Below are 49910 nucleotides of genomic sequence, written 5' to 3'. Positions count from 1 at the left end.
ACGAGGACACCTTCTGCCGGGAGGTGGACTGGGCCTTCTTCTGCAAGCACGGCGCGGACGGCGTCACCTTCCGCGAGGCCTTCTTCACCTTCTGGGATGCGCTGACGAACTGGGCGCTGGGGCTGCCCGGCCCTTTCGCCTTCGCTTTCCTACATCGGCATCCGGACGTCGAAGGGCAGCCGGCGCCCGGCAGTGCGGCGCGGGCGCTGGTGCGCGAAGTGCTCCTGAAGGGAGAGCAGGACGGGGCGCTGGTGCGCGGCTGCGCCCGGGTGGGCGAAGCCCTGGTGTGGGGCACGCTGGCGGAGTGGGTGCGCGTGCTGACGGAGAGAAATGAGGAGGTGTACCGCGAGGAGCTCCGCGAGTCGGCCGAGGCGCTCTGGCGCGCGCTGGCGAAGCCGGAGGACTCAGGCGGCTCCCACGGGGGCGGCACTCCTCCTGGTGCCGCTCAGCGAGAGTCTCCGACGACGGAGGACGACTCCGACGAGCCACGTGACGGTGGCATCTCTCCTGGTGTCGCTCGGCGAGAGTCACCGACGACGGAGGACGACTCCGACGAGCCACGCCATGGCGGCATCTCTCCTGGTGCCGAGCAGCAAGAGCCGCGGGTGCCGGTGGACGATTCCAACAGGCTTCGTGGGAGCGGTACTTCGCGTGGCGTCGCACGGCCAGAACCACGGACGTCGGCGGAGTGCTCCGTCGTCTACCTCGAGGGCGGTACTCCTCTTCCTGGAGCACCCGGCCCGAACCCTCGGTGCCGCCAACGCGCACGCCAACCCCGGCTTCGTGCCGTGGGAATGGCCAGCAACAGTCCTACGCGCCATTCGAGTCCACCGAGACCTGAGCAAAGCGCTCAGCCTGGATGGCGATTGGCGAACCTGGGCGAACCCTTCCTTCGACCATGGTCGGGCTATGGCGGGCGCCTCGCCAGCACGGGCCTGGACGGACGTGTGCCATTTTCTTCCCGCGTCCTGAATGAGCCGGCTTTTCGGGAGGCGCGGCGTAACTTCTGGTCGCCTCCCGGGTTGAATCCTCTGCCATGCGTCTTCTGCCCCTCTGGCCCATGGTGGCCGCCCTGCTCTCGTGTGCGAGCAGTTCCCACCCGCCAGTCGTATCTCCCTCCGGACCGCCCCCCTTCGACGAGGCGCGTGCGGTGCACGTCCTCCGCCGCCTAGCCTTCGGACCTTCCGCCAGGGAGATGAGCGAGGTGCGGCGGCTGGGCGTGGAGGGCTGGGTGGAGGCGCAGTTGGCCCGCTCGGGCTCAAAGCCGTCGCCGGAGCTGGAGGCGAAGCTGCAAGCGCTCCCCACGCTGACGATGTCGATGGCCGACCTCGCGCGTGACTTCCCGCCGAAGAAGCAGCGGGAGCAGGCGCTGCTGGACGGGCGCGAGCTGCAGCGTCCCGCGCTCATCGTCTACGACCTGTCCGCCGCCAAGGTGCTGCGCGCGGTGGAGAGCCCGGGCCAGCTCGAAGAGGTGCTGGTGGACTTCTGGTTCAACCACTTCAACGTGTCGGCGGAGAAGGGTGCGGCGCGGTGGATGGTGACGTCCTACGAGCGCGACGCCATCCGCCCGCATGTCTTCGGCCGCTTCCGAGACTTGCTCGGAGCGACGGCCCGTCACCCGGCGATGCTCTTCTACCTGGACAACTGGCGGAGCACCCGCGACGGCATGCCGAGGCTCCTGCGCCGGGATGCGCAGTCCGCGGTGGCGAACGCGGACATGCCCGGGGACGAGCCGGACGAAGAGGAGGATCCCCGGCCCGGCCTCAATGAGAACTACGCGCGCGAGCTGCTCGAGCTGCACACGCTGGGCGTGGACGGCGGCTACACGCAGCAGGACGTCCGCGAGGTGGCGCGCTGCTTCACCGGCTGGAGCATCCGCCGGCCGCGTCGCGAGCCTGAGTTCATCTTCCGCCGCAGGGCGCATGACCCGGACGAGAAGCGTGTGCTCGGGCAGCGCATTGCCTCGGGAGGAAACCTGGAGGACGGCGAGCAGGTGTTGGATTTGCTTGCGCGTCACCCCGCCACCGCGCGGCACCTCGCGACGAAGCTGGCGCGGCGGTTCGTCTCGGACACGCCACCGCCCGCGCTGGTGGAGCGGGTGGCGAAGGCGTTCCTCGACTCGGATGGAGATTTGCGCACGGTGTACCGCGCGCTCTTCCAGTCGCCGGAGTTCTGGGCGCACGAGGCGCGAGGGGCCAAGGTGAAGACGCCCTTCGAGTTCGTGGTGTCGGCGCTGCGGGCCACGGGGGCGGAGGTGACGGTGCGGCCGAGGCTCGTGCAGTCCCTGGCCCGGATGGGCGAGCCGCTCTACCGCGCGCCCGCGCCCACGGGCTTCCCGGAAGTCGCCGCGCCCTGGGTGAACAGCGGCGCGTTGGTGGCCCGGCTCAACTTCAGCCTGGAGCTGGTCTCCGGGAGGCTGCCGGGGACTCGCGTGGCGCTGGCGCAACTGGCCACGACGCCGGCCGCCCGCACGGCGGAAGACACCGTCGATGCGCTCGGCCACTCGCTGCTGGGAGCGCCGCCCTCGGCGGAGACGCGGGCCACCATCCTCGCCGCGCTGTCGAAGCGGGCCGAGGCCGCCAGCGCCGAGGGCGAGCCGGGCCCGGTGGACGTTCCTCTCATCGCCGGGCTGCTGCTCGGCTCGCCGGAGTTCCAGAAGCAATGAGCCCGCGACTTCTCCTGGTTGCTGCTCGGCTCGCCGGAGCTCCAGAAACAATGAGCGCGCGACTTCTCCTGGCTGCTGCTCGGCTCGACGGAGCTCCAGAAGAATGAGCGCGCGACGCCCCTTTCGCCCCTTCGCCGGGCTCTTGCTCCGTGTGCCAGAGGTCACGAACCCATGAGCTCCTTGCTCTCTCGCCGCCACCTGCTGCGCTCCCTGGGAGTCTCGGGCGCGGGCCTCGTGCTCGCTCCGGGCTTCCTGGGCCGCGCGCTGGCCGCCAGTGCGAACGTGCCCGCTCGCCGTGCGCTGGTGACGGTCTTCCTGCGCGGTGGCGTGGACGGCCTGTCCCTGGTGCCACCGGTGGAGGACGCGGCGTACCACCGTGCGCGCCCCTCGCTGGCGCTGAAGTCGCCGGGCAGCGGCCCGGATGCCGCGCTGAAACTGGACGGGCGCTTCGGCCTGCACCCGAAGCTGGAGCCCCTGCTCCCGCTGTGGCGCGAAGGGCGACTGGCGGTGCTGCACGGGGTGGGGCTGCCGGAGCCGGTGCGCTCGCACTTCGATGCGCAGGACTTCGTGGAGTCGGGCACGCCAGGGCGCAAGTCCACTCCGGACGGTTGGCTCAACCGCGCGCTGGAGGATGAGGAGACAAGCGCCGCGCTGCGCGCGGTGGCTCTCCAGCCCACGCTGCCCCGGGCGCTGTTCGGGAGCTCGGGCGCGCTGGCCATGGGACGCCTGGAGGAGTTCCGGCTCCGCGGAGGCAGGCGCGGCGAGGAGGCCGCCAGTGGCTTCAGCGCGCTCTACGCTGGCGCCGTGGATGAAGCCCTGCGCACCACGGGGCAGGGCGCCTTCGAGGCGCTGTCGCGGCTGGACGAGGAGCGCCTGTCACGGCTGGCTCCGGCCTCGACGGTGGAGTACCCCAAAGGCCCGCTGGGGCAGCGGCTGCGAGACATCGCGAGGCTCCTCCGGGGCGACGTGGGGGTGGAGGTCGCCGCCACGGAGATGGGCGGCTGGGACACGCACGCGGCGCAGGGCGCGGCGGCGGGCGTCTTCGCCAACCGGTGCCAGGAATTGGCGGGTGCGCTGTCGGCCTTCGCGGCGGACCTGGGGCCGAAGCTGGAGCAGGTGACCGTGGTGGTGCTCACGGAGTTCGGCCGCACGGTGCGGGAGAACGGCAGCCGGGGCACGGACCATGGCGTGGGCAGCGCCATGCTGGTGCTCGGCGGCGGCGTGCGGGGCGGGAAGGTGTACGGCCGCTTCGACTCGCTGGCACCGGAGCACCTGCAGGACGGGCGCGACGTGCCCTCGTGGACGGACGTGCGCGCGCCGCTCGCGGAGGCGCTGCGCGCGTGCCGCCCTGGAGTGGACCTGGCGAAGGTGTTCCCAGGCTTCACTCCGCCCCCGCCGCTGGGGCTGTTCGCGGCGTAGGGCTCACCGCACGTCGACGGTGCCGATGGGGTCATTGGAGATGAAGACGCCATTGCTGCTGCCGTCGGAGTACTCGGCGAAGAGGTTGTAGCGGCCCGGAGCGAACTGCGCGGCGTTGATGCCGAAGAGTTGCTCGTTCACCACGCAGTTGCCGTTGGCGGACTGGGACGTGAAGGCCGCCACCTGGGAGCCGTCTTGTCGCTTGAAGCGGAAGACGGTGGAGCTGCCCGGCCGCATGCCCGCGGCGGCGAGCAGCAGGTTCTGCCCCCGGTTCACGAAGACCTGGCCTGCCGGGTAGTTGAAGAAGGCGTGGCTGTAGTCGCCGCAGCTGCTGCTCCCGGGGCGGAAGCTGTTCGCGACATTGGTGCCCGCGACACCCCGGCGCAGGCCAATCTGGTCCGGCGCGTCCACGTTGAAGTTCACATCCACGCACGAGCCATCGCAGCCCGGCCTGCCCCGGCCCGAGGTGAAGGTGTTGAAGTTCAGCGTGTTGTGGTGGCTCGGGTTGACGAGCGACTGGAAGGAGCTGCGCACCTGGCCGGCGAACTCGGCGGTGCCGGCGCCGATGAGGCGGTTGTTCTCGAAGGTGCCGTACTGGACGCCACACACCAGGTCCAGTCCGGAGCCACCCTGCTGGCCATTGGCCCCGCCGAAGTCGCGGGCGTCATTGTTGCGGACCACGAGGTTGCGCAGCGGCAACTCGTCCTGCACGTCCGTGCGGCCGCACGCCTGGAGCTTGATGGCGCGTCCCGGTGAGCAGTCCGGGCAGTTGATGTTGGCCGCCCCCACCAGCGTGTTGCCCGTCACGCTGGTCCCGCTGGAGTCCCCCGTGAAGCCGAAGGCCGGGCTGAAGTTGGAGACGGAGACCTGGAAGGAGACGCGCTCGACGACGTTGCTATCGATGCGCGTGCTTGCCGAGTTCTCGATGGCGATTCCGTTCTTCCCCGCCGAGGCGGTGCCAGGGTCCGCGGTGAAGCCGACGTCGCGGATGTCATTGCCCCGGATGAGGCCTCGCGCGGAGTTGGTGAACTGGAGGCCGCCGCCGTTGGCCCAGCCGCTGGTGTAGTCGGGCGCGCCGAACTGCGAGCCCCGGAGGCGCAGGTTGAGCACCTGCACGTCGTCCGATTTGTCGACCATGATGGCGTAGGCGCCCTTGTGGCCGCAGTCTCGGCGAAGCTCCTGCAGGTTGAGGCGGAAGTCGCGCAGCACCGCGCCCGGCGCGCGCGTCACGGTGATGATGGGCTGGTATTGCCCGGACAGCACGAAGGGCGAGCTCTGGCCGCAGGTGTACGTGGGCCTGAGGACCGTCGACGCGCCCGCGCCCGAGAGCCGCACGCCCGGAGCGCGGGGGAAGACGAGGGGGCGTGACAGGCGGAAGACACCCTCGCCCAGCGTGGCGCGCCCGGTGTTCGCCAGACAGGCATTGAGCGTGGGCGCGTCGTCTCCGCCGCTGGGGGTGAGCGCGTCACAGCTCTGCTGCGCGCGCGCGGTGTCTGGCAGGAGGAAGAGCAACGCGAGGGCCGCGACGACGAGGCCCGCGGGGTGGAACGTGGAATGCGACATGGGTGAGACCTCCGGTGCATGGGGACTTCGATGGCCGGGCCACCAAAGCGGCTACGCGAGGACTTCCGGAGGCGGATGCGGGAGGGCCCCGCACGCACGGGCCTGGATGAGGCAGACTGGGGCCTTCATGCTCCGGCTCCGCCGCATGCTCACCCTCCTGCTCTCCGTCTTCGCGACTCTCTACGTGGTGCTGTGCGTGGCCGCCTTCGCGCTCCAGCGCCCCATGCTCTTCCCCGCGCCCCGGGCAGCCATCGACCTCCCGAAGAGCCAGGGGTTCGGCCGGCTGCCACTGAGCGGCGACCTCTACGTGGACACGTACCATCTGCCCGCGCCTCCCGGGGCGCCGACGGTGGTGCACTTCCATGGCAACGGCGAGCAGCTCCTGGACCAGCTGGACCTCGGCGCCAGGATGCACACGTGGGGCCTGGGCTTCCTCGCCGTCGAGTACCCCGGCTATGGCGCCTCGCCCGGCAGCCCCACCGAGGACGGCATCTACGCCGCGGCGGACGCGGCGCTCGCCTGGCTGCGGGCCCAGGGCGTGCCGCCGGAGCGCACGGTGCTCAGCGGCCGAAGCCTCGGCACCGGCGTGGCGGTGGAGATGGCGCGGCGGGGATACGGCTCGCGGGTGATGCTCGTGTCGCCCTACACCTCCATCCCGGCCATGGCGGGCCTGAGCTTCCCCTTCCTGCCCACCCGGCTGCTGGTGAGGGACCGCTTCGACACCTTCTCCAAGGCGCCCGAGCTGAAGCTGCCGGTGCTCATCATCCACGGCGAAGAGGACACGCTCATCCCGGTGGCCATGGGGCGCACGCTCGGGACGCGTTTCCCGCACGCCACGGTGGAGACAGTCGCGGGAGCCGGGCACAACGACGTCCTGGAGCGCTCCGGCCCGGCGCGCGTGGACCGCATGGCCGCCTTCGCGCTCGGCGGCCCGTGAGCGGCACGGCCGGCTCGCGGGGGCCCGGGTCCTCCCGCGAGCCCGGGCTTCAGTGAATCATCGACGGCGTGCGCGTGTGCGAGGAGACCTCGCGCACCAGCTCGGCGGTGTCCTCGGCCTGCATGTGCTGGGCGAGGTCCGCCTGGGACACCATGCCGCAGACGGTGCCGTCGTCGTCGATGACAATCATCCGGCGGACCTGGTTCTCCTCCATCAGGTCGCGGCAGTCCTCCAGGTCCGTATCCCTGTACACGGTGGCCGTGGAGTGCGTCATCGCGTCGTCCACGTGCAGGGAGTAGGGGTCCTTCCCCTGCGCGACGATGCGGCAGGTGATGTCCCTGTCGGTGATGACGCCCAGCGGCTTGTTGTCGATGTCGATGACGGGCAGGGCGCCGCAATCTCCATCGACCATCCAGCGGGCCGCCTGCTGGATGCTCGTGTCCGGCATGCAGGTGACCGGGTTCTCGGTCATGACCTCTTCGACCTTCATGGGCCTTCTCCGGAAGTGAGGGGTTTGCCCATTCAAGGTGGGGCGCCCGCGTGAAGACGGCAGAGGCCGTCCCAGGGGTCCGCCGCCCGGGCGACCCGGCGCTCACGGACGCGGTGGCCCGCTCGGATGCCTGGGCGAGCCGGGAGCTCATACGACGGGCGCCCGGCCGGGCGTGAAGGCGCCTTCCGGGGCGCTGACGCACGGTCTGGACTCCGCTCGGAAGGAGGCCTCGCCGTGCACCCGGCTCAGCGCGACAGCCGCCATGAGCCGAGCATCCGGTCAAGCGACCTGCCGTCCTCCTGCGCCGCCGTGCCCACCAGTCTTCCATCGCCGGACATCACGGCCTCGTAGCGCACCTCGCCCGGGTCGTTCCCGCTGAAGGGGGCGGTGAAGCGCAGCGTTCCGTTCGGGGAGCGCTCCGCTCGCACGTCGAAGGGGCCCTCGCCGCGTCCGTCCGCGAAGGTGATGCGCAGCACGCCGTTGTACCGCTCCCCGTCGGGCGACAGCTCCAGCCGCATCGTCGCGGGGGACTGGCCCGCCTCCTCGGAGTAGAAGCGCAGCTCGCCCTTCCAGACGCCGGGGAGCGTGTCCCAGCGCCCGCCCGCGCCCGCCGGGAGCGATGGCAGCGTGCGCGGAGGAAGCGGCTCGACGGCGTCGACCCGGGCCTTCAGCGCTTCGACACTCCTCCAGGCGGTCTGCTGCAGCAGCCTCGCGGTGGGCTCGGGAAGCGACACGAGGGTGGTCTCGCTTCCGCGTGGCTCTCCGTCAGGCGTGGGGACTCCGTGCACGATGGAGGTCAGTCCCTCCGGGGAGCGTCCGAACAGCGCCGCGTACAGCGTGCACGCCGCCAGGTAGGTGCCGGCGGGGGTGGGGTGGCTCCCATCCGCGAGGTAGAGGCCGAGGTCGGGATGTTGCTCGCGCACCGTCAGCCACGCGGGCCCCATGGGGACGACGGTGGCCTTCAGCTCGCGGCCCAGCGAGAGGAACGCGTGGTTCAGCAGGGCCTGGGCCTCCGGGGCCCGACGGCGAGACCACGTGAGCGAGAGGACGGTCCGCGCGCCACGCTTCTCCGCCTCCGCGTGGAACTTCCGCGCGTAGGGGAAGAAGACGCGCTCGGGGTCATTGATGTCGAGCCGCCCGTCCACCAGCAGCCCGCCCAGCGTGCTCTGCTCCTGGAGGATGACGTAGTCCCAGCCGCCCTCGCGGAGCGCCTCCAACGCGGCTTCGTCGTCCCAGTGGGTCTTCAGCCGCGCGCCTCCCGCCACCACCGCGCGCGTCTCCAGCTGGAGGGGCGGGGACGCGGAGGCGGCCAGGGCCTCCAGCACCCGGGGCAGGTTGTTGTAGTACGTGTAGCTGTTGCCGATGAAGAGCACGCGCGTCGCACGCGGCCCCGCCGGTGTGTCACCGCGCGGCTTGCACGCGGCGAGCACCGCGAAGCAGACAGCCAGCGCGACGAGGAACGTGCGCCGGGGATGACGCGGTCTTGCCATGAGGCTCACCACCCCCTGCGTACTTCAGAGTGGCGACGGGCCGCGAGCGGGATACACCCGCGCGCCGCGAATTTCGTGGGCCCGTTCGACATCCTGGTGGACGTGGAACGCGAAGTTGAAGACGTCCCAGCGGCACGCTGCGCCCGCGAGAGCAGGTCCCGAGAGCCCACCCACGCGCAGTGTAGCCGCTACCCACTCGGTTGCCCGGTGGGGAGTGACCGCGCCCACGAGGCCGGCTCCCCCCGTGGCCTCGCTTGCGCGGGAGAGGGGCGGCCCTTACGCTTCGGCTCCTCGGAACCTCCCCCCGCTCCCGTCTTCCGGGGAGCCCCCAAGAGAGTACGGATGAGTGCCCCGGTAGTCGCTTCCACCCCCACCTCCACCGCGCTGGCGGATGCCGCGCGGGAAATCGTCGAGGTGGGCCGCTTCCTCAGCGTCCGTAACTTCGTCCCCGCCACCAGCGGCAACTTCTCGCGCCGCCTGGACGCCCGCACCGCCGCCGTCACTCGCTCGGGCGTGGACAAGGGTGAGCTGACCGAGGCCGACATCTGGGCCCTGGACATCCACGCCCCGCCTCCGCCCGGCTCCTCCGCGGAGACGCACCTGCACCTGCATCTCTACCGAGACCGCCCGCACGTGCAGGCCGTGCTGCACACGCACTCCATGGTCTCCGCGCTGCTGTCCAACCTGCGCAAGGCCGAGGGCGAGTTGCCCCTGAGCGACTACGAGCTGCTCAAGGCCCTGGGCGACACCCGCACCCACGAGACGACGGTCTCCATCCCCATCTTCCCCAATGACCAGGACGTGCCCCGGCTCGCCGCGCGCGCGTCGGAGACCCTGGCCAGACGCCCGGAGTGCGTGGCCTACCTCATCGCCGGCCACGGCCTCTACACCTGGGGCCGCTCCATGGCGGAGGCCCGCCGCCACACGGTGGCCCTGGAACACCTGCTGCAGTACGAGCTCGAAACGATGAAGGTGCGACGATGAGCCAGCTGACCATCTACCCCGATGCCCACCCCGAGTCCCCCGTGGGCACGTACACCGAAGCCGCCGACATCCGCCGCGAATTGAACGCCGTTGGCGTGCGCTTCGAGCGCGTGGACGCCTCCATCCCCCTGCCCGACGGCGCCGGGCAGGACGAGGTGCTCGCCGCGTACAAGCACGTGGTGGATGCGGAGAAGGCGAAGCACGGTTTCAACACCGTGGACGTCGCGCGAATCAAGCCGGACGCCCCCAACGCCGCGCAGGCCCGCCAGAAGTTCCTCTCCGAGCACACCCACACCGAGGACGAGTCCCGCATCATGGTGGAGGGCAGCGGCTGCTTCTACCTGCGCACCCAGGGCAAGGTGTTCCAGATTGTCTGCACGCGCGGAGACCTCATCAGCGTGCCCGAGGGCATGCGCCACTGGTTCGACATGGGCCCCCGCCCCGAGTTCGCCGCCATCCGCTTCTTCATCCGTCCGGACGGCTGGGTGGGCCACTTCACCGGTGACGCCATCGCCGACGGCTTCCCCCGCTACGAGACATGAGCGGCGTTCGCGCAATCATCACCGACATCGAGGGCACCACCAGCTCCATCTCCTTCGTGAAGGACGTGCTGTTCCCCTTCGCGAAGCGCAACCTGGAGGCCTTCGTCACCGCTCACGCCCACGAGCCCCAGGTGCGCGAGTGCCTGGACGGCGCGCGCTCGCTCGCGGGCACCCCGGGCCTGTCCGACGCGGACACCGTGGCGCTGCTGCGCCAGTGGATTGACGAGGACAAGAAGGCCACGCCCCTCAAGTCGCTCCAGGGCCTCATCTGGGAGCGCGGCTACAAGAGCGGCGAGTTGCAGGGCCATGTCTACCCCGACGCCGTGGACGGCCTGCGCGCCTGGCACGGGCGGGGCTTTCGCCTGTACGTCTACTCGTCGGGCTCCATCGCGGCGCAGAAGCTCATCTTCGGCCACACGGCCCGGGGGGATTTGACGCCGCTGTTCTCCGGCTACTTCGACACCACCACCGGGCCGAAGGTGGAGAGCCCCTCGTACGCGCGCATCGTCGCGGAGGTCGGCCTGCCTTCCGGCGAGGTGCTCTTCCTGTCGGACAGCGTCGCGGAGCTGGATGCCGCTCGCTCGGCCGGCCTGCGCACGGCCTGTCTGGACCGGGGGGAAGCCGTCATCCCCGCCGGGCATGGCCACCCCACGTTTCACGGTTTCGCCACGCTGGACCCGTCCGCCCTCTAAACCCCCGAGCCGGGAGTCCCCACCATGTCCACCCCCACCACGCCCGTCATCGGCATCCTCGGCGGCAGCGGCCTGTACCAGATTGACGGTCTGAAGGACGTCACCTGGAAGAAGGTGTCGTCGCCCTTCGGCGAGCCCTCCGACGAGCTGTGCTTCGGCACGCTCGACGGGGTCCGCGTCGTCTTCCTCCCGCGCCACGGCCGGGGCCACCGCGTGTCGCCCAGCGAAATCAACTACCGGGCGAACATCGACGCGCTCAAGCGCAGCGGCGTCACCGATTTGCTCTCGCTGTCCGCCGTGGGCAGCCTGCGCGAGGATTTGCCCCCCGGCACCTTCGTGGTGACGGACCAGTTCATCGACCGCACCTTCGCGCGCGAGAAGTCCTTCTTCACCACCGGCATGGTGGCCCACGTGTCCATGGCGAAGCCCGTATGCGGGCGCCTGGGTGACGCGCTGGTGGCCGCGTGCGAGGGCCTGGGCGTCAACGTGAAGCGCGGCGGCACGTACCTCGTCATGGAGGGGCCGCAGTTCTCCTCGCTCGCGGAGAGCCGCATGTACCGGAGCTGGGGCTGCGACGTCATCGGCATGACCAACATGCCGGAGGCCAAGCTCGCCCGTGAGTCGGAGATTTGCTACGCGACGGTGGCCATGGTCACCGACTTCGACTGCTGGCACCCGGACCATGACGCCGTCACCGTGGACCAGGTCATCGCCGTGCTGCTGGGCAACGCCGGCAAGGCGCGCGGGCTGGTGAAGAACGTGGTGCCGCTGCTCGGCGCGCACACGGGCCCGTGCAACAAGGGCTGCCAGAACGCGCTGGACCACGCGCTCATCACCTCGCCGGAAGCGAGAGACCCGGCGCTGCTGGAGAAGCTGTCCGCCGTGGCCGGCCGGGTGCTCCGCAAATGAAGGTCCACGGCAAGCCGATGCGCTCCATCTGGGTCGAGCCCGACGGCCAGGCCGCCGGTGTCATCGACCAGACGCGCCTGCCGCACGCCTTCGTCACGGTGCGTCTGTCCACGCTCGACGAGGCGGCGCACGCCATCCGCAGCATGCTGGTGCGCGGCGCCCCGCTCATTGGCGCCACCGCGGCGTATGGCGTGTGGCTGGCCCTTCGCGCGGACGCTTCCGACGGCGCGCTGGAGAAGGCCCTCACGGTGCTGCGCGGCACGCGGCCCACCGCCGTCAATCTGCACTGGGCGCTGGATGAGATGCGCCGCGCCCTGGCCCCGCTGCCTCCGGGCCAGCGTGTGGCCGCCGCGCTTCGCCGCGCGGGCGAAATCTGCGACGAGGATGTGGCCATCAACCGCTCCATCGGCGAGCACGCGCTGAAGCTCTTCGAGGCGGCGTGGGAGAAGAAGGGCCGCAAGGGGCGGCTCAACGTCCTCACGCACTGCAACGCGGGCTGGCTGGCCACGGTGGACTGGGGCACGGCGCTGGCGCCCATGTACCTGGCGCACGACGCGGGCCTGCCCGTGCACATCTGGGTGGACGAGACGCGCCCTCGCAACCAGGGCGCGGTGCTGACGGCGTGGGAGTTGGGACAGCACGGCGTCCCGCACACCGTCATCGCCGACAACGTGGGCGGCCACCTCATGCAGCACGGCGAGGTGGACCTGTGCATCGTCGGCACCGACCGCACCACCTCGCACGGGGACGTGGCGAACAAGATTGGCACGTACCTCAAGGCGCTCGCCGCGAAGGACAATGGCGTGCCCTTCTACGTGGCGCTGCCGTCGCCCACCATCGACTGGACGCTGAAGGACGGGGTGAAGGAAATCCCCATCGAACAGCGTGACGGCACGGAGCTCAGCGACGTCACCGGGCGCCTGCGCTCGGGGGAAATCGCCACGGTGCGGATTACGCCCGATGGCAGCCCCTCGGCCAACTACGCCTTCGACGTGACGCCCGCGCGGCTGGTGACGGGGCTCGTCACGGAGCGCGGCGTGTGCCCGGCCACCGAGGAGGGCCTTTTGTCCCTCTTCCCGGAGCGGCGGGGGAAGGCGGCGTGAGCGTGGAGCACCGGGCGCTGCGCGAGGCGATGATTGCCACCGCCCGGAAGATGAACACGGCGGGGCTCAACCAGGGCACCTCCGGCAACCTGAGCGTCCGGGTGGAGGGCGGCTTCCTGCTCACCCCCACCGGCATGGAGTACGACGCGCTGGTCCCGGAGGACCTGGTCCTCATGCGCTTCGACGGGAGCCACGAGGGACGGCGCCGGCCTTCGTCGGAGTGGCAGTTGCACCGCGACCTGCTGGCCGCGCGGCCGGAAGCGGGGGCGGTGCTGCACGCGCACTCCATGTTCTGCACCACCCTGGCGTGCCTGCGCCGGGGCATCCCTGCCTTCCACTACATGATTTCGGCGGCGGGGGGCTCGGACGTGCGGTGCGCGCCCTATGCCACCTTCGGTACTCCGGAGCTGGCTCGCAGCGCGCTGGACGCGCTGGAGGGGCGCAAGGCGTGCCTGCTGGCCAACCACGGCATGCTCGCGCTGGGGAAGGATTTGCCGGGCGCGTTCAAGCTGGCGGTGGAGGTGGAGACGCTCGCGGCCATGTACTGGCGCGCGCTCCAGGTGGGCGAGCCCGTGCTCCTCGACGGCGCGGAGATGGAGCGCGTCATCGACAAGTTCAAGACGTACGGGCAGCAGCCCGGCCCCGGCGACGAGCAGCGGTAGGGCTCACGGCAGGGGCTGCCCGGGCCCGCCCCGGCGGCCGATGGCGGTGGAAGGAACGTTCATTCCACGAGCCAGCCGCCCGCGAGGGGGATGTGGAAGGAACGTTCATTCCACCTGAGCCGACCGGCTACCGGGCGGAGCGCGGAAGGAACGTTCATTCCACGAGCCGTCCGCCCGCGAGAGGGACGCGGAAGGAACGTTCATTCCACGAGCCGTCCGCCCGCGAGAGGGACGTGGAAGGAACGTTCATTCCATGAGCTGGCCGTCCGCGAGAGGGACGTGGAAGGAACGTTCATTCCACCTGAGCCGGCCGGCTGCCGGGGGGGAGCGGAAGGAACGTTCATTCCACCTGAGCCGGCTGCCCGGAAGGGGGGCGGTGCGGTGTCTTCTCGCGCCGCGAGTCAGGCCGCTCGCAAGGTGAGAATCGTCACCTCGGTGGGCACGCCCAGGCGGAAGGGCATCCAGTGTCCCGTGCCGCCGGACACGTAGAGCTGGTGGTCGCCGTGCCGGTAGCGGCCGAGCATGTACTTGAAGGCGAACCAGAAGGCCGGCACGCCGAGGAAGGCCACCTGTCCGCCGTGCGTGTGCCCGGAGAGCGTGAGCCGTGCGCCACGCTCCGCCGCGTGCGGGAAGAAGTCCGGGTGGTGCGAGAGGCACAGCAGCACCTCCTCCGCCGAGGCGTCGCGGAAGGACTGCTCCGCGGATTGCTTCATGAGCTCGGTCTTCACGCTGTGGGTGCGGCTGCCCCGGGACATGGGGTAGTCCACGCCCACCACGCGCACGCGCTGGCCCTCGTGCTCGAAGCCGTGGGATTCGTCCACCAGCAGGCGCACCGGGCCGCCACGCGCCTCCAGGTCGGCATAGGCGCTGCGGATGGGGCCCAGCCCCCGCCAGTGCTCGTGGTTGCCGAGCACCGCCAGCATGCCGTGGCGGGCCTTGCACGCGGACAGCGCGGCCATGGTGCCGTCGAGCTGGTCCAGGTCGTCGATGAGGTCGCCCGTCATCACCTGGAGGTCCACCTGCGCGTCGTTCATCGCCTGCACCGCTGCGTGCAGGTACTCGGTGTCGATGAAGGTGCCCACGTGGACGTCGGTAATCTGGCCGATGCGGAAGCCGTCCAGCGCCTTGGGCAGTCCGGGCAGCCGCACCTCCACCGGGCGCACCGTGAAGCCGGACACGCCGCTGGCGAGCCCCGCCGAGCTCGTCGTCGCCGCCAGCACCGGCACCGCGCGGCCCACGTTCGTCAGCAGGCTGCGACGGCTCAGGTTCACCCCCTGCGCGGGAGCGCTCGGGGAGGCGGCGCGTCTGACGCTCCGGCGCTCCACCCACGCGCGCACCAGTACGACGGGCGTGCCGAAGAGGACCACCATGATGGCGGTGAGCGTCCACCCCGCCGCGAGGACTCGGAAGAGGGCATTGCCCACGGGCAGCTCGGCCTGGTGGCCCGCCAGCATCGGGAAGGCCAGGATGGTGAGAGACAGGACCGTCCCCGCGACGAAGACGCCCAGCCGCCACCTCCGCAGCAGTCCGGGCCAGAGCGAGCGCAGCACGGCCCAGGCGGCCACGTTGACCCCGAGGAACAGCAGCAGCCTGACCATCTACGACGCTCCCTTGCGGTTGAAGGGGCCAGTCATAGCGGGGCCGGGCGGGCGCTGCCGTACGAATGCAGTGAGTGGGACCGCCGGAGCCGTGAACGGGCGGAAGGCGGCCGTGGCCAGTCGGAGGACCGGGCCCTCGCCTGGCCGTGGGCCTGCCCTACACGCCGGGGGAGGGGCGCATTCCCCAGTCCTCACCCACGGCCGGGGGACGCCATGCGCAGGTGTGCGTGCAGCGTCTCCGTGCGGAGGTAGAGGAACTGCGCGTCGCCGAAGGACAGCGCGTCGCCGTCGTTGAGCATGCGCTCCTGCTCGGGCCCCAGGGACTGGGCGTTGACCCAGGTGCCATTCATGGAGCCCGCGTCACGGATGGAGCAGTCATGGGCCTCCGTGTGCCAGCGCAGCGTCGCATGGTGCTTGGACACCGACGGGTCCGGCACCACGAGCGTGCAGCCCTCGATGCGGCCCACGGTGAAGGACTGGCCGTCGGACTCGGGCCGGAGGAAGTGCACCTCCAGGGCGTCGAAGCCGCGCAGCATGACCAGGAGCCGGTCCACCAGCCGGGTGCGGTGGGCCATGCCCACGGTGCGGGCCTCCCCCAGCCGCATGGCCACCTGCTGGAAGACGGGCTCGGGGGGCTGCTGGACGAGGACCACCGGGCCGGAGGCTTCGAGAAAGGCCTCCAGCGTTGCCAGGGCGAACGGGCGAAGTTGCTTCACGGACGGCATGGTGGGGTGACGTTACCCCGGGGCCCGTGGTTCTTGCCCCTCATGGCGAGCGGGCCGTAAGGAAGTCGTCATGTCCCGGACTCCAACGCCCCTGCCGACGTATGCGACCCATGAGACGGGCTGGCGCCACATCCAGGCGCTGCTGCCTCCGGCCCTGCGGCTCGGCGAGGCCCAGGCCCCCATGCCGGAGGAGGCGTGGCTCGACGTGGGCGCCTTCCGCGTCCACCTGGACTGCTGGCGCAGGCCGGATGCACCCGCCACGGTGGTGCTGGTGCATGGCGGTGGAGGCAACGGACGGCTGCTCTCGCCCTTCGGGGCGATGCTCGCCGGGCTCGGGTACGAAGTCGTCGCCCCGGACCTGCCGGGCTATGGGCTGACGCGGGTGGAGCACAAGCGCGCGCTCGTCTACGAGGACTGGCGGGACACCCTGTCCGCCGTGGTGGAGACGGAGGCCGGCCGCTCGCGGCGCCCGCTCGTCATGTTTGGCGCGAGCATGGGCGGCATGCTCGCGTACGACGTGACGGCGCGCACCCGCATCCCCTCCGGACTGGTGGGGACGTGCTTCCTGGCGCCGAGAGACCCGGTGGTGCGCCGGGGCATGGTGCGCTGGCCGTGGATGGCGGGGCTCTCGGGGCCGATGCTCACGGCGCTGCCCTTCCTCACGGACCCGCTGCCGGTGCCCATGCGGCTGGCGGGCAACATGCTCGCCATCGCCAACTCCGCCGAGCTGTCGCGCGCCATCGCCAGGGACCCGTTGTCGGGAGGCACGTGGATGCCCGGGCGGTTCCTGCGCACGTTCCTCGAGTCCGAGCCCCTGGTTCCGCCCGAGTCCTTCGACGTGTGCCCCGTGCTGATGGCACACCCGGCCGCGGACCGGTGGACGCAGGTCTCCGTGTCCGCGCCATTCTTCGACCGCCTGCGCGTGCCGAAGCGGCGGGTGATGCTGGAGAACGCCGGCCACTTCCCGGTGGAGGAGCCCGGCGTGTCGCAGCTGCGCCAGGCGATGCACGACTTCCTGCTCGAGCGCTCGGAGCAGGCTCCACGGTGAGGGCCGCCGCTGCATCTGGCGGGACGCCGGTGGCCCGTTCATGGGAGCACGGGTGGCGGGTGTCACCGTGTGGCGCGACGCGTCGCGAGCGTGGGCCTCGCGGGTGCTTCCCCTCGCTGGGTGCGTCCGGTTACATCCGTGTCACGCGAGTGTCTCCGAAGTGGGCGCCCCAGCCGTGCGCGGGGTGAATTGGGGCCTGTCGGAGCGTCGCGAGGCCCCGGGGGCCGGGTGGGTGTCACGAGGTCCTGTGTCCGGGGGGAGGCTTCAGGTGCGCCCGCCGCCGTGCTGACACAGGAGCGAGCGACAACATGAGTGAGCAGAGGCGGAAGTACAGCGCGCTGGCGCTGGTGGCGATGCTGCTGGTGGTGCCCGCGTGCTCGGACGACCCGGATGAGGTGCCCCAGCAGGACGCAGGGCCCCAGGTGCGGGACGCGGGCCACGACGCGGGCTCGTCCGGGGAGGACTCGGGCACCGCCGACGCGGGTGACGATGCGGGCACGTCCGGGGAGGACTCGGGCACGGTTGACGCGGGTGACGATGCGGGCACGTCCGGGGAAGACTCGGGCACCGCTGACGCGGGCGACGATGCGGGCACGTCCGGGGAGGACTCGGGCACGGTTGACGCGGGTGACGACGCGGGCACGCAGTTGCCGCCGCTGGAGGTGACGCAGGGCTGCAACCCGATTGCGGCGGAGCACGACTGCCTCCTGCCGTTCCCCTCCGACTACTTCCTCGCGGAGGACGCGACGCTGCCCTCGGGCCACCGCGTGCGGCTCACCGAGGCGGCGAAGCTGAAGATGACGGATGGCGGCTCGTTCGACTTCACGGACCTCCACCCGGCGGACGGCTGGTCCCATGGCACGCAGGTGCTCGCGCTCTTCCCGGGCGGCGTGGACGCCACGAACCTCGCGTCGCTGACCAGCCCCACGGCGGCGACCACGGGGAGCACGGTGCTGCTCGACGCGGAGCGGGGCGAGGGCGTGCTCCACTTCGCGGAGCTGGACCCGCGCGCGTCGAGCGACGCCCGCCGCGCGCTGTTCGTGAGGCCGCTGGTGCGGCTGCGGAACGGGGCTCGCTACATCGTCGCGCTGCGCGGGCTCAAGGCGAAGGACGGCACCTTGGTGCCCGTGCCCGAGGGCTTCCGCCGCATCCGTGATGCGCAGACGGCGGGAGACCCGCTCCTGGCACCGATGGCCGCGCGGTACGAGGAGGACATCTTCCCGGCACTGACGGCCGCGGGCGTGCCTCGCGCGGAGCTGCAGCTCGCGTGGGACTTCACCACCGAGTCGGAGGAGAACGTCACCCGCGACATGCTCGACGTGCGGCGCCTGGCGATGGAGGCGCTGGAGGCCACTCCGCCCGCCGTCACGGTGACGGAGGTGAAGGACGACGTGGACGCGAATGTCGCCCGCCGCATCAAGGGAACGCTTCGCGTGCCCCTCTTCCTGGAGAGCACCCAGCCTGGAGCGCTGCTGACGCGGGACTCGGAGGGCCGCGTGCGGCGCAACGGTGAGGCAGCGGTGCCCTTCACGCTGCAGATTCCCCGGAGCGTCTGGGGACAGGGCGTGGCTCCGGTGCGCTTCATCCAGTACGGACACGGCTTCTTCGGGAGCCAGTCGGAGGCGGATGGCTCGTTCGTGCGGCCGTTCATCCAGGCGACGCAGACTGTGGTGCTGACGGTGGACTGGTGGGGCATGTCCAACGTGGACGCCCCGGGCGTGCTGCAGGCGATGGGCAGCAATCCCACCCAGACGCTGCGCTTCACCGACCGCGTGCACCAGGGCATGGCCAACCAGCTCGCCGTCACCTACGCGGCGCGCACCACGCTCAAGGACGTGGCGGAGCTGCAGGACAAGGGCGTGCTCGTCTATGACCCGGAGCAGACGTACTTCTACGGCATCAGCCAGGGACACATCCTGGGCGGCACGTACGTGGCGCTCTCGCCGCATGTCTCGCGGGCGGTGCTGAGCGTGGGCGGGGCGGACTTCTCGCTGATGATGTTCCGGGCGAGGCCCTTCAGCCCCTTCCTCAACACCATCGCCCAGACGGTGCCGGACGCGCTGGACCAGCAGAAGTTCGCGGCGCTGACGCAGACGGGCTTCGACCGCATCGACCCGATTACGTACGCGCCGCACGTCCTGACAGACCTGTACCCGGGAGCACCGGCGTCGCGCCGGGTGCTGGCGCAGTATGGCCTGGGAGACGCTTCGGTGCCCAATGTGGCGACGGAGCTGCACGCGCGGGCCATGGGACTGACACAGCAACTCCCCGCGACATGGCGCGTGCCCCAGTTGCTCGCGCAGGAAGGGGCGATTGATGGCTCCGGGCTGGTGCAGTTCGACTTCGGGCTGCCCGCGCCACTGCCGGGGACGGAGGCCAACCTGCCGGCGCAGGACAACGCCGTGCACGAGGGCGTCCGCCGGGACGACGAGGGCCGCGAGCAGGTGGACCGCTTCCTGCGGCCGGACGGGCAGGTGGAGGTCACGTGCTCCGGCATCTGCCGGGGCGGGAACTGAGGGCGGGGTAGGGGGCTGACGTCGCGTGCCGGATGTCACGGGCGCGCGGCGTCACCCGGGCTCGCGGGTCCTTGCTATACGCAGGACCCGCACAGCCATGATTGATTACAATCCCAAGGACTGGTTCACCTTCATCTTCCGGTTCCACCAGGCGGACACCGTCCGGAAGCTGTTCCCGATGATTGTCGCCATCAGCGTGTATTCGGCGCTGGTGGCGTGGCTGGAGCAGGCGGTCTGGAAGCTGCCGGACGACAGCCGCGTGAAGAACATCTCCGTGCTGCACAGCCTGCTGGGGTTCGTCCTCTCCCTGCTCCTCGCCTTCCGCTCCAACAGCGCCTACGACCGGTGGTGGGAGGGACGGAAGCTGTGGGGCTCGCTGGTCAACAGCAGCCGGAACTTCGCCCTGAAGCTGCATGCCCTGCTGCCCGCGGAGGATGTGGAGAGCCGGCGGCTGTTCCGGGCGATGATTCCCAACTACGCCTTCGCGCTGAAGAACCACCTCCAGGGGCAACACCGTCCGGAGGAACTGGTGGCGGCGGGCGGCTTCGAGCTCCAGCAGTTGGACCCGGCGAGGCACGTGCCGAACCAGTTGGCTTCCGTGCTCGTCCAGAAGACCTACGCGCTGCAGAGGCAGGGCGTGCTGACGGGGGAGCAGCTGCTGTCGGTGAACGCGGAGCTCCAGTCGTTCACGGATGTCTGTGGAGCGTGTGAGCGCATCCTCAGCACGCCGGTTCCGTTCTCGTACTCGGTGTTCCTGAAGAAGTTCATCTTCTTCTTCGTGATGACGCTGCCGTTCGGCCTGGCCTTCAGCCTGGGCTACTTCGTCATCCCGGCGGTGGCCTTCACGTTCTACGTGCTCGCCTCGATGGAGCTCATCGCGGAGGAAATCGAGAACCCGTTCGGCACGGATGCCAACGACCTGCCGACAGACCGCATCAGCGCCAACATCCGCCGGCACGTCGAGGAAATCCTCTGAGGCTTCACCTGTCCGCAGGTGTCAGGAAGCTGGAGCCGCATCGCGTCCGCGTCGCCGAGGAGAAATGACCATGGCGGTACCGGAGTTCGAAACAGTGGAGACCCCGAGGCTCGTGTTGCGGCGGCTGCGCGCGGAGGACCTGGACGCGCTGGTGGCCTACCGGAGCGACCCCGAGGTGGCGCGGTATCAGAGCTGGAGTGACTACGACGCCGAGCGGGGACGGAAGCTCATCGAGTCGATGCAAGGGCGCCAGCCCGGTGAGCCCGGCTGGTTCCAGTTCGCGATTGCGCTGAAGAACACGGACGCGCTGATTGGCGACTGCGCGCTGCGGACGGATGAGTACGACACACGGCTGGGCGAGATTGGCTTCACGCTGTCGCGGGAGCATCAGGGGCGGGGACTGGGCACGGAGGCGGTGAGGGCGCTGCTGGGCTACGTGTTCGGTACGCTGAACCTGCACCGGGTCATGGCGGTGACGGACGCGAAGAACACCGCCGCCGCCACCGTGCTGGAGCGCGTGGGGATGCGCCGCGAGGGGCACTTCCTGGAGAACATCTTCTTCAAGGGCGCCTGGGGCGATGAGTTCCTGTACGCGCTGCTTGGGCGGGAGTGGGCGAAGCGCTGAACCCAACTGTCGCGTAATCCACCGTGGCGCGTCCGCATGTCTCGGAAGGTTTCAGCGCTGGCGGCGACAGACCCGTGTGGCTATATCGATACTGAGATGCTGTAACAACTGACTACACATCCTCATAGCCACAATCCACGAGACGGTTCTCCACGATAGCGAAGGGGCCGCGAAAGGCTGCACATAGGCGGCGGAGTCCGGCCGGTGGACTCCATCACCCAGGAGAACAACATGAAGACGCTATCGTTGGTCGTGGCGGCGGGGCTGGCGCTGGGGTTGCTCGCGGGTTGCGGTCCGGAGGATGCGCAGCCGGCGGAAGCGGAGGCCACGCAGGGGCCCCGCTACGTCGCCACCCGTGCGGACGGCAGCCTCGTGACGATTCGGGATGCCACGGGCGAGAGCCTGGCGAGCGCCCAGGACATCGACGGAGAGCGGACCGTCAATGCCCAGGGCTGCTGGGTGACGCTCCAGTGGTGCTCGGAGCCGGGCACCGGAGATGCCGTCTGTACCCAGAACGGCCAGTGCACGCTTCAGCAGTTCGTCAGTGCCTGCTTGTCGCTGATTGACGACATCTGCGGGTAGCTGTCTCCGCAGTTGCGCGTGAAGCTCGCGAAGGTGGAGCCCGGCCTCAGGGAGAGCCGGGGCCGGGCTCGATATGCATTCGGAGTCATCTGATTCGGATGAGGGACTGCTTCAGCCTCGAAGTGGGTGACTGCGCCTGTCAGCCTCTCGCCGATTCGCCCACCGCCTCCGCGCGGTCGTGCTCGTGCCGGACCCCATCAGTCACAGTTCGCGCCGAATACGGGATTGGCTACGCTGCCCCATATTCGTCAAGGGCGAGCTGGGCATTGGTGTGGAGCAGGGCGTAGTGGGCATGGCGGCGTCCTGACTGGAAAGAGCGCTCGCCCGGGCTGTCCTTGCGAAGGAGGAGCAGTTGCTGCTTCGCCATGTTCCGCACCTTCTTCAGCGCGTTCACGATGGATTCCGTCGTCGCCTGGAGCAGGTAGCTCCTGGGGATACCGTAAGCCGTGAGGCGGTCGCCTCTGGCGGTCGATTGGAACTGGATGGCCTTGTCGGAGTTGAACAACGACATCAAGGCGACGTCGTCTAATACGAGGTAGCCGTTCGCGTGAGGGAGTTCACCCACTGGGAGGAGTTGGTCCTCAAGTATGACGAGCTGACCGTCGGCAGCGAGGACCTCGTGTATCTGCCTGAAACACTCCAACCACTTCCGTACGGGAAGCTCATGGAGCACGTTGCTCATCACCACGAGATCCATGGGGGGCTTTCCAGGCACGCAGAGACGGTCGAGCCGGTGGACGAGGTAGGACTCGGCGGGCTGGGGCTGCCCGAGTTCCTGGATGTGTGCCAGACAGTCACGCTGTTCGTCCGCGGTGGTGTAGCCCTCGTCCTGAAACGCAAAGTACGTGAACTTCCTCCCCTGCTTGAGCCCCTCCTCTCGGAGTGACACAGCCAGTCGCCCCCGGCCTGCGGCGTAGTCCAGGATGTAAACGTCTTCCTTGCCGGCACCGATTTCGCGGGCTGCCTGGGCCATCTGCTTCTGCTGCGGGTCGTCCTCGCGCGGAGCCGCCACGGTGGGTGGAAGGAGGCACTGCGCTGCAAAGGTCTCGAAGGCCAGGTCGTCCGCGTCCGCGAGCAGGGTGCGCAGACGGGTACGTCCCCCATCGCCACCCATCAACCGGTCGATGACTTTCTCAATCTTGTTTCCCGCGTACTCGATGTTGCCGTGATCCACTAGATAGACGGAGTCGAGTCCGGCGTAGGCGATCAGGGGAACGGAGTGGGTGGCCAGCCAGATCTGGCCATCGGGGCCGAGGATGTCGTCCGACCTCAGCGCGTCAAGCGCACGGATGCAGGCATCCGGATGGAGGTGGTTCTCGGGCTCATCGATGGTGACTACGGCCCCCCGAAGGCGTTCCTTCTGGCGGTGCAGCAGGATCGTCCAGATGATGAGGATCTGCTCTCCCTCGGAGAGTTCCTGTGGTTTGAAGGGGCGCCCCCGAAAGTACGCAAGGGGCCTGCCGCTCTTGTCCAGGCCGAGCTCGACCCCTGCTCCAAAAAACTTTTCCAGTAACAGGTTGAAGGCGTGCGCGTCCTCCAGTCGCTTCGCGAGTAATGTGGACTCCCGCTGGCGAGGATGCTCGGAGTCGTAAATCGCGCGTGCAACTTCATGGAAGTAGGCGGGAACACTTGTGGCTGCGCCGTCAAATCCCTCCTCGGTACCCGCCAGCGCCTGCTTCTCCACCGATTCCGGGGGGACCCCGTGAGGATTGTGTGGGCGTGCGCTCATGAAGCTCTCACCCCCACTGAACGACGTCTCGGCGAGCCTGTAGCGGAGAGGAATGGTCTTCACGGTGCTTGGGCTCTGCCCAACCCACTTCACGGTCTTTTTGATGGCCCGAAGCGTGGCAATCGCGCGCGCGAGCTTAACGAGTTTCTGCTCGTAGTCGGAGCGGGTGTCATCTGATAGCCCAGCCTTCAGCAGTTCTTCGAAGTTCTTGTGCTCGCGCTCCTGGGCTTCAAGCCGGGATGGAAGCGAAAGAAATCGTTCTACGACCGTCGGTACGAGCTTGAGATAGCGCGACTTACCCGCGCCATTGGGCCCAGCCAGCACCACCAGCGACTTGCAGTTGCGAGCTTCGGCCTCGTTCAATCCAACAGAGTTGGCCAGCGATTCGGGAAAGATGAAGTCAGTGAACATGGGGAGGAGTCAGTGGCGGCAGCCTACACGGCTTCTCCTCTCGCTTTCCAATCACCAGGCCCCGCCCTTGTGGAGCTGAGCAGCGGTCGAATAGGGCCCCAGCAGGCGGGACCGTGATGCGTGAATCGGCCCGTTGGTTCGTTGGGCGGGTAGAGCCTTCGAGAGGAAGCTCCTGCCTGAGCTGCTGCTCAGCGGAATGAGTCCACGATGTAGATGGGCGTGTTGGAGAACTCGAGGACGGCGATTCCCGGCGAGGGGCTCGATTGCTTCCGAAGACCGCCATAGCTCAGGCGGGCCACGGCGCAGATGGGGACGGTCTCCCCTTCCAAGGGACGCGCCTCGTAGTACCGGATGACCACGTTGGGCCCTCGGGTCCAGATGCGCCCATAGAGCCGCGTCCCCGCGACGAAGAAGCCGAGCTCCGCGGTCAGGAAGCTCTCGACGGGGCCCTCATAAACCGTCAGCGGCTCCTGTCTGCTCTGATTGGCGTCGATCTCCGCCCTGGAGCTGTCTCCAGGCCGCAGCTGCAGGATTCTCATCGCCTCCAGGGCCTTCTTCGGGCAGTCCTCCGGCCCCGGGCTCCCATCCGCGCGCAGTGAGACGCCGGAACCCGTGCAGCCGAAGCCCAAGAGTGCGGCGGCGACGAGAGCTGTGAGGGCGGTGGCTTTTGTCGAGCACATGGTGCGGCACTTACTTGTCGCGAGCCTGTTCGCCAAGGCGCACGACGACATTGCAGCGGCGAGGGCGGTCAGCGCCAGTTCGGAGGAGTGAACGCGAGCTGGGCCTGTCTGCGTCCATCGGTTCGGAAGAGCTCCAGGATGAGGCGAGGGTCGTTCGTATCCGGGCCGAACGACGCCAGGTCGGTGACGATGGCCACTCGGCCGGTGGCTCCTGGGGCGATGGATGCGGGAGCCATCCGGAGTGCGAAGGGAGGTTGCTTGAAGGTCTCGGCAGTCATGAGCCGTGCTTCCTGCAACTCCCAGGGCTCTGCCGAGCTCTTGTTCGTGACCTTGAAGACAACGGCTGCCTTCTGCATCGGCTCCTTGGCCTTGGTGCCGAGGATTGAAACCTCCAGAACGACTCCGTCCTCGTTGAGCTTCCACGTCTCATGCTCCCTGAACGGAGTCATTCGGAGCTGACCGTTGGCGAGCAGCGCGGCCAGAGCGTGGTCGACCGAGGTCTGCTCCTCGCGCTGGCGCTGGTTCTCGGCGGCGAGTGCTTCATTCTCCTTCCGCTTCTCCGCCAGCGCCTTGCGCACGGCTTCCGGTGACTCCGGGTCGGGGTAGACGTTGACCTGTCCGTCCACGAGGTGCTCGCTGGAGGTCACGGTGAAGGGGAGGGATGTTCCGTCCGCCAGCGTCACTTGAAGCAGGAAGCGCTCGCCGTCCGCCAAACCGCGAAGCGGGACGATGAGCACGGAGCGGCCTCCTACGAGCAGCGGCTCGAAGCGGCCTTCCCAGCCCAGTAGCCTCGTCCGGAGCGGGTCGCACTCCGACTCGAATCGGAGCGTGGTTGCCACACCCCCGGCGACGAGAATCTCGGGCACCGGGGACTTCGCGTCCTTCGCCACGAAGAGGTTCCGCGGCTTCGGCAAGTCGGCGAAGGACTTCCACTCCATGCCCTGGGCCCCGGCTGGAATGGACAGCAGGAGAAAGCCCATTGCGGCCTTCACCACCCAGGTGGCTTGTGAGGTAACCATGGTGCTTGAGAACCTAGCAGGTCATCTGCCCATCGAGGCAAGAGGATGGTCGCTCTGCCTTCGGTGTCGCGGTCGCGTCGATGACCCCTTTGTCGTGGACGAAGGGCTGAGCTGGCACGTGGGCCCTGCTAAAGAACCCGCTGATGGATTGGCCCCTTGTCATCGAGTTCATCCGGCAGCGTGACCCGGCGTTCATGTCCCGCGTGGAGGGGGTGCCGGCCGCCGCCGTCGCAGCCCTGGCTGCCGGCCGCGGCGTCACGTTGCCTGCCTCCTATGTGGAGTTCTTGCGGCGCATGGGCAGCAACAGCAACGGCTATGCCCCGTTTGGCCCCACGCAAGACCACGGCCTCGCCGCCATCGCCGAGCGCCTCGACGACGAAGACGCTGCGCCGTCCGGTCGCTTCTTCCCGGTGGCCATCGAAACCGACGAATCGCTGGATCCGCTATACGACTACTGCCTCGACCTGCAGCGCGGTGATGGCGATGACGCGCCGCTCGTGATGCTGGAACCGGGCGTTGACCTCGAATGGCAGACGCCGGTCGAGATCAGCGAAACCTTCGGCGAACGCATCACCGCCAGCGTGTTCAACCACTTCGCGCTGCGCCGCCTCGCTGGACGCGACGTGGTCTCCGTGGGCGGCACGCTGCAGGCCGGCGAAGGCCGTGCCGCGTTACAGCGGGCCCTGGTGCTGCTGCAACGCGCCGGGTTCGCACCTGTCCTGTCGTTATCGGGCCGCGTGGCGTGTCTACAGGCGGGGCCGCTCAGCGTGGATGCCCGGGTCAACGAGAACTACGAGTTGCTGACGCTGCGGCTCGGCGGCGACGACCCTCGGGCCGTAACGACGTTGGCCGAGCAGTTACTCACCGACCTCCCCGGCGCGCGGCGGCCGGTCGGACCTCGTCACCTGGACTGAATCTACTCATCGGGACGAACCCGCGATTTGCGAGGGGCTCAGCCCCAACACGCGCCGCATGCAGCGGGCCATGTGGCTCGGGTGCGAGAAGCCCGCCTCCAGCGCGATTTCCGTCAGGCTCCTTCCTCCTTCGAGCAGCCGCAGCCGCGCGCGCTCCACGCGCCGCTCGAGGACGAAGCGATGCACCGGCATCCCCATGGCCTGCCTGAACAGCGGTTTGAAGTGCGACAGGCTGAATTCCGCCACGCGCGCGAGCTCGGCGAGCGTGAGGTCTTCATCGAGGTGCGCCTCGATGTACTCGAGCACACGGCGCAGCCGCCAGGCAGGCAGCGCGCGACCTGGCTTGGAGGTCGTGACGTCCTTGCGCGATTGCAGCGCGAAGAGTCGCGCGGCAAGCGCGGAAGCGAGACTGTCCGCGAACAGCCGGCCACCCGGATAGCCGTCATGGTCTTCGGCCTGCATCATCCAGCCGATGCGCTCGACCTGCGGGTCGCGGATGTGAATCGAAGGCGCGAGCTCGGCACCTCCCGAGCCCAGGCCCATGGCCTCCGCGGTGTCCAGCAGGAGCGAGGGCGTCAGCCGGAGCAGCAGCGAGCGCGCGGGCCGCGAGACCGTCCAGCGAGTGCTCGAGCGCGCGGGCACGACGCAGAACTGACCGTTGATCCGAAGCCCCTGCCGCTCGTGGTTTCCCACGCGGTAGGAGACCGGGACCGGGTCTCCCAGGTGCAGGCAGAGGACATGACGGTCATCCACCGGCGAGTTGAACAATCCGGATGGCACCGGAGAGGTGAGGACGTCGAGGAGCGGCAGGCGCTCCTTCCCGACGCTCGACAGCAACGCGGCTGGAGGGCCTGGGTAGCAGGAGGGTCTGTCGCTCATCGCCTGAACCTTCTACGCGGCCCGCTCTTGTGCAAGCGCCGAGAATCATCCGTCTGTGCTCGGCACCGTCCGTCCGTGCGCGCGCGGCGGCGGCGACGGTGGAAGCATTCTCGCAGGCAGCAGCACTCGTCGCCTGGAGACTCGCAATGAGACGTAGACAGTTCCTGATGTTGACCGGTGCCACGTTCGCCGCCGGTGTCGTCAGCGCGTGCGTGTCGCGCGTGGACACCGGCCGCGGCGCGGTGGGCACGGCCCCGTCACAACCGACAGACGCAGAGGCCTTCCGCGCGGCGCGGCGTTTCGCCGACCTCCCGTTCGGCAGGATTGCCTATGTCGAGCGTGGCTCGGGCGAGGCCGCGCTGTTCCTGCACGGCGCTCCACTCAATGGCTTTCAATGGCGCGGCGCGATGGACCGGCTGTCCGCATACCGGCGATGCGTCGCACCCGACTTCATGGGCCTCGGGTACTCGCAGGTTCCCGAGCACCAGTCGCTGGCGGCCGACGCCCAGGCCGCGATGCTCGTGGCATTGCTCGACGCGCTCGAGATTTCCAAGGTCGATATCGTCGCCAGCGATAGCGGCGGCACGGTCGCGCAGTTGTTCATGGTCCGTCATCCCGAGCGTGTCCGGACGCTGCTCCTGACGAACTGCGACACCGAGCCCAACAGCCCTCCGCCCAAGGTGATGCCGGTGATTGAGATGGCGCGCGCCGGAACCCTCGCGGATGCAACCGCCCAGTGGCTGACTGACAAGGCGCTGGCGCGCTCCACGTTCGGCGCGGCCGTCTTTCGCGACCCCAGCCGCCTCGCTGACGAGACCATCGAGTACTACGCCAGGCCGCTCGCCAGCTCACCGTTGCGCAGGGCGCAGTACCACGCGTTCCACCTCGCGCTGGAGCCCAACCCGCTGGCTGGCATCGAAGCGGAACTCAAGCGCAGCAAGGTCCCGGTGCGAATCGTGTGGGGTGCGGACGACGACATCTTCTCGCCAGCGGACGCCAACTACCTCGACCGCACGTTTCCGCAGTCCCAAGGCGTCCGCTTCGTGCCTGGAGGGAAGCTGTTCTTTCCAGAGGAGTTCCCTGACGTCATCGCCGAGGAGGCGCGGCGCTTGTGGCGTGTGGCCTGAGGGGAGTGAGCCCACGGGCGCGGTTTGACTCCAGCTCGCCGCGCCAAGCTCGCCGGAGGAGCCGGTCTTCAGGCCTGTCACGCTGCCAGGACTGCACGCCGGACGAGCCCGCGAAACCACTGCGCCGCGGGGTCGGTATGGGTGCGCTCGTGCCAGCACAGGGAGATCTTGACGGTGTGCGCGGGTAACGGCGCGTTGACGGGGCGCACGCCCAGGCGTGTGCCCTGCGCGGCGACGAGCGACTCCGGCAGCGTCGCGACGAGGTCGGTCTCGGCCACGACCGCCGCGGCGGTCGTGAACGAGGGCACCGTCATGGCGACCTCGCGGGGGATGCCGGCGCGCGCGTACGCGGCCCCTACGAGGTCACGGAAGCCCTTGCCCGGCACCATCTCCACACCGACGTGCCGGAGCGCACCGAGCGCCCTCGCGGACAGGCGCTTGCCGTGCGCCGGGTGGTCTCCGCGCGCCACGAGGATGGTGCGCTCTTCCAGCAGCGGCTCGATGTGCAGGCCCGCGCCCTTCCCGGCGAGCCCGATGTGCAGATCGATGTGGGACGAGGTCAGGTCGCCGAGCGAGACGAGCGAGGCGATGCCAATCACGGAGAGGCGCGCGTTCGGCATCTCCTCGGTCATCAAGGCGGCGATTCTCGGCACCCAGGTGAGCTGACCCGCATCGGCGACGGCGAGCGTGAAGGTGCGCTTGCAGCGCGTCGGGTCGAACGGGGCTTCGTGAATCGCGAGCTCCAGCTCACGCATCGCGCGCGCGATGGCGGGTGCGAGCGCCGTCGCTCGCGGCGTGGGGACGATTCCGCGGCCATTGCGCGTCACCAGCGGATCCCCCAGCGCGGAGCGGAGGCGCGCGAGGCCGTTGCTGATGGCCGACGGCGTGACGTGGAGCCGCTCCGCCGCGCGCGCCACGCTCCGCTCGGAGAGGACGGTGTGGAGCATCAGGAGGAGGTTGAGGTCCAGGGCCGCAATCGAAATGCTCACGCTTGGTGAGCTTACGCCTCACCAATCATCACTACCAGAGAGGACTCCACGGACGCATCCTGCCGGGCATGCACAGATTGCTCGGCTGCTTCGTCGCGCTCGCGCTCGTCGCGTGCCACCCCTCCACTCCTCTTCGTCCCCGGAGCACTCCCATGGCCACCACTCAGCAAATCAAGGTCCTCGACTCGTTCATCTCGTACCGCGAGGCCGGGACTGGCTCGCCCATCGTGTTCCTGCACGGCAACCCCACGTCCTCGCACGTGTGGCGCAACGTCATCCCTCAGCTCGCCGACCGCGGCCGCTGCCTCGCGCCCGACCTCATCGGGATGGGGAGCTCGGGCAAGCCCGACAGCTCCTACCGGTTCGCGGACCACGCTCGGTACCTCGATGCCTGGTTCGAGGCGCTCGACCTGCGTGACGTCGTGCTCGTCGGCTACGACTGGGGCGGAGTGCTCGCGCTGGATTGGGCGCGGCGGCACCCCGACCGCGTGCGCGGCGTGGTCGTGTTCGAGACGTTCCTCCGGCCGATGCACTGGAGTGACTGGCCTCCCCAGGGCGAGCAGCTGTTCCGCGCCCTGCGCACGCCGGGGGTCGGCGAGAAGCTGGTGCTTGAGCAGAACGAGTTCCTCGCGCGCTCATTCGCGAACGGCGTCCGGCACGGGCTCTCGGAGAGCGACCGCGACGTCTACTACTCCCCGTACCCCGATGCGGCGTCGCGCCGCCCCGTGCTGCAGTGGACTCGTGAGATTCCCATCGATGGCGAGCCCGCCGACGTCGCCGCGGTCATCGAGCACTACGACGCGTGGCTCGCGCGGACACCCTCGCAGCCGGCGCTCCTGCTGACGTTCGGGGACACCGGGCTCGGCGCGCCGAAGATCATCGAGTGGGTGCGAAGCACGCTCCCGGCGCTCGAAATCGTCCCTCTCGGTCGTGCGGGCCACCATGCTCCTGAAGACGCTCCGGATGCGATTGCACAGGCCATCCGGAGCTGGCTCGACCGCAAGGCGCTGTGAGCGCCTGGTGCGACCAGCTCCTGTACGCGCTGCTCGGGCGGGAGTGGGCGCGGCAGGTCACGAAAATCGAGTTCTCGGGGGAGTGCTCACAGTCCCCTGGTGTGTGCGTTGCATGGAGTGAGGTCCAGCACCTCGAAACGGCTGCGGCCATCTCGATAGTGAGACTCCATGCAACGACCCCGAAAGAGACGCTCCGGACCTGCACGCTCGTCCATTCCACGGACGGCCATGAATGGAGGGCAGCACCGTGTTGACGGTTCGCGACCTGGGTGGGACGTTGCTCCTGCTCGTTCGGATGCCCGACACGGTGTGCCCGGGGCCGGTAAAGGAGGCAGCATGGCCAGGTACTGGCTCTCGTATGACCTGGGACTGCGCGGTAACTACGACGACCTCTACAGGTGGCTTGCCAAACAGGATGCCAGGGAGTGTGGGGACGGCGTCGCGACCTTCACCGCGGACCTCACGCCCGAGCAAATCAAGAGAGCGCTCAAGTCCATCGTAGGGAAGAAGGGGCGCGCCTATCTGGTGGGCGCCGGCAAGGATGGGAAGTGGAGTGGCAAGTGGCTCTTCGGCAACAGGAGGCCAGCCCCGTGGGTTGGCTATGCCGAGGTCGCGGACGAGGAGCAGGACGAGGCATGAACGTCTGCGTGGATGCCTGCTTCATGCTCGCGCTGTACGACAAGAAGGACGGACACCACGAGGTCGCGACAGAGCTCTTTCAGCAACTCTTCGACTCGGCGTCCCATCAACTCGTCGTTCCCTGGCCCATCCTGTACGAGACGGTCTCGACCCGCATGACACGCCGGCGCGAGTCGATGGAGTTCCTTGAACGCGACCTGACGCACCTTCGGCGGCAGAACCGCTTGCTGATGCTGTTCGACAGGAAGATGCGCGAACAGGCGCTGGGTGAATGTTTCGACGAGTTGAAACGGCGAGGGAGTAGCTACCGCGCCTTGAGCCTGGTCGACAGAGTCATGAGGCTGATGCTGCTCAACCCGAAGCATCGCCTGCACGCCCTCATCACCTTCAACAGAGATGACTTCGAGGATGTGTGCGTGAGCAGGAAGATCCGGCTCATCGACTCGTCGGACGGCTGAGAGCACCTACCGGGCCTCGCTCTGGCCCGGTTCATCCGGGCCCGCACCGTCAGGCATACCCGGCGGCCTGCATGGCCTCGACTCCGGCGGCGGGCGGCCCCGAGCACGGGAGCAGGACGGTGAAGCATGTGCCGACGCCTGGCGTGCTCTCGGCATGGATGTGGCCTCCGAGCGCCGAGACGATTTCGTGCGCGATGTAGAGGCCGAGCCCGAGCCCGCCGTATTCGCGCGAGGAGACGGCGCGCTCGAAGCGCTCGAAGATGTGCGGAAGCCTGTCCGGGGCGATTCCGATGCCGTGGTCCCTCACCGTCAGGTGCGCGATGCCCGCTTCGGACGTGACGGAGAGCTCCACGGGCTTGCGGTTGCCGAACTTGAGGGCATTGGCGACGAGGTTGGTGATGACCTGCTCGAGGCGCGTCCTGTCCCACCACCCCCTGACGGGCGCCTCCGCGTGGATGACGAGGGGCGTCTGGGAGCGGGCGGACTCCTCGCTGAAGGACTCGACGACGTCGCGGGTGATGGCGGCGAGGTCGAACTCCTCGAGCTGGAAGTGGACCCGCCCCTTCTGGAGGCGGGCGACGGAGAGCAGCTCGTCGATGAGGCGGGTGAGGCGACGAATCTGCCGCCGGGCGCTCTTGGACGCGCGGGAGACGACCTCGGGCGCGGCGGGCGCGTTGCCTCGCTCCAGCCCCTGCAGGGAGAGCGTGAGCGAGGTGAGCGGGGTGTACAGCTCGTGGGCGGCGATGGAGAGGAACTCGTCGCGCAGGAGGATGGCCTCGCGGGCCTCATGGTACAGCCGGGCATTGTCGATGGAGGTGGCGGCCCGGCGCGCCAGCTCCTGGGCCAGGGCGAGGTCGGCGGGCCCATAGCCGTGCCCGGGCCTCACCCGGAAGAGGCTGATGGCGCCCAGGCTCCTGCCCTGCGCGATGAGCGGCACGGCCACGATGGCCCGCATGTCGAAGGTGCGCAGCAGCGCCAGGTGTCCGGCATCCTCGCTGATGGTCCGCAGCTGCTCCTCGGAGACCTCGGTCACCAGCTGCGGCTCCCCGGTGCGCATCGCCACCACCCCCGGCAGCCGTGAGTCCCACCGGACCGGATGGCTCCGCTGAAGCTCGCGCAGCAGCGCCTCGTTCGCGGGCGAGGCGCAGGCGACGGCGATGCAGTGGAGCGTCTCGGGCTTGTCCAGCACGTGCACCAGGCAGCAGTCGGCGAGGAAGGGCACCGCGAGCCGGGTGACACTGCGGAGGGTCATCTCATGGTCCAGCGACTCGGCGAGCACCGCGGAGGACTCGGCGAGGAAGCGGACGGCGCGCTCGGCCCGGCGGCGCTCCTCGACTTCGACATGGAGCTTCTCGAACAGGAGGCTGTTCTCCAGCGAGATGGCCATCTGGCTGGAGAGGAGCTGGAGGACCCGGACGCGGTCGGGCGCGAAGGCGCGGGTGGCGAGGTTGTTCTCCAGGTAGAGCACGCCGACGGTGGAGGCCTGACGGCGGATGGGGACGGCGAGGGCGGACCTGGGGGCGTGGGCGACGACGTAGGCGTCAGAGGCGAAGGGACTCTGCCGAGCATCCGCGAGGACGATGGCGTCCCCGGAGCCGAAGGCCCGGGCCACCATGGACGGGGGCACGTGCTGGGAGGCGTGGACCGGCGTGCGGTCGAGCGACACGGGCTCGGTGGTGGAGCCGCGAGCGCGCACGAAGAGGGCGCCTTCCTCGTGGAGGACCAGGGCGCCGCACTGCGCGCCGCCGACCTCGATGCAGACCGTCATCAGCTTCTCCAGGAGCCTGTCGAGGACGACTTCCCCGGAGAGCGTCTCCGCGGCCTTGAGGATGCCGAGCAGGTCGAGGCTGGCCCCGCGCGCCTCCTCGTCATCGCGCGTGGTGGGCGTCTTCCAGGGCATGGCCTCGCCGAGGGCGAGGTCCGGGAACTCCTCCGCGAGTGCCGCGACCTTGGCCCTGGCGCCCCAGCGGGAGAACCCCTTCACGGCGGCCTGGAGGTAGGGGGCGGCGATGCGGCGGTGGCCCAGGGCGCGGTAGTAGCGGCCCGCCAGGTCATGCGCGAGCGCCTCGTCCTGCGGAAACTCGTTCTGGTGCGCGGAGTCGATGGCCGCGTCGTACAGGTGCATCGCCTCGTCCTGGCGGCCCTCGAGGCGGGCGAGCTCGGCGGCGACCAGCTGCGCCTTCTGACGGAAGTTCCCGGGGAAGCCCTGGGCCCAGGTCTCGAGCTGGCGCAGGTGCTCCCGGCACTCGGCCAGGAGGGAGTCCTGTTCGGAGGAGGGAGCCGCGGGGTGGTACGCCGCGAGCAACAACGCCGTGTAGAAGGCGTAGTCGACCGAGGGGAGCAGGGGCCGCACCAGGTGGAGGTTGGTGCGCGCGGCGCGGGACATCTCCAGGGCGTCGGCGAGGTCTCCCAGCAGGAACGACGTCTGGACGCGCAGAATCTGGTACTCGCAGAGCACCAGGGGGCTGTCGCGGATGGACTCGAGGTACTCCTTCTCGGAGAACGTGTCGTCCTCGTAGCGCGCCCGCTGGTGGGTCCGCTCCTGGAGGCACCGGATGGCCTGACGGTAGGCGTGGAGGAGGCCCGCCATGTCCCGATGCCCGAGCCTCCGGGTGAAGACCAGGCTGGCCTCGCATTCCGCGTGGGTGACGGAGAGCTCGGTGCCCATGGCGAACAGGACTTCCACCAGCTGCGTGGCGGCATAGCTGGCGAACAGGAACTCATTGCCCTCCAGCCCCACGGCGACGGACCGCCGCAGCAACGGGATGTTGGTCCGGTACGGCGCCCGCCAATGACTCACGCTTCCGGCGAACGTGGTCACCGTCCGGCACTCCTGCCTCGGGTCTCCGTAGCGCCGGCTCAGCTCCACTCCCAGCTCTCCCAGCTTCATGCCGGTGTCGTAGTCACCCGCGGCCACCCAGTGGGTCATCGCGTAGGTCAGGTAGGCATGCGCGGAGTGGGGGCTGTGGCCGTGCTCCAGGGAGAGGTGGAGCATCCGCGTCTGGAAGAAGGCGAACAGCGCGTGCTGGTCCGCGAAGTACGCGGCCATGACGACGCTCGACATGAACCGCATCAGGGTGAGCAGCCGCGGGTCCTTCGTGGACGGGGCGGCCAGGAGCTCCTCCCGGGTACGGCCCCGCAGCAACGCGCCCACGGCGGCGGACTCGTCCGCGACGGCCTGCTCCAGCTCGCGCTCCGGGGGCTCCTCTCCCAAGAGCCGCAGCCCCTCCCTCCCCCACCGGAGCGCCTCCAGGTAGTTGCGCCCGAGGGTGTAGGCAATGACGTGGATTTCGTAGAGGCCCACCTTCTCCAGGTCGGAAGTGACATGCGGCAGCGCGGCCTGGATGAGGGCCTCGGCGAAGGCAGGGTCGCCGGTGAGGTGGGCACACTCCGCCGCCTGCCGGTGGAGCCGGAGCGCCAGCTCGGGGCGTGAGTGCCAGGCGTCCGGCGGGAGGAGCTCCACGCCATGCCGCAGGTAGACGAGCGCGGAGCTGAAGGCCGAGGTCTCCTCGGCCTTGCTGCCGGCCTGGAGGTACAGCTCGGCGAGCTGGAGGCGCTCGGCGGGCGCCAGGCGCTGGCTCGACTCCTGGCCCATGTCGAAGTGGTCGACCACCTCGAAGATGCGCTCGTCGAGCTCCTGCTCCGAGACACCTTCCAGCAGCCGGCGTCCAATCCGCCGGTGGATGTGGCGCCGCTCCTCCTCGGAGAGCAACGAGTAGACGGCCTGCTGGATGCGGTCGTGCACGAAGCGATAGGTGGCGGCCGGCGCCGCGGGGCTCTCGGGAGCGCGGCCCACCTCGCGCGTGAAGCGGGGGCCCTGGCTCTCCGGGACGAGGAGCCCCTCCTGGATGGCGCTCCAGAGCGCGCCGGCCGTGTCCTCGGCGGACTTCCCCGCCACGGCGGACAGCAGCCAGAGGTCCACCCTGTCCCGGAAGCAGGCCGCCACCTGGAGGAGTTGCTGGGTGAGCGCGGGGAGCTGGCGCACGGCCAGCAGCATCAGCTCGATGACATTCTCGGTGACTTCCACCTGCTGGAGGCGGGCCAGGTCCCATTGCCACTCGCCCTGCTCGGGCTCGAAGGCCAGGAAGCCGGACTGCTGGAGGAACCGCAGGAGCCGCTTGACGAAGAAGGGATTGCCCGCCGTCTTGCGCAGCAGCAGCTCCGCCAGGGGTTCGACGCGCTCCGGCTCGCTGTGAAGGGTGTCGGCGCAGAGCCGGGTGAGCGCGAGGAGGTCCAGCGGGGGCAGCTCGAGGGTGCGGAGGGTGGCCCCCAGCGACTGCATCACCCCGAGCGCCCGGACCAGGCGATGGTCCGGCCCCACCTCCTTGGCGCGCCAGGCGCCGACGAGCAGCACATGGCGGAGGTCCGGTGCCGTGGCCAGGCTCTGGAGCAGCTGGAGCGAGCCCGTGTCCGCCCACTGCATGTCATCCATGAAGAGGATGAGCGGGCACTCGCGGGTGGCGAAGACCTGGATGAAGGTCTGGAACGCGAACTGGAAGCGGCTCTGCGTCTCGGCGGCGCCCAGGGAGATGGGCGGAGGCTGCTCTCCCAGGAGGCGTGCCAGCTCGGGGATGAAGCGGGTCATGACGCTGGCGTTGGAGCCCAGCGCGTCGCGCAGGCGCTGGCGCCAGGAGACGAGGACCGCGGGGGACTCCTGGAGCAGGCCGCGGACGTGCCCTCCCAGGGCCTTCACCAGGGAGGCATGGGGCACGTTGCCGTGGAGGTGGTCGAACTTGCCGAAGAGGAAGTGGGCGCCTCGCGCGAAGCGCCGGTGCAGCTCGTGGACGAGCGAGGACTTGCCGGAGCCGGCCTCGCCCGTGACGAGGATGACCTCGGTGGGGCCCGCGCGGACGCGCTTCAGGGCCTCGCGCAGCTCGGCCAGCTCGTGCTCACGCCCATAGAGCCGGGTGGAGATGACGAGCTCGCGCGCCAGGTCATTCCAGGCGAGTGCGAAGGGCGCGATGGCGCCGGAGTCCTTCCACCGGCGACAGGCTTCGCGCAGGTCCAGGTCGAGCGACTCCGCGCTCTGGTAGCGCTGCTCCGGCATCTTCGCGAGCAGCTTGAGGACGAGGTCGGAGAGGACCTTGGGAATGGACGGGTTGAGCTGGTCCGGGGGGACGGGGGGCCTGGCCAGGTGGGCGTGGACGAGCTCGACCGGGTCCGCCGAGACGAAGGGCGGCACGCCCGTGAGCATCTCGTAGAAGGTGGCGCCGAGGGCGTAGAGGTCGGCGCGGTGGTCGACGAGCCGGTTCATCCGCCCCGTCTGCTCGGGCGCGATGTACGACAGGGTGCCTTCGGAGGCGCCGACGAGGCCCGCGGCCTTCGTCGCGGTGCCGAAGTCAATCAGCGTCAGCCGATGGGTGTCGGGCCGTACGACGATGTTGGACGGGTTGATGTCCCGGTGGATGACGCTGCGCTGGTGAAGATTGCAGACGATGTCCACGAGCTGGGTGGCCAGCTCCAGGAAGAGCCCCGTCTCCAGCGGCGCCTGCTCCAGGCGCTGCTCGAGGTCCAACGGGCCGGCGTCCTCGAGGACGAGCGCCAGGACTCCCGCCACCTCCTCCAGCTCCAGGGGCTTCACCACCCCTGGAAGGTCCAACCCACGGAGCATCTCGTGCTCGTGGCGGAGCGCGGCGGTGGCGTAGGCGGCGTGCGGCCCTGGCTGGACCTGCTTGATGACCCGGGGCCCGCCCGTGCGTTCCTCACGGACACGGAATACGACGTACTGGCGCCCCTGATGGATTTGCAGAAAGTCGCGGTAGCCAGGGACCTGGAACAAACGACCCTCCCCAGGGCGAAGCGGCACGAGCCCCGTCCCCAGACTCACCATGGAGGTGAAGGGCCGTCTTCAGAAGCATCGGGAGAGGGGGCTACCGACTGCCTGAGCACAGGGTCTGCCGGGCTCCTCGGCACTACCCCGCCGAGCTCACGCCCGTGTTCTTCAGCAGGTGGTCGCCGAACTCCTCGCGCAGCTTCGTCTTGAGGAACTTGCCCGTCGAGGTGCGCGGAATCTGCGGGATGAAGAGGTAGTCATCCGGCATCCAGAACTTCGCGAACCGCTTCTCCAGGTGCGCGGCCAGCTCCTGCTTCGTCGCCGTCTGTCCCGGCTTGAGCACCACCGCTGCCAGGGGCCGCTCGTCCCACTTCGCGTGCCTGCCGGCGAACACGGCCGCCTCCAGCACCGCCGGGTGCGCCATCAGCGCGTTCTCCAGCTCCACCGACGAAATCCACTCGCCACCGGACTTGATGACGTCCTTCGCCCGGTCGCAGATGCGGACGTAGCCAGCCTTGTCGAGGGTGACCACGTCCCCCGTCTTGAACCAGCCATCCGCTGCCCAGCGGTCCTTCCCCTCGTCGCCGAAGTACGAGCTCGCCACCCAGGGCCCCCGCACCTCCAGCTCGCCCATCGTCTCCCCGTCCCACGGGAGCTGCTTCCCGTCGTCGCTGACCACGCGCGTCTCCACGAAGGGGAGCGCGAAGCCCTGCGACGCCCGCGCCGCCAGCTGCGCTTCCTGCGACGCGTCCCGCAAGTCGCCCTTGAGCTTCGCCATGGTGCCCACGGGGCTCAGCTCCGTCATGCCCCACGCGTGCACCACCTCCAGCCCGTGCCGCTGCTTGAAGCCGTCAATCAGCGACGGCGGCGCCGCCGAGCCGCCAATCAGCATGGAGCGCACCGTGCTCAAGTCCCACTGCTTCGGCGTCGCATCCAAGAGCGCGAGGATGCCCAGCCAGATGGTGGGCACGCCGCCGGCCATGGTGACCTTCGTCTCCGTCATCAAGTCGAGCAGCGACTGCGGGTCCAGGTGGGGCCCGGGGAACACCAGCGTGGCGCCGGTGAAGATGGCGTCGAACGCGAGCCCCCACGCGGCCGCGTGGAACATGGGCACCACCGGCATCACCCGGTCCGCCTCGCGCATGCCCGTGACGTCCGTCATGCAGCACGCCATGGTGTGCAGGACGATGGAGCGGTGGCTGTACAGCACGCCCTTCGGGTTGCCCGTCGTGCCCGACGTGTAGCAGAGCATCGCCGCCGTGTTCTCCTCCAGCTTCGGGAAGTCGAACGTGTCGGACTCCGCCGCGAGGAGCTGCTCGTAGTCCAGCTTCCCCTCCGGCGCGGGCCCGGCGTCCGGCACCACGATGACGTGGCGGAAGCCAGGCACCTGCGCGGAGAACTTGTCGAACAGTGGCAATAGCGAGCGGTCCACCACCAGCACCGAGTCCTCCGCGTGCCGCGCGATGTAGGCCAGGTCGTTCGGGTGCAGGCGCAGGTTGAGCGTGTGCACCACCGCGCCCATGGCCGGCACGGCGTAGTACGTCTCCAGGTGCCGGTAGTGGTTCCAGCTCAGCGTGGCCACCCGGTCACCGGGCTTCACGCCCAGGCGCGTCAGCGCGTTCGCCAGCCTGCACGTGCGCTTGTAGAAGTCCGCGAACGTGTAGCGGTGCAGCGACTTGTCGGGATTGCGGCTGATGACTTCCGAGCGCGGGTAGTACGTGCGCGCGCGCTCCAGGAAGTGGGTCAGCGTGAGCGGGAAGTCCATCATCCGTCCGGCGAGCATCGGCACCATCCCTTGTCCGTGAGGAGTGAAGGTGACGATGCTACCGGAAGCCCGGGGCCCCGGTTCAGGGCCTCCCGGTGATGTTGCGTTGCGTCAGCCGAAGAACACCTGGGCCACCTCGAAGAACTCCTTGGGGACCTTCTTCAGCTCGCGGGTGGCGTCCGCCAGGTCCACGGTGATGATTTCGTTGCTCCGGAGTGCGGCCATCTTCCCGAACTCGCCTCGGGCCACCATGTCGCAGGCGTGGACGCCGTAGCGGGTGGCCAGCACGCGGTCATGCGCGGTGGGCGCGCCGCCGCGCTGGATGTGGCCCAGCACGGACACGCGCGTCTCGAAGCCGGTGCGCCGCTCGATTTCCGACGCGACGATGTTGCCCACGCCGCCCAGGCGCGGCCGGCCCGCCTCGTCCAGGGAGCCCGTGGTGACGAGGTGCTCGTTCTCGTCCGGGGACGTCTTGATGCGCGTGCCTTCCGCCACCACGACGATGGAGAACGTGCGCCCGCTCGCGTGGCGGCGCTGGATGTGCTCGGCGACCTTGGTCAGGTCCGCGGGGATTTCCGGCACCAGGATGACGTCCGCGCCGCCGGCGATGCCCGCGTACGTCGCAATCCACCCCACGTGGCGTCCCATGACCTCGCAGACGATGACGCGCTTGTGGGACTCGGCGGTGGAGTGCAGCCGGTCGATGGCCTCGGTGGCAATCATGACCGCGGTGTCGAAGCCGAAGGTGAATTCGGTGGCGTTGATGTCGTTGTCGATGGTCTTCGGCACACCGACGATGCGCAGGCCTTCCTGCGACAAGCGCGTGGCGGCGGACAGCGTGCCCTCGCCGCCGATGGCGATGATGGCGTGGATGCCATTGCGCTCCACGGCGCGCTTCACGCGCTCCAGCCCGTTCTCCACCTTGAACGGGTTGACGCGCGAGGTGCCGAGGATGGTTCCGCCGCGGTGGAGGATGCCCGACGTGGTTTCACGCGTGAGGCGGAAGTGGTTGTCCTCCAGCAACCCCTTCCAGCCATCCCGGAGGCCCATCATCTCGAAGCCGTGCTCGGCGGCGCGGCGGACGACGGCGCGGATGACGGCGTTGAGACCGGGGCAGTCACCCCCACCAGTGAGGACAGCGACTTTCATAGGGGGAATGTTCTATCTCGCCCGGCGCCGGACGGAACCCCTCAATTGCGCCTGAGCGCTCACCGGGGGACTTTCCGCCTACCCGAGCTACCCGAACACGGCCGGGCGGCGGTGCGTCCACGGGTGGGCGGACTCCAGCTGGGCGGCCAGCCGGAAGAGGGTGGCCTCGTCCCCGAAGCGGCCGATGAACTGCACGCCCACGGGCAGCCCCTCCGGACTCCAGTGCAGCGGCACGCTCATGGCCGGGCACCCCGTCATGTTCGCCATCGGGCAGTAGGGCGTGAAGGCGGCGGCCCGGAAGAGGGGCGCCAGCGGCTCGTCCGGCGGCGCGGCGAAGGTGCCCAGCGGCGCGGGCGGCTCGGTGACGGTGGGCAGCAGCCAGACGTCCACGTCCTCGAAGCGGCGGGCGATGAGGCGGCTGAAGCGCTGCAGCTCCGCCTGGGCCAGCAGGTAGGCCGACAGGCCCTGGTCCAGGCCGAACTGGTAGAGGGCCCAGGTGAAGGGCTCGAAGTGCGCGGCGTCCGGTGCACGGCCGGAGCGCTGCGCCATCCGGTCGATGGTGTAGACGACGCCCGCGGCCCACACCGTCATGAAGTGCTGGCCCAGGGCCTCGTCGCCGGGCGCCTCCAGGCTGAGCTCGAGGACGGAGTGGCCCAGCCCCTCCAGCAGCCGGGCGGTGGCGGCGACGGCGGCCAGGCACTCCGGGTGGACGGGCGCGCCCACGGAGTTGCGCAGCGCCAGGCCGACGCGCAGCCGCCCCGGCGGGGCTCCCGCCTCCAGCGCATAGGGCCGGGCCTTGGGCGGGGCGATGTACGGGGCACCCACATCAGGGCCTTCCGTGGCGTCGAGCAGGGCGGCGCTGTCGCGCACGGAGCGGGTGAGGGCGTGGTCCGCGACGAGCCAGTGGTACGGGTCCGCGAAGTCCGGCCCCGTGGGGTTGCGGCCGCGCGTGGGCTTGAGGCCGAAGAGGCCGCAGCTGGACGCGGGGATGCGGATGGAGCCGCCCCCGTCGGACGCGTGGGCGAAGGGCACCATGCCGCTGGCCACCGCCGCCGCCGCGCCGCCGCTGGAGCCGCCCGCCGAGCGCTCCAGGTTCCACGGGTTGCGGCAGGGGCCGAGCAGCTCGCTCTCCGTGGTGGGCAACAGGCCCAGCTCGGGCGTGTTCGTCTTGCCCAGCACCACGAGCCCGGCGCGCAGGTGGCGCTTCACCAGCTCGCTGTCGTGGTCGGGCACGAAGTCCTTCATGAAGCGCGAGCCACCGGTGAGCGGTTGGCCCTGCTGCGCGGCGAGCAGGTCCTTGAGCAGGAAGGGGACGCCGGTGAAGGGGCCTCGAGGCAGCGCACCCTTCGCCCTCAGGCGGGCCGTGTCGAACTGCTGCTGCGTCACGGCGTTGAGCTTCGGGTTGTGGCGCTCGATGCGGGCGATGGCCGCATCCACCAGCTCCAGCGGAGTGACTTCGCCCCGGCGGACGAGCTCCGCCTGGGCCGTCGCGTCGAGGCTGACAAAGGGGTCCATGGCGGAACTCTAGCGCTTCCGGGGCGCGGGCTGGCTGTCCGTCATGGACAGACAGGCCAGGTCGCGCCGCATTGAAGTGAACGGGGCGGGCACTTCCGCGCTTCCGCGTGGGCCGGGGCTCCCTATGGTCCGCTGCCGTGAAACTGCGCGTCTTCGACTCCGAGCAGCACGCCGCCGTTGCCTGCGCGGCCCACCTCGCCGAGGCGGTGCGTGAGCGGCCCTCCCTGGTGCTGGGATTGCCCACGGGCCGCACGCCGCTCAACGTCTACCGCGAGCTGGTGGCCCTGGCCGCGCGCGGGGCGCTGGACCTGTCGCGCGCCAGCAGCTTCAACCTGGATGAGTTCTTCGGCCTGCCGCCCGAGGACGCGGGCAGCTTCCGCGCGTACATGGAGCGGCACTTCTTCCAGCATGTGAACCTGCCTCGCGAGCGCATCCACTTCCTCGATGGGAGCGCGCCGGACGCGGAGGCGGAGTGCTCCCGGTACGACGCGGAGTTGGCCGCGGCGGGAGGGCTGGACCTGGTGCTGCTGGGAATTGGAGGCAACGGGCACGTCGCCTTCAACGAGCCCGGGGACAGCCTGCTGGCGCCGTGTCACCGGGTGAAGCTGGGGCGCGAGACGCGGCTGGCCAACGCCGGGCTCTTCGGGGATGACCCGACGCGCGTGCCCCTGGAGGCGCTCACGCTGGGCATGGGCGCCATCCTCCAGGCGAAGCGCGCGGTGCTGCTCGCGTTCGGCGAGGGCAAGGCGGAGGCGGTGGCGGCGATGGTGGAGGGCCCGGTGACGCCACGCTGCCCGGCGTCCTTCCTTCAGTTGCACCGCGACGCGGAGGTGTGGGTGGACCCCGAGGCCGGCCGACTCGTGTCCGCGCGTGCCCGGCCCTGAGCCGCGAGCCCCCGGCGGAAGGAACGTTCATTCCGGAGTACCGCCCCCGGCGGTGGAGACCGGGCGGAAGGAACGTTCATTCCGGCGTACTGCCCCCAGCGGTGGGTGGAGACCGGGCGGAAGGAACGTTCATTCCGGCGTACTGCCCCCAGCGGTGGGCGGAGACCGGGCGGAAGGAACGTTCATTCCGGAGCGGCATCCGGGCCGGGTGCGGGTCCGCCCCATCGCTTCCGGCTGCAGCACAGCTCAGTACTTCCTGGCGGCCTCGGCCCAGTTGTACCGGGGCAGTATCGAGCGCACGCGGCGCAGCAGCGAGAGGAACTCCTCGCGGTCCTCCTGGCCGTCCAGCGCATCCTCCGCGAGCGACTCCGCCGTCGCGAGGCTCATGCCCGAGGCCTGGTGCGCTCCACGCAGCAGGTCCGCCGCGCCCGCCACCGCCGCGGCGAAGCGCAGGTCGGCTGACGCCTCCGCCAGCGAGGCGTGGACCTGGTGGCGCTCCAGCGTGAAGCGCTGCTCGGCCGCTTCCTCGCCGCCCGGGCGCTTCGCACGGACGCGCACGTTGGCCAGGCGCGTACCCTCACCCGTGAGCTCCACCTCGTACAGCGCGGTGACGGCGTGGCCCGCGCCAATCTCGCCCCCGTCCACCTTGTCGTCGCGGAAGTCCTTGTCCGCCACGTCGCGATTCTCATAGCCCACCAGCCGGTAGCCGCGCACCGCGTCCGGCTCGAAGTCCACCTGCACCTTCACGTCCTGGGCAATCACCTCCAGCGTGCCGGCCAGCTGCTCCTGGAAGACCTTCCGCGCCTCGCGCTCCGAGTCGATGTAGAAGGCGTTGCCGTTGCCCTTGTCCGCCAGCCGCTCCATCAGGTCATCGCGGTAGTTGCCCATGCCGAAGCCGATGGTGGACAGCGTCACGCCCGCGCGGACGTAGCGGGCCACGCTCTCCAGCATCGCGTCCGCGGTGAGGTTCTTCCCGAGGTTGGTGTCCCCATCCGTGAGCACCACCACGCGCGACACGTTGTCCGCGCCCACCATTCGCACCGCGTGCTGGTAGGCCAGTTCCAGGCCGTCTCCCATGGCCGTGCCGCCGCCCGAGCAGAGCGAGTCGATGGCGTCCTCGATGTGCCCGCGCTCCGAGGCCGGCGTGGTCTCCAGCACGGTGCGCACGTCGCCCGCGTAGGTGGTGATGGCCACCGTGTCCGTCTCGTTGAGCCCGCCCACCGCCAGCTTCATCGCCTTCTTCGCCAGCTCCAGCCGGTCCTCTCCGTTCATGGAGCCGCTGGTGTCCACCAGGAAGACCAGGTGCGTGGACTTGCGCTGGCTCTTCGCCACCCGCCGTCCCTGGAGCGACACCTTCAGCAGGTGGCGGTCCGGGGTGAAGGGCGATGGCGCCGCCTCCAGGTCCACGTGGAAGTCCCCCTCGCCGGGCCTGGGCTCCGGCAGGCGGTAGCGGAAGGCGTTCACCCACTCCTCCACCCGCACCGAGCTCGGGTGCGGCAGCTGGTCCTCCTGCTGCACCGCGCGGCGGAACAGCGCATAGGACGCGGTGTCCACGTCCACCGCGAAGGTGGAGAGGCGGTCGTCCCGGGTGAGCGTGAAGGCGTTGGGCTCATGCCGCGTGTGCGTGTTTCCGGAGGCCAGCGACTCGGACGCTTCTGGCGCTTTTCTCGCCGCCACGGGCTGCCCGCCCGAGGACTCCACCCCGAAGGAGCGCAGCGTCTTGCGCGAGGTGCCCACGTCGGGCGTACCGGCCAGGGACGTGGCGGAGGCGCCGAACAGCTTGCGGACGTGGTCGCCGTACAGTGTCACCCCTCCGACAATTCCAAGGACGGTCAGCAGGGCGATGCAGCCGCGGGTGAAGGTTCTGCTCATGGACGCCTCGGGAGAGTGGCGGGAAACGCGGTGAGGGCGCCCTTGTCCCATGGGCCTCGAAGGCCGCGCGTCCGTCATCCGCCCGAGGTCGGTCGATGGGCGGAGGTCGGTCAATGGGAGGATGGCGCGGACCGTGTTACGCAGGGGCCGCGGGCGGCGAGGACGTGCCGTGGCGCGCAATGCTCGGGGCATCCGGGCATCGGAGCGCGCGGCGTGGTGGTCGGATGGGGTGCTTCGGAATCTGATGGGGCGTCACATGGAATGGAACGACACCACGACAGGGCAGGGCACGGTGGACCGGGTCCGGGACCTGGAGGAGCGGCTGGCGCTCGCGACGCCGGACAAGACGTGCCGGGGCATGTTCCTGAAGGGCGTGCTCCAGGTGGTGGGCTCGTACGGGGACGAGGACGTGGTGCAGCGGTGCCTCGAGGCCGGCGGGCAGAAGCGCATCACCGACTTCTCCAACTACCCCATGTCCGCGCGGCTGCGGATGACCTGGGTCGCCGCGGAGTTCATGGCGCCGAGGGTGGGCGGCTTCGACGAGGCGCTGCGACTGCTCGGGCGGCAGGCGACGGCGGACTTCATGGCCTCGCTGGCGGGCCGGACGATTCTGGCGCTGACGGCGCGGGACGTCGTGAAGATGGTGAACAGCCTGCCCACGGCCTTCGGCGCGTCCATCAACTACGGGAAGTACACGGTGGAGTGGACGGGGCCGAAGAGCGGCCGCTTCTTCCTCGACGGCGACCTCATGCCCGAGCCCACCAACTCCGGCATCATGGACGCCGTCCTCGCGGCGGGGAACGTGAAGGGCGCGAAGGTGCGGGGACGCCAGCTCGCGCTGACGCAGTGCGAGCACCTGTTCTCCTGGGAGTGAGGCCGGCCCTGCTCAGCCGCGCCGCGCGCTCGCGGTGACGCCCGGCTTTGCCCGCGCGTCCGCGGATGCAGGCGCCTTCGTGGGTGGCTTCGTACGGGTGGCGGGCTTCGCGACTGTCGCGTGCTTCGCTGTCGGAGCGGGCTTCACGGCGGGCCGGGGACTCACGCGCACCGTCGTGGGCACGGGTGCTCTCGGTGTCGCCCGTGCCGCCACGGCGGGCGCGGCCGGCCGCGTGTGCTTCCAGGCCGCGAGCACCTTGGGCACGTAGTACTCCGTCTCTCCGTTGCGAGGCACACGGCCATTCACCGCGCCCGGGCCCGCGTTGTACGCGGCCACCGCGAGCCGCACGTCCCCGAAGCGCCGGAGCTGCTCGGCCAGGTAGCGCGCGCTCGCGTCGATGGCGGGCGCCGGGTCGAACGGGTCCTCCACGCCCAGCATGGACGCCGTCGTCGGCATGAGCTGCCCGGGGCCCATGGCACCCGCCGGAGAAATCCGGTGCACGCGCGTCTCCGACTCCACCTGCACCAGCGCCCGCAGCAGTCCCGCGGGCAGCCGGTGCCGGCGCTCGGCGGCGTCGATGAGGGGCTCGAGCTCCGGGTGCCCATCCAGCAGGCACGAGGGCCGGTGCTCCGCGTACGCGCGCAGCGCCCCGGCCTTGGCCTCCAGGAAGGAGAACGACAGCGGGGACACCGTCGTCCCGCCCAGCCAGGAGATGCCCACGTTGAGCAGCACCACCGGCACGAGCGCGCACGGCACCAGCCAGGCCCACCCGGGGATGCCGAACCCGCCGCCGCCGCTCCTGGCCCGCTTGCTTGCCACGCTCCACCATTAAGGGCGCTTGGGGCCTCCGTCCAACTTCCGGCGCCCGGGCTTGTTGACTCCGGGAGGCAGCCGCAGCCCGTCCAACACCAGCGCCGTCAGCGCGTCCGGCAGCTCCAGCAGGTTGCCGATGTCCTCCTCGCTCAGCACCGCCAGCAGCAGCCGCTCCACCGCGCCCACCACCGCGAGCGCGCTCACCGCCGGGCGGATGGGCCTGAGCAGCCCGTGCGTGTGCGCCTTCTGCGTGATGTCCACCGCGTGCCGGGCCACCAGCCGGGACAATTCGGCCACCTGGGTGCGCGCGCCCACCGCCGGCCCGCGGCTCTCCTGGAGGTACAGCCGCACCACGCCCGGGTACTGGAGGAGCGCGCCGACGATGACGGCCGCCACCGCGCGGTAGGCGTCGAACATGGCCTCCACGTCACGCGCCTGCGCGAGCGAGCGTCCGCACGCCTCCATCCCCGCGAGCAGCTCGCCGCGCACCGGCGCCAGCAGCGCGTCCACCAGGGCGGCCTTGTCGTCGAAGTACCGGTAGAACGTCCCCTTGGCCACCCCGGCCGCCTGGGTGATGTCGTCGATGGTGACGGCGTCCAGCCCCCGCTCCACGAAGAGCTTCAGCGCCGCGTCCTCCAGCTCCTTCGTCCGCTCTCGCCGGTGGGCTTCCCGCCGCCCGCCCGGACGCCCGGGCCTGCTGCCCGCCCCCGCGGACGTGTCCCCTCCCTCGCTCCGTGGGCCCGCTCTGGTCGCCATTCGCGTGCACTCCGTCTTCTTGCGTTATAGAAAAAGAGTGACCAAATAGTCATTATTCGCAGCGTGGCGTCGGCCGGGCGCCCGCCGGAGAGAGCAACGATGATCGGCATTCCACTGGGCTGGGCGTACTCCAATTTCGGGGAATGGGTGCTGCACCGGTACGTGCTGCACGGCCTGGGGAAGCACCGGCAGAGCTTCTGGAGCTTCCACTGGCACGAGCACCACCAGAAGTCGCGGCGGCACGACATGGTGGATGACCAGTACCTGCGCTCGCTGTGGACCTGGTCGGCGAAGACCAAGGAGCTGCTGGCGCTGGCGGCGCTGGCGGTGGCGCACGCGCCGCTGTTTCCCGTGGCGCCCTTCTTCGTGGGCACGGTGTGGGCCTGCGCGGCGAACTACTACCGCGTGCACCGGCGCGCGCACCTGGACCCGGCGTGGGCGCGCGAGCACCTGCCCTGGCACTACGACCACCACATGGGGCGCAACCAGAATGCCAACTGGTGCGTGACGCACCCGTTCTTCGACCTGGTGCTGGGCACGCGGCGCGAGTTCCTCGGCATCCAGCCGGCCGCGCCCTCCTCCGAGGCCGTGCCCGCCTCCCTGCACACCGCCATGACTCCAGCGGTGGCTCCGGTGAGCGTGGCCTGAGGGACGGCGCGGGTGGCGGCGTGCGGGCGGCTCAGCGCGTGCGGCGGCTCGCGGCTTTCTTCACGGCGGCCTTGCGGGCGGCGGGCGTGCCGGCGGGCTTCGCCTTGCGCGCGGCTTCCTTCGAGGCGGCCTTGCGTGAAGCGGGCTTGTGCGCGGGCGCCGGAGCGGCGGCACGGGAGAGGACGGTCTGCAGGGCCCGCATCGCGTCCGTGGTGGTGAAGATGCCGACCATCCGCGTGCCGCGGGTGATGACGGCCGAGCCGTACTTGTGGCGCCCCAGCTCCCGGGCCACCTCGGCCAGCGGCGTCCCGGTCTCCACCGTGTAGCAGTCCTGGGACATGGCCTCCTCGACCCTGACTTCCTTCGGGTCCACGTCCTTCAGCGTCTCGATGAGGTGCAGGTCCCGCTGGGAGACGAGCCCCACCAGGCGCCCGCCCTCGAGCACCGGCAGATGGCGGATTCCGTATTCGTTCATCACCCGGTGTGCCTCCACCAGCGGGCTCTTCACCCCGATGGTGTGGACGGAACGGGTCATGAAGCTGTCGATGGTGTCCATGCACTCCTCCTGGCCCGGAGATGGGCTCCAGGCGGGGAGATAGCAATGCCCCGGCCAGCCCTGATGCGGGCCGGGCCGGGGCCCTCGCCGGGAGCAATGGCGGCGGGCGCGCAGCCGCTGCGTGCCGGGGATACGGGCGGCGCAAGGGCTGCGCCCCGGAGCGTCAGAACACGAGGTCGAAGTAGTTCGCCCTGGCGCGGATGCCGGCGCACGCCCGGAGCGTGGCCGTCCACTCCTCGGTGGGCAGCGAGCCCCGGGCGTCGAAGACGAAGTCCAGCTCGTCCTGACGGGCCAGGTCCAGCAGGTCCACGGCGCCGCTGCCGGACAGGCGCAGCGTCTGCGTGGGCCCCCCGGAGCCGGTGCGGCGGAACTCGCCGATGAGGATGGTGTCCTCGCTGCCCGGCTTGCGCACGGACACGCTGGCGCGCTCGATTCCGCTGATGTCCGTGTCGGCCGTCACCTCGAAGACCTTGAGGCGCAATTCCGTCTCCAGGTCGGCCTCCTCGGGGAGCGGGTCGGCGAAGTCGCCCAGGGGGAAGGTGAGGGTCTGCTGGACGCTCGCGGTGCCGGGGAAGGCGGCGGGGAAGGAGAGGTCCGGCTCCGTCTTGCAGATTTCCTCGGCCTCCGCCTCGATGGAGAAGAGCGAGTCACAGCCGGTGGCGAAGAGCGCCGCGGTGGAGAGCAGCAGGGCGCGGAAGGAAGTCGTTCGCATGGTGGATGGGCTCCGGCTCTAGAAGAAGTACAGGAGGAACCCCACCTTGACGGAGGGGATGGTGGCGCGCACGGAGAGGTTTCGGGCGGTGACGCTGGGGTCGTCGGTGGCGTCCTGGATGAGGGCGCTCGCGTCGTCCACCTTGAGGGCCACGTAGCTCAGGCCCAGGTGCAGGAAGAAGTTGAAGCGGCTGGCCGAGCCGATTTCCAGGCCGACGCTGCCGCCGACGTAGTCGTAGGTGACGTCGCGGATGGCGGCGGCCGCGGCGCTGGGGCTGGAGCCGAGCCAGTCGACGACGTCGTTGTAGTCGGAGCCGAAGTAGTGCCCCGCCTCGGCGTTGAGGGAGGGGGCGACGAAGGTCTGGAAGGGCAGGAGGCTGACGCCGCCGCGCAGGCCGAAGCTGAGCGTGTTGGTGGTGGGGCCCGCCTGCAGCCGCAGCCAGGGCAGCGGACGGAGCACGGCGGACACGCCGACGCCGTGGGGCGCGCCCGCGTCCAGCAGGACGCCGAAGCGGCGCAGCTGCGGCTCACCGGCGCCGTCCTGCGCCAGGGCCGGGGATGCGGCCAGGAGCACCAGGAGGCAGGCCCAGGCGGCGCCTTGCTGTCTTGGGGGGAGTGCCGTGCGTCTTCTCGTCGAGGATGTCGCCATCGTCATAGGGATGTTCCAGCGTGGTTCCGGCCCGGTGGCCATCATTCGCGCGACGGGGCGGAAAAGAGAAGCCACGTCGAGGGAAATGACCCGCGAGTGGTGGTGTGCGGACAGGGGCTGCCGTGGGAGACCTGCCTGTGCTCCTGGGGGCCACGTTTTCCGGGGCTGTCGTGTAGCCTCGGGCTTCACGCGCCGATGCGGAATGATGGCGACTGGAGGCGTTTGGATGGCGCGGGGCTGGGGCTGGCTGCTGGCGTGCTTCGTCGCGGGTTGCGCTTCGGTGCCTCCGACTCGTGGTTCCGAAGGGGTTCTTGGGTACGGCTCGCGTCCCGGCTCGGGAGAAACAGGACGCCCGTCGCACCGGGGCGCGCAGGTCGCGATGGTGGGCCCCGCGGACCTGGCCGTACGCGCCGTCACGCATGGCGCCATGCGGTTGGATGCCTTCGAGCAGTTGCTGGTGGCTGCCGGGCTGGACTCCGCGAATGCGCTGCCTCCTCGCGGTGAGGGCCTGACTCCGGACGGGGCGGCGCGACTGCTGGCGGTACTGCTAACGCGGCCTGT

42 protein-coding genes and 1 pseudogene are annotated in these 49910 nt (G+C 69.8%); 23 read left to right on the top strand and 20 right to left on the bottom strand.

Features of this window, described 5'->3' with window-relative positions:
• Positions 1-1036 precede the first annotated feature (1036 nt).
• Both G4D86_RS40920 and G4D86_RS40915 read left to right on the top strand, forming a co-directional pair.
• Entirely contained in the window at positions 1037-2665 is a 1629-nt protein-coding gene (locus tag G4D86_RS40920) for a DUF1800 domain-containing protein (RefSeq protein WP_163999727.1), read from the top strand.
• Between the two features lie 171 nt (positions 2666-2836).
• Positions 2837-4084, top strand: a complete 1248-nt coding sequence (locus G4D86_RS40915) for a DUF1501 domain-containing protein (protein WP_163999726.1) — start codon at positions 2837-2839, stop codon at positions 4082-4084.
• Positions 4085-4087: 3 nt separating this feature from the next.
• Here the strand turns inward: G4D86_RS40915 and G4D86_RS40910 are convergent, their stop codons facing one another.
• Positions 4088-5647: a right-handed parallel beta-helix repeat-containing protein gene (locus G4D86_RS40910; RefSeq protein ID WP_163999725.1), complete on the bottom strand. Its 1560-nt coding sequence runs from the start codon at positions 5645-5647 to the stop codon at positions 4088-4090.
• Between the two features lie 127 nt (positions 5648-5774).
• Here G4D86_RS40910 and G4D86_RS40905 point away from each other — a divergent pair, with 127 nt between their 5' ends.
• The gene (locus G4D86_RS40905; RefSeq protein ID WP_163999724.1) at positions 5775-6584 is read left to right on the top strand and encodes an alpha/beta hydrolase; all 810 of its coding nucleotides are present in this window, start codon (positions 5775-5777) and stop codon (positions 6582-6584) included.
• A gap of 49 nt (positions 6585-6633) precedes the next feature.
• Here G4D86_RS40905 and G4D86_RS40900 read toward each other — a convergent pair whose 3' ends face one another.
• Both G4D86_RS40900 and G4D86_RS40895 read right to left on the bottom strand, forming a co-directional pair.
• Positions 6634-7074, bottom strand: a complete 441-nt coding sequence (locus G4D86_RS40900) for a CBS domain-containing protein (protein WP_163999723.1) — start codon at positions 7072-7074, stop codon at positions 6634-6636.
• 245 nt (positions 7075-7319) lie between these two features.
• Positions 7320-8564 (bottom strand): SGNH/GDSL hydrolase family protein, encoded by a 1245-nt coding sequence (locus G4D86_RS40895; RefSeq protein WP_163999722.1) that lies wholly within the window; start codon positions 8562-8564, stop codon positions 7320-7322.
• Between the two features lie 342 nt (positions 8565-8906).
• Here G4D86_RS40895 and G4D86_RS40890 point away from each other — a divergent pair, with 342 nt between their 5' ends.
• The 6 genes from G4D86_RS40890 to G4D86_RS40865 are packed head-to-tail and all read left to right on the top strand — an operon-like array spanning position 8907 to position 13456.
• Positions 8907-9548, top strand: a complete 642-nt coding sequence (locus tag G4D86_RS40890; RefSeq protein WP_163999721.1) for a methylthioribulose 1-phosphate dehydratase — start codon at positions 8907-8909, stop codon at positions 9546-9548.
• Positions 9545-10090: a 1,2-dihydroxy-3-keto-5-methylthiopentene dioxygenase gene (locus G4D86_RS40885; protein WP_163999720.1), complete on the top strand. Its 546-nt coding sequence runs from the start codon at positions 9545-9547 to the stop codon at positions 10088-10090. Before G4D86_RS40890 ends, G4D86_RS40885 begins: the two co-directional genes overlap by 4 nt.
• The gene (gene mtnC, locus G4D86_RS40880) at positions 10087-10782 is read left to right on the top strand and encodes an acireductone synthase (protein ID WP_163999719.1); all 696 of its coding nucleotides are present in this window, start codon (positions 10087-10089) and stop codon (positions 10780-10782) included. The genes G4D86_RS40885 and mtnC overlap by 4 nt, the downstream gene beginning before the upstream one ends.
• A 24-nt stretch (positions 10783-10806) precedes the next feature.
• Positions 10807-11691, top strand: a complete 885-nt coding sequence (locus G4D86_RS40875; protein ID WP_163999718.1) for an S-methyl-5'-thioadenosine phosphorylase — start codon at positions 10807-10809, stop codon at positions 11689-11691.
• A complete protein-coding gene (mtnA, locus tag G4D86_RS40870; RefSeq protein WP_163999717.1) occupies positions 11688-12794 on the top strand; it encodes an S-methyl-5-thioribose-1-phosphate isomerase in 1107 nt (368 codons plus the stop codon). The genes G4D86_RS40875 and mtnA overlap by 4 nt, the downstream gene beginning before the upstream one ends.
• 29 nt (positions 12795-12823) lie before the next feature.
• Complete coding sequence (locus tag G4D86_RS40865; RefSeq protein ID WP_163999750.1) at positions 12824-13456, top strand: class II aldolase/adducin family protein; 633 nt, start codon at positions 12824-12826, stop codon at positions 13454-13456.
• A gap of 401 nt (positions 13457-13857) precedes the next feature.
• Here the strand turns inward: G4D86_RS40865 and G4D86_RS40860 are convergent, their stop codons facing one another.
• Together G4D86_RS40860 and G4D86_RS40855 are read right to left on the bottom strand one after the other, a co-directional pair.
• A complete protein-coding gene (locus G4D86_RS40860) occupies positions 13858-15054 on the bottom strand; it encodes a metallophosphoesterase (RefSeq protein WP_163999716.1) in 1197 nt (398 codons plus the stop codon).
• Positions 15055-15245: 191 nt separating this feature from the next.
• A complete protein-coding gene (locus G4D86_RS40855; RefSeq protein ID WP_163999715.1) occupies positions 15246-15779 on the bottom strand; it encodes an FHA domain-containing protein in 534 nt (177 codons plus the stop codon).
• A 70-nt stretch (positions 15780-15849) separates the two neighbouring features.
• Between G4D86_RS40855 and G4D86_RS40850 the strand changes: the two genes are divergently transcribed.
• The 5 genes from G4D86_RS40850 to G4D86_RS40830 all read left to right on the top strand — a co-directional run bounded on the left by G4D86_RS40850 (position 15850) and on the right by G4D86_RS40830 (position 21526).
• Positions 15850-16827, top strand: a complete 978-nt coding sequence (locus G4D86_RS40850) for an alpha/beta hydrolase (RefSeq protein WP_163999714.1) — start codon at positions 15850-15852, stop codon at positions 16825-16827.
• A gap of 308 nt (positions 16828-17135) precedes the next feature.
• The gene (locus tag G4D86_RS40845; protein WP_240360761.1) at positions 17136-19343 is read left to right on the top strand and encodes a hypothetical protein; all 2208 of its coding nucleotides are present in this window, start codon (positions 17136-17138) and stop codon (positions 19341-19343) included.
• 97 nt (positions 19344-19440) lie between these two features.
• Positions 19441-20319, top strand: coding sequence for a bestrophin family protein (locus G4D86_RS40840; RefSeq protein WP_163999713.1), 879 nt, complete (start codon positions 19441-19443; stop codon positions 20317-20319).
• A gap of 70 nt (positions 20320-20389) precedes the next feature.
• The gene (locus G4D86_RS40835) at positions 20390-20944 is read left to right on the top strand and encodes a GNAT family N-acetyltransferase (protein WP_205520212.1); all 555 of its coding nucleotides are present in this window, start codon (positions 20390-20392) and stop codon (positions 20942-20944) included.
• A 231-nt stretch (positions 20945-21175) separates the two neighbouring features.
• The gene (locus G4D86_RS40830) at positions 21176-21526 is read left to right on the top strand and encodes a hypothetical protein (RefSeq protein WP_163999711.1); all 351 of its coding nucleotides are present in this window, start codon (positions 21176-21178) and stop codon (positions 21524-21526) included.
• A gap of 229 nt (positions 21527-21755) precedes the next feature.
• Here G4D86_RS40830 and G4D86_RS40825 read toward each other — a convergent pair whose 3' ends face one another.
• The 3 genes from G4D86_RS40825 to G4D86_RS40815 all read right to left on the bottom strand — a co-directional run bounded on the left by G4D86_RS40825 (position 21756) and on the right by G4D86_RS40815 (position 25365).
• Complete coding sequence (locus G4D86_RS40825) at positions 21756-23666, bottom strand: AAA family ATPase (RefSeq protein ID WP_163999710.1); 1911 nt, start codon at positions 23664-23666, stop codon at positions 21756-21758.
• Between the two features lie 188 nt (positions 23667-23854).
• Entirely contained in the window at positions 23855-24205 is a 351-nt protein-coding gene (locus G4D86_RS40820; RefSeq protein ID WP_240360760.1) for a hypothetical protein, read from the bottom strand.
• 209 nt (positions 24206-24414) lie between these two features.
• Positions 24415-25365: a DUF2381 family protein gene (locus G4D86_RS40815; RefSeq protein WP_163999708.1), complete on the bottom strand. Its 951-nt coding sequence runs from the start codon at positions 25363-25365 to the stop codon at positions 24415-24417.
• Positions 25366-25508: 143 nt separating this feature from the next.
• On the opposite strand from G4D86_RS40815, the gene G4D86_RS40810 reads away from it, so the two are divergent.
• Entirely contained in the window at positions 25509-26279 is a 771-nt protein-coding gene (locus tag G4D86_RS40810) for an SMI1/KNR4 family protein (protein WP_163999707.1), read from the top strand.
• A 6-nt stretch (positions 26280-26285) separates the two neighbouring features.
• Here G4D86_RS40810 and G4D86_RS40805 read toward each other — a convergent pair whose 3' ends face one another.
• Positions 26286-27158 (bottom strand): helix-turn-helix domain-containing protein, encoded by an 873-nt coding sequence (locus tag G4D86_RS40805; RefSeq protein ID WP_163999706.1) that lies wholly within the window; start codon positions 27156-27158, stop codon positions 26286-26288.
• A gap of 167 nt (positions 27159-27325) precedes the next feature.
• On the opposite strand from G4D86_RS40805, the gene G4D86_RS40800 reads away from it, so the two are divergent.
• Positions 27326-28285 carry an alpha/beta fold hydrolase gene (locus G4D86_RS40800; RefSeq protein WP_240360759.1) on the top strand — a complete coding sequence of 320 codons (960 nt, stop codon included), beginning with the start codon at positions 27326-27328 and terminating at the stop codon, positions 28283-28285.
• A 77-nt stretch (positions 28286-28362) separates the two neighbouring features.
• Here the strand turns inward: G4D86_RS40800 and G4D86_RS40795 are convergent, their stop codons facing one another.
• Positions 28363-29274: a LysR family transcriptional regulator gene (locus G4D86_RS40795; protein ID WP_163999705.1), complete on the bottom strand. Its 912-nt coding sequence runs from the start codon at positions 29272-29274 to the stop codon at positions 28363-28365.
• Between the two features lie 152 nt (positions 29275-29426).
• Between G4D86_RS40795 and G4D86_RS40790 the strand changes: the two genes are divergently transcribed.
• The 3 genes from G4D86_RS40790 to G4D86_RS40780 all read left to right on the top strand — a co-directional run bounded on the left by G4D86_RS40790 (position 29427) and on the right by G4D86_RS40780 (position 31384).
• Entirely contained in the window at positions 29427-30287 is an 861-nt protein-coding gene (locus G4D86_RS40790) for a haloalkane dehalogenase (RefSeq protein ID WP_163999704.1), read from the top strand.
• Between the two features lie 336 nt (positions 30288-30623).
• Positions 30624-30926 carry a hypothetical protein gene (locus tag G4D86_RS40785; protein WP_163999703.1) on the top strand — a complete coding sequence of 101 codons (303 nt, stop codon included), beginning with the start codon at positions 30624-30626 and terminating at the stop codon, positions 30924-30926.
• Positions 30923-31384, top strand: a complete 462-nt coding sequence (locus tag G4D86_RS40780; protein WP_163999702.1) for a hypothetical protein — start codon at positions 30923-30925, stop codon at positions 31382-31384. Before G4D86_RS40785 ends, G4D86_RS40780 begins: the two co-directional genes overlap by 4 nt.
• Positions 31385-31433: 49 nt before the next feature.
• Here the strand turns inward: G4D86_RS40780 and G4D86_RS40775 are convergent, their stop codons facing one another.
• The 4 genes from G4D86_RS40775 to G4D86_RS40760 form a co-directional block, all read right to left on the bottom strand.
• On the bottom strand, positions 31434-37163 hold the full coding sequence (locus tag G4D86_RS40775; protein WP_163999701.1) for an AAA family ATPase: 5730 nt from the start codon (positions 37161-37163) through the stop codon (positions 31434-31436).
• Positions 37164-37296: 133 nt separating this feature from the next.
• On the bottom strand, positions 37297-38940 hold the full coding sequence (locus tag G4D86_RS40770) for a long-chain fatty acid--CoA ligase (protein ID WP_163999700.1): 1644 nt from the start codon (positions 38938-38940) through the stop codon (positions 37297-37299).
• A gap of 93 nt (positions 38941-39033) precedes the next feature.
• Entirely contained in the window at positions 39034-40071 is a 1038-nt protein-coding gene (locus tag G4D86_RS40765) for a 6-phosphofructokinase (protein ID WP_163999699.1), read from the bottom strand.
• An 87-nt stretch (positions 40072-40158) separates the two neighbouring features.
• Positions 40159-41586 (bottom strand): amidase, encoded by a 1428-nt coding sequence (locus G4D86_RS40760; protein ID WP_163999698.1) that lies wholly within the window; start codon positions 41584-41586, stop codon positions 40159-40161.
• 137 nt (positions 41587-41723) lie between these two features.
• Here G4D86_RS40760 and G4D86_RS40755 point away from each other — a divergent pair, with 137 nt between their 5' ends.
• Positions 41724-42470 carry a glucosamine-6-phosphate deaminase gene (locus G4D86_RS40755; RefSeq protein WP_163999697.1) on the top strand — a complete coding sequence of 249 codons (747 nt, stop codon included), beginning with the start codon at positions 41724-41726 and terminating at the stop codon, positions 42468-42470.
• Positions 42471-42716: 246 nt separating this feature from the next.
• Here the strand turns inward: G4D86_RS40755 and G4D86_RS40750 are convergent, their stop codons facing one another.
• Entirely contained in the window at positions 42717-44342 is a 1626-nt protein-coding gene (locus G4D86_RS40750; RefSeq protein WP_240360758.1) for a vWA domain-containing protein, read from the bottom strand.
• A gap of 256 nt (positions 44343-44598) precedes the next feature.
• Here G4D86_RS40750 and G4D86_RS40745 point away from each other — a divergent pair, with 256 nt between their 5' ends.
• Entirely contained in the window at positions 44599-45216 is a 618-nt protein-coding gene (locus tag G4D86_RS40745) for a TIGR02265 family protein (RefSeq protein WP_163999695.1), read from the top strand.
• 12 nt (positions 45217-45228) lie between these two features.
• Here the strand turns inward: G4D86_RS40745 and G4D86_RS40740 are convergent, their stop codons facing one another.
• Both G4D86_RS40740 and G4D86_RS40735 read right to left on the bottom strand, forming a co-directional pair.
• Entirely contained in the window at positions 45229-46035 is an 807-nt protein-coding gene (locus G4D86_RS40740) for a lytic transglycosylase domain-containing protein (protein WP_163999694.1), read from the bottom strand.
• Between the two features lie 9 nt (positions 46036-46044).
• The gene (locus tag G4D86_RS40735) at positions 46045-46785 is read right to left on the bottom strand and encodes a TetR/AcrR family transcriptional regulator (RefSeq protein WP_163999693.1); all 741 of its coding nucleotides are present in this window, start codon (positions 46783-46785) and stop codon (positions 46045-46047) included.
• Between the two features lie 99 nt (positions 46786-46884).
• On the opposite strand from G4D86_RS40735, the gene G4D86_RS40730 reads away from it, so the two are divergent.
• Positions 46885-47433, top strand: a complete 549-nt coding sequence (locus G4D86_RS40730; protein WP_163999692.1) for a hypothetical protein — start codon at positions 46885-46887, stop codon at positions 47431-47433.
• A 31-nt stretch (positions 47434-47464) separates the two neighbouring features.
• Here the strand turns inward: G4D86_RS40730 and G4D86_RS40725 are convergent, their stop codons facing one another.
• The 3 genes from G4D86_RS40725 to G4D86_RS40715 form a co-directional block, all read right to left on the bottom strand.
• Positions 47465-47989 (bottom strand): CBS domain-containing protein, encoded by a 525-nt coding sequence (locus G4D86_RS40725; protein WP_240360757.1) that lies wholly within the window; start codon positions 47987-47989, stop codon positions 47465-47467.
• Between the two features lie 163 nt (positions 47990-48152).
• Positions 48153-48701, bottom strand: coding sequence for a hypothetical protein (locus tag G4D86_RS40720; protein WP_163999691.1), 549 nt, complete (start codon positions 48699-48701; stop codon positions 48153-48155).
• Positions 48702-48719: 18 nt separating this feature from the next.
• Complete coding sequence (locus G4D86_RS40715; RefSeq protein ID WP_163999690.1) at positions 48720-49355, bottom strand: hypothetical protein; 636 nt, start codon at positions 49353-49355, stop codon at positions 48720-48722.
• A 373-nt stretch (positions 49356-49728) separates the two neighbouring features.
• On the opposite strand from G4D86_RS40715, the pseudogene G4D86_RS40710 reads away from it, so the two are divergent.
• Positions 49729-49910: pseudogene (locus G4D86_RS40710) on the top strand (hypothetical protein); the annotation flags it as partial.

Origin of the sequence: Pyxidicoccus caerfyrddinensis, from assembly GCF_010894405.1 — a bacterium.
In the GTDB taxonomy this organism is placed as follows: Bacteria; Myxococcota; Myxococcia; order Myxococcales; family Myxococcaceae; genus Myxococcus; species Myxococcus caerfyrddinensis.
Note: the sequence above shows the minus strand (reverse complement) of the source record. Positions and strands in the feature narration are given on the sequence as shown.

Coding starts and splice junctions, on each gene's coding strand:
- G4D86_RS40830 (WP_163999711.1), top strand. CDS start 21,176: ATGAAGACGCTATCGTTGGTCGTGGCGGCGGGGCTGGCGCTGGGGTTG.
- G4D86_RS40800 (WP_240360759.1), top strand. CDS start 27,326: ATGTTGACCGGTGCCACGTTCGCCGCCGGTGTCGTCAGCGCGTGCGTG.
- G4D86_RS40735 (WP_163999693.1), bottom strand. CDS start 46,785: ATGGCGACCAGAGCGGGCCCACGGAGCGAGGGAGGGGACACGTCCGCG.
- G4D86_RS40840 (WP_163999713.1), top strand. CDS start 19,441: ATGATTGATTACAATCCCAAGGACTGGTTCACCTTCATCTTCCGGTTC.
- G4D86_RS40845 (WP_240360761.1), top strand. CDS start 17,136: ATGAGTGAGCAGAGGCGGAAGTACAGCGCGCTGGCGCTGGTGGCGATG.
- G4D86_RS40770 (WP_163999700.1), bottom strand. CDS start 38,940: ATGCTCGCCGGACGGATGATGGACTTCCCGCTCACGCTGACCCACTTC.
- G4D86_RS40885 (WP_163999720.1), top strand. CDS start 9,545: ATGAGCCAGCTGACCATCTACCCCGATGCCCACCCCGAGTCCCCCGTG.
- G4D86_RS40780 (WP_163999702.1), top strand. CDS start 30,923: ATGAACGTCTGCGTGGATGCCTGCTTCATGCTCGCGCTGTACGACAAG.
- G4D86_RS40910 (WP_163999725.1), bottom strand. CDS start 5,647: ATGTCGCATTCCACGTTCCACCCCGCGGGCCTCGTCGTCGCGGCCCTC.
- G4D86_RS40730 (WP_163999692.1), top strand. CDS start 46,885: ATGATCGGCATTCCACTGGGCTGGGCGTACTCCAATTTCGGGGAATGG.
- G4D86_RS40715 (WP_163999690.1), bottom strand. CDS start 49,355: ATGACGATGGCGACATCCTCGACGAGAAGACGCACGGCACTCCCCCCA.
- G4D86_RS40825 (WP_163999710.1), bottom strand. CDS start 23,666: ATGTTCACTGACTTCATCTTTCCCGAATCGCTGGCCAACTCTGTTGGA.
- G4D86_RS40720 (WP_163999691.1), bottom strand. CDS start 48,701: ATGCGAACGACTTCCTTCCGCGCCCTGCTGCTCTCCACCGCGGCGCTC.
- mtnC (WP_163999719.1), top strand. CDS start 10,087: ATGAGCGGCGTTCGCGCAATCATCACCGACATCGAGGGCACCACCAGC.
- G4D86_RS40785 (WP_163999703.1), top strand. CDS start 30,624: ATGGCCAGGTACTGGCTCTCGTATGACCTGGGACTGCGCGGTAACTAC.
- mtnA (WP_163999717.1), top strand. CDS start 11,688: ATGAAGGTCCACGGCAAGCCGATGCGCTCCATCTGGGTCGAGCCCGAC.
- G4D86_RS40815 (WP_163999708.1), bottom strand. CDS start 25,365: ATGGTTACCTCACAAGCCACCTGGGTGGTGAAGGCCGCAATGGGCTTT.
- G4D86_RS40890 (WP_163999721.1), top strand. CDS start 8,907: ATGAGTGCCCCGGTAGTCGCTTCCACCCCCACCTCCACCGCGCTGGCG.
- G4D86_RS40805 (WP_163999706.1), bottom strand. CDS start 27,158: ATGAGCGACAGACCCTCCTGCTACCCAGGCCCTCCAGCCGCGTTGCTG.
- G4D86_RS40850 (WP_163999714.1), top strand. CDS start 15,850: ATGTCCCGGACTCCAACGCCCCTGCCGACGTATGCGACCCATGAGACG.
- G4D86_RS40765 (WP_163999699.1), bottom strand. CDS start 40,071: ATGAAAGTCGCTGTCCTCACTGGTGGGGGTGACTGCCCCGGTCTCAAC.
- G4D86_RS40915 (WP_163999726.1), top strand. CDS start 2,837: ATGAGCTCCTTGCTCTCTCGCCGCCACCTGCTGCGCTCCCTGGGAGTC.
- G4D86_RS40865 (WP_163999750.1), top strand. CDS start 12,824: ATGATTGCCACCGCCCGGAAGATGAACACGGCGGGGCTCAACCAGGGC.
- G4D86_RS40855 (WP_163999715.1), bottom strand. CDS start 15,779: ATGCCGTCCGTGAAGCAACTTCGCCCGTTCGCCCTGGCAACGCTGGAG.
- G4D86_RS40745 (WP_163999695.1), top strand. CDS start 44,599: ATGGAATGGAACGACACCACGACAGGGCAGGGCACGGTGGACCGGGTC.
- G4D86_RS40835 (WP_205520212.1), top strand. CDS start 20,390: ATGGCGGTACCGGAGTTCGAAACAGTGGAGACCCCGAGGCTCGTGTTG.
- G4D86_RS40760 (WP_163999698.1), bottom strand. CDS start 41,586: ATGGACCCCTTTGTCAGCCTCGACGCGACGGCCCAGGCGGAGCTCGTC.
- G4D86_RS40750 (WP_240360758.1), bottom strand. CDS start 44,342: ATGAGCAGAACCTTCACCCGCGGCTGCATCGCCCTGCTGACCGTCCTT.
- G4D86_RS40875 (WP_163999718.1), top strand. CDS start 10,807: ATGTCCACCCCCACCACGCCCGTCATCGGCATCCTCGGCGGCAGCGGC.
- G4D86_RS40895 (WP_163999722.1), bottom strand. CDS start 8,564: ATGGCAAGACCGCGTCATCCCCGGCGCACGTTCCTCGTCGCGCTGGCT.
- G4D86_RS40790 (WP_163999704.1), top strand. CDS start 29,427: ATGGCCACCACTCAGCAAATCAAGGTCCTCGACTCGTTCATCTCGTAC.
- G4D86_RS40900 (WP_163999723.1), bottom strand. CDS start 7,074: ATGAAGGTCGAAGAGGTCATGACCGAGAACCCGGTCACCTGCATGCCG.
- G4D86_RS40810 (WP_163999707.1), top strand. CDS start 25,509: ATGGATTGGCCCCTTGTCATCGAGTTCATCCGGCAGCGTGACCCGGCG.
- G4D86_RS40860 (WP_163999716.1), bottom strand. CDS start 15,054: ATGGTCAGGCTGCTGCTGTTCCTCGGGGTCAACGTGGCCGCCTGGGCC.
- G4D86_RS40905 (WP_163999724.1), top strand. CDS start 5,775: ATGCTCCGGCTCCGCCGCATGCTCACCCTCCTGCTCTCCGTCTTCGCG.
- G4D86_RS40820 (WP_240360760.1), bottom strand. CDS start 24,205: ATGAGAATCCTGCAGCTGCGGCCTGGAGACAGCTCCAGGGCGGAGATC.
- G4D86_RS40920 (WP_163999727.1), top strand. CDS start 1,037: ATGCGTCTTCTGCCCCTCTGGCCCATGGTGGCCGCCCTGCTCTCGTGT.
- G4D86_RS40725 (WP_240360757.1), bottom strand. CDS start 47,989: ATGGACACCATCGACAGCTTCATGACCCGTTCCGTCCACACCATCGGG.